This is a genomic window from Sphingobacterium sp. SG20118, from assembly GCF_044740685.1.
Classification (GTDB): Bacteria; Bacteroidota; Bacteroidia; order Sphingobacteriales; family Sphingobacteriaceae; genus Sphingobacterium.
In genome coordinates this window covers 3,344,945-3,402,615 of record NZ_CP172826.1, presented here as the reverse complement: position 1 = coordinate 3,402,615, position 57,671 = coordinate 3,344,945, and the positions used below count along the sequence as shown (strand labels likewise).

Here is a 57,671-nt window from a genome sequence, read left to right as displayed (position 1 = left end):
AACACCAACAGGGTCACATGTCCTCGAATCATTTTAGGAATGAACGCTTTTACAAAGGCGTTGATTGCTGATATGGTGTTTGCGCAGTATTAACGTCGTTCTCTCTTCTTATTCATCTGTACCCTGATATTTTGGTACAGATAGATCCACATCCATTCATTTCATCTTTTAATTTATTCCCTTATGCCACTTTATCATCAATTGGGGAAAGTACCTCCAAAAAGACATACCGTATTTCGGAAACCCGATGGTAGCTTATATTCCGAAGAATTGGTTTCTACGCATGGGTTTTCCAGCACCTACTCGTTGGTTTATCATTGCCATCCACCCACTTTGGTCAAGCAGATCGGAGAACCCTATGATGTATCGCCAAAAATAGCACGACGAAAGCACTTAAAACATACCAGTCTGAAAGGGTTTGCTATTCAAGCAAAAGATGATTATTTGGAAAGTCGGGTTCCTGTTCTGGTCAATGATGACCTACAGATTTCCTTGGCTGCTCCAAGGCAGTCCATGAGCGATTATTTTTATAAAAATAGTCAGGCAGACGAGATTCTTTTCATCCATGAAGGGTCAGGTGTTTTAAAGACGGGTTATGGGCAGATTCCATTTGCTTATGGCGATTACATTGTGATTCCCAGAGGTGTTATTTATCAACTTCATTTTGATCGACCTGACAATCGCTTGTTTATCATCGAATCTTTTTCACCCATCCGCACGCCTAAACGCTATCGGAATGAATTTGGACAATTGATGGAGCATGCTCCATTTTACGAACGGGATATCAAGAGGCCCATGCAATTGGAGACGATAGATGAAATGGGAGACTTTGAAGTCCGAATCAAAAAACAGGGATTGATCTACCCTTATATATACGGTAGTCACCCCTTTGACTTCGTTGGTTGGGATGGCTACCATTATCCTTGGGCGTTCTCTATTCATGATTTTATGCCCATTACAGGGAAGCTACATCAGCCACCTCCAGTACATCAAACCTTCGAAACCGATAGTTTTGTTGTCTGTAGCTTCTGTCCAAGGCTCTATGACTATCATCCCGACTCCATTCCGGCGCCATATAGCCACAGCAATGTGGATTCTGATGAAGTCTTGTACTATGTGGATGGCGACTTCATGAGCCGTAAAAGTGTGGAACGGGGGCAGATCACCCTGCATCCAGGTGGTATACCACATGGTCCTCATCCAGGTACAGTAGAAAAAAGTATTGGACAGAAGCAAACACAAGAATTGGCTGTTATGATCGACCCCTTTAGACCCTTAATGCTCACGGAAGAAGCTTTGGCAATTGAGGATCCAGACTATTTCAAATCGTGGTTAAGTGAGTAATAGTAAATGAAAAACAAACCTTAATAAACAGATATACTTATTATGAAACAGACATTTGCAGAGAAAATAGCCTTGGCACAAGACTTTCTACCCATCAATGGGACGGATTATATCGAATTTTATGTCGGCAATGCCAAACAGGCCGCACATTTTTATAAAACAGCCTTTGGTTTTCAGTCCGAAGCCTATGCCGGACCCGAAACAGGGGTACGCGATCGTGCGTCCTACGTTTTGCGCCAAGGAAAGATACGATTGGTATTGACAACGGCATTGCGCTCTGACCACCCGATATCCGAGCATGTAAAAAAACATGGTGATGGCGTTAAAATACTGGCCCTTTGGGTAGACGATGCAACCAAGGCTTTTGAGGAGACGACTAAAAGAGGGGCTAAAGTATATCAAGAACCGCAAGTATTGACCGATGAGTATGGCGAGGCTATTACTTCAGGGATCTATACCTATGGGGAAACGGTTTCATCTCTTTGTCGAGCGTAAAAATTATAAGGGAGTCTTCTTACCAGGTTACCAAGTTTGGGAAAGTGATTATCAACCAGAAGCAGTCGGCTTGTTATATATCGATCACTGTGTAGGCAATGTCGGGTGGAATAAAATGAATGAAACAGTGGCGTGGTACCAACAGGTGATGGGCTTTGTCAATGTATTGTCTTTTGATGATAAGCAGATCAACACCGAGTACTCCGCATTGATGAGTAAAGTGATGAGCAATGGAAATGGCTATGTCAAATTTCCCATCAATGAACCAGCAGAAGGGCAGAAGAAATCGCAGATTGAAGAATACCTGGATTTTTATGAAGGAGAAGGCGTACAGCATGCTGCCTTGGCGACGCAGGATATTGTGCAGACTGTAAAAGCATTAAAGGCACGTGGTGTGGAGTTTTTGGGAGCACCACCAGAAGCCTATTATGATATGTTGCCAGAGCGCGTGGGTCAAATTGATGAAGAGATCCAGATCATTCAAGATCTTGGGATTTTAGTGGACCGTGACGATGAGGGCTATCTCTTGCAGATCTTTACGAAACCAGTAGAAGATCGGCCCACTTTATTTTTTGAAATTATACAACGTAAGGGCGCACAAAGTTTTGGAGCCGGCAACTTCAAGGCTTTATTCGAAGCTATAGAGCGCGAGCAAGCAAAACGTGGAAATCTTTAAGGTTATAAAATAAGACAAGCTAAATACAAGAATGGCTAATATGAAAGACATGAAAGATTTACTGCAGGCTTTTGAAAGCAAAAGACCCGAAATCGTATTTGAATGGAAAGATACGGAAACCGAAGCAGAAGGCTGGGTCATTATCAATTCATTACGCGGAGGTGCTGCAGGCGGGGGTACACGCATGCGATTGGGCTTGGATAAAAATGAAGTTGAATCGTTGGCAAAGACCATGGAGGTGAAGTTTACCGTTTCAGGACCACCTATTGGTGGAGCGAAATCTGGAATTAACTTTGATCCATCAGATCCACGTAAAAAAGGGGTATTGGATCGGTGGTTTAAAGTGGTCACACCATTACTTAAAAATTACTACGGTACGGGCGGTGATCTGAATGTCGATGAAATCCATGATGTCATTCCCTTGACCGAGCAATATGGTCTTTGGCATCCGCAAGAGGGCGTGTTGAATGGGCATTTCAATGTGCGCGAAAATGAAAGGATCCATCAGATCGGACAGTTGCGGTATGGCGTTTCAAAAGTATTGGAAGACCCTGCATACAGTCCGGATATGAAGCGTAAATATAAAATTGCCGATATGATTACCGGTTATGGCGTAGCAGAGGCTGTTAAGCATTTTTACAGATGCTATGGTAACGATTGCGTCAGTAAAAGTGCGGTAATCCAAGGTTGGGGCAATGTTGCAGCGGCAGCAGCTTTCTATCTGAGTAAGATGGGGGTTAAGGTCGTCGGGATTATCGATCGAGCAGGAGGCTTGATCAATCCTTTAGGTTTTACAGAAGCCGAGGTCACAGCCTTGTTCCTCAATCGAAAAGGGAACGAGCTGTGTAGTCCAGATTTACTTTCTTTTGAAGAAGTAAATAAAGAGATCTGGCAGATTGGAGCTGCTATCTTCATACCTGCTGCTGCCTCGCGCTTGGTCTCCAAGGAGCAGGTTAGCGAATTGGTGACACATGGGTTGGAATTGATTGCTTCGGGTGCCAATGTCCCTTTCTCAGATCGCGAGATATTTTATGGTCCCGTTATGGAATATGCAGATACGCAAGTCTCCGTCATTCCCGATTTTATAGCCAACTGTGGCATGGCCCGTGTTTTTGCCTATCTCATGCAACCTAATGTCGAAATCAGTGATGATGCCCTGTTCTCCGATGTCTCTCGTGTTATCGGGCAAGCAATCGATCAGATTAGAGCGGTCTCGGATTCAAAGACACATCTTTCATCCCGAGCATATGAAATTGCACTCAAACAACTTGTTTGAGGCTAGCACATTATGCAACAGCTATAAAAAAAGCATTTGCGATTGTGCAAATGCTTTTTTTATAGCTCATCCAATTGGATTCATCTTATTCTCCTTTTTTCGGCTGGATTTCTTTTGTGTCATTTGTCTGCATAGCATTCATTTTTAAGTTCTCATCTCTTAAATCTTCCTCTTTTAGTTCATCCAATATGATTTTTAATTGCCCGAGATAGGGGCCATAAAGATATTTTGTCCATGCAAGAGTAGTTAGAATAACAAAGATACTGACAAACAAACTGATAGTAATGAAAGAAATTATGGCTTCATGCGAGTTCGCGGAAATATCTTCTCCTCTTTGCAATAGCATGCTATAGGAATAAAAGCCATGAGCAGCAAATGCGATTGGGAGAAGAAGAAAGGTAAAGGCATGATAGCGCTCTATGTTAAGTTTAAATTCATAGTATATTTCCAATAGATTATCCTTTGTACCTGCAGTATAATGATTAATCTTATTATAAAATAATCGGAATAGGTTCATATAATAAACTGAAATAACGATGGATATTACGTAAAAGGCGTAGTAAAATGCATATAAAGATGGATTTATTTTCAATAATTGTGGAGCAAAGGCTGCAAGTAGGATACATGTAGATTGCATATAAAACTCATTTTTCATATTGCGTTTCAACTTATCCAAAGGAAGCTTAGCTGCACCAAGTTTCTTTATTCGGGATGGAATACGCACATTATCTGTATTATCTGCATTCCAAGCCGATTTTAATTCATCAAGATTCATAACCTATTTTTTTTATGATTTGCTGTAATTTTTCTTTTGTTCTATTGAGTTTTACTCGTACATTTCCTTCACTTATACCGAGCTGTATACCTGTATCACGATGGGATAGTCCTTCCATAAAGTAAAATATCAAAGCCTTTTCCACCCCATTAAGCTGTTGGATAGCGCGATAAAAGATCTCCAGTTGCTGGTCTTTTTCGGGGTCATAATCTTCCTGTTCCGGTTCTTTTGCTGTGTTGTAGTTGTAAACATCACTTCGCCGTTTTTCTTTTTTGAAGGAGGAAATAGCGGTGTTGATTGCCACTCGGTACATCCAAGAAGAAAATGCGCTCTCTCCTTTAAACTTGGGGTAGGATTTCCATAATTGGATGATGATTTCCTGTTGCAAGTCTTTTCGATCTTCTGGATTGTCCATATATAAGCGAGCGACCTTGTGCAAGATACCCTTGTGGACCTCCAACAAATCGAGAAATGCTTTTTCATCCAAATAATCCACCACCATATTATGCTGTCGCCAAAGGTTGAAGTGAACTCGTCAAGATTCTATTCATAGCTTTTTCTTTAAGTATCTATTTTTGGTTTTATTAATTAATCAATCAGTAAGTACAACCTCACGTTAATTCGTTACAAAATATTTGCAATTCATAATTACTGTCCCTAGAATATGGTTTTAATTGTCTGGAGAAGAAGAATTCCGACTTAGGATCTTAGTAAGTTTCAGGTCCTGTTATGATGTAAAATGCTCTGCATAGTACACTAACATATACAGGGCAGATAACTATAGGATTAAATACTGTCAATGAGGTACCAGATGAGTAATGCACTAATAAATATCAGTCCAAATGTAGCTACCGATAGGAGTGGGTTGGAACTTTCAAAAGCATCTGCATTGATCTCTTTTCTTACTTTTTTATAGTTGAGGTAAGCCATTAATGCCGTAATGGCACCAAGCGCAACTAAGGTGACACCAATTTCGGCAGAATAGCCTTTCTGACTGCTATGTTGAGGGTTGTTTAGCATTAGGCTGACTTGCTTTACAAACAAAGAGAATTTTACAACGACAAAACCAAATCCCATGATTCCAATACTGGTTCTTATCCAGGCCAAGAAGGTACGTTCATTTGCCAAGTGATCACTCGTCTTTTTTTGAGGTTGTTTATCCATATCAGTTCTTTTATACTATGTTAACAATTAAAGTGGAATATTGATTTTGATCTTTCCACCTCCCATTTCTGGGATGAATAGCGGGTTTGTAAGATAAAGTTAACTAAATGGTCATTAAAAATGAAAATGCCCAAAGCGGGGAGCTTAAGGCATTTTCTAACCAATTATTAATCTAAATTATGAATAAAAGTTATTTCAAATGTTGTGCCAGAAATTATACTTATCGTTATTTAATGTATTGCAATAATAATATTACAGAACCTATAATAATTCTAGTTACTTTCTTTACTTATCTTCTCTAATTGATAAGAGTTTTCACCCAATTTTGTCAATTTAAGCGATGCACCGGCTTCAAGTGCTAATTCATGAGCGGCCTCTTGTCCCAAACTAAGGACATGTGAACGATCTCTTCTATACGAAAAAGCACACTCATATTCATTGTTAATCCGTATTCTTATCTTTTTTGTTTTATTTGGGAACAAGCTTTTCAAATCCTTTGTAATCCTGATTTGATTTTTAGTGACATCTTCCGCAGTAATCAGATTTCCTTTCGTAGGTATAATTGCTGTTTCCAAAGCAGTACTAGGAACCTTCGTCCCTTGATCAGTAGCATCATCTTGTGGGCTCTTTGTCTGTGCATTTTCAGTTTGAACAGGAGTAGCTTTTTGTTGATTCTTGGCGTTTGCTGCTTGAACAGGAGCATTCTTTTGCTGACCTTTTGTCTGTGCGTTGTCAGCTTGAACAGGAGCAGTTTTTTGTTGATTCTTAGCGTTTGCTGCTGGAGCAGGAGCATTGTTTTGCTGACCTTTTGTCTGTGCGTTGTCAGCTTGAACAGGTGCCGCTTTTTGTTGATTCTTAGCGTTTGTTGCTGGAGCAGGAGCATTGTTTTGCTGACCTTTTGTCTGTGCGTTGTCAGCTTGAACAGGAGCAGCTTTTTGTTGATTCTTCGTGTTTACAACTGGAGCAGGAGTATTGTTTTGCTGACCCTTTTTCTGTACATTTTCAGCTTGAACAGGAGCAGCTTTCGTTTGATGCTTTGCATGCGTATGAGCCGATTGAGTTGAAGTCGTACTTTCCTGATGCTTTGTATGTGTTTGAGCAGGTTGAATAGGCTCGACGTTAGTTGATACGGGTTTGTTAATGATATTGCGGATGTAGTAATTTTTTATTCTCGACTTTTCCGAATTACGGACATCGATTTCAAAATCCTCTTTATACGCTTTAAAAAGATGGGATATCTTTTCATATCCATAATTGCGCGCATCAAAGTCTGGTTTCCTTTTATTAAATAGACTTCCTATTTCACCTAAAAATGCCCAACCGCTTTCATCTGCAGTATCATCCACCGTATCTTTCAACAGTTTCCAGTGTTTCTTCATCCAAAGCTGAAATTTTATGTTGATCAACAGGAGTAGGGGTCGTGGTGGTATTCGTATTCGTATTCGTATTTTTCTTTTTTACTACTTTTTTGGAGACTTCTTTCTCCAATATTTCCACATAGATAAACTTATCACAGGAAGATATAAACGGTTTCGGAGTCTTTCTTTCACCTATACCTATCACTAATTTACCTGATTCACGTAATCTGGTTGCCAATCTTGTGAAATCGCTATCACTGGAAACAATACAGAAACCGTCTACGCGATCCGAGTGTAAGATGTCCATGGCATCGATAATCAAAGCCGAATCGGTTGAGTTTTTGCCCTGCGTATAACTGTACTGCTGGATCGGAGTGATCGCATGTGTTAAAAGACTGTCTTTCCAGTTTTCAACATAAGGACTGGTCCAGTCTCCATAAATACGCTTTATCGTAGGGATCCCGTATCGTTTTACCTCGTTTAATATCTCTTCTATTTTTTTGTAAGAGATATTGTCCGCATCGATCAAGATCGCTATTTTTTTTTCTGTTTCTTCTGGCATCCCTTGTTTCTTTAATATGCTTTATCTATTGAATTTCAGTGGAATTCTAAGATATTTATTTATATTAATTTAATTTGCACGAAGCATAGCTGCTGAAAATAGCAAACCTATACACTTCGTCGAAAAGTATTCTAATATTATTTTAACTTCTCTTCTCTTGTAAACTTAGATAAATTTGCTTAGATACACAATATAGCAGTGTCGATATAAAAGCAAAAAGTCACATTATTTACGCATTTTCTCAAATAATTGGGCACCTTGGTATCCAATCATTCCAACTGTCCTATATTTACAGGTCACCCTGTTTTATTTATTAACCTCAACCTCAGACCATTCTTTTCTATTAAAATCTTGCTATTTTTGTTGAAATTTTAGATATATGTTGATCATTGATTCTCCCTCCAATAATGCTTATTTTAATATAGCGTCTGAAGAATATTTATTGTATAAATATCCAAAAGCAGATATTTTCTTATTATACATAAACGCACCTTCGATCATTATTGGTAAATTTCAAAATACCTTAGCAGAAATTAACCTCGATTATGTGCAAGATCAAGGAATCAAAGTCGTGCGACGGATGTCGGGTGGAGGAGCCGTTTATCATGACCTTGGCAACCTAAACTTTTCCTTTCATACCCTTTTAGGAACCAATGATTTTATGGATTTCTCAACCTTTACACAACCCGTAGTATCCTTATTGAATCAGATGGATATTCCTGCGAAACTGGAAGGAAGAAACGATTTGTTGGTAGAAGGGAAGAAATTTAGTGGAAATGCTAAACTCGCTAAAAACGGGAAAATGATCCAACATGGCACGCTCCTAATAGACTCACATATGGAGGTGTTGGGCGATGCTTTGAAAGTGAATCCACTGAAATTCATAGATAAGGCTGTGAAGTCAAACCGTGCCCGGGTGATCAATCTCAGCGAGTACCTCCCAGAAAACATCAATACATTATCTTTTAAGCAGCTGTTGATTGCTGAGATGATGAAAAATAATCCTGAGGCAACGATGTATACCCTAAACGATGAAGATATAGCGGGAATCGAGCAATTGGTAGCAGACAAATATGCTACGTGGGAGTGGAACTTCGGAGCTTCACCAAATTACAATTTTAAGAAAGCATTAAAGATACCAGCCGGATTCATCGAAGTACATTTGGATGTGCACAAAGGTCATATCGAAAAAGCGAAGATATTTGGAGATTTTTTTGCCTCAAAACCAATTGAAGAATTGGAAAACATATTGATAGGAGAAAAACATGATATTGCCCATATTGCCCAACTGCTCGAAGGACAAGATATAACGGCCTATTTCGGAAAAGTAAGTGTAGCCGAAGTATTGGAATTGTTTAAGTAAGCCGAACACATACTTCTTTGTCCGACCTTATCAAGCCAGTTTATTGCAATGCGTAATTTGAAGGAGTCAGATCTGACCTCTTTTATTTGCCGTTGTGCGATAAAGGATTGGATTTAAAAGGATGCTTTTAATACAAGTGCGCTCTTTTTAACATGTAACTGACAAATGAGGGTATGGCGATTAAATCTTTATGGCTAAGTTTGCCGCTTTGGGCATCAAAATTTGAAACTTACCGTTTTTCATGTTTTGATGCCCATTGATTTAATATTAATACGTCATGATTGCCGAACTAGAAGACAAAGAAATAAAACAGATTTATCAAACATCTATTATCCAACAAACGGCCTATTGGTCTGAAGTAAAAAGACTACAAGGAGTCACTTCAAAAGCATTCAATTTCAAAACGAAATTTGCAGATCTCTATCCAGAATCTGAAGATACGACCTATTTTGTTGGCGATTTATTGATCCTGATCCAAGCAGTAGATCAAGATCATAGCATTGCTTACGTACCCTATGGTCCAGAGGTGGAGCCATCGGTAGAAAATCAAGGATATTTCTTAGAGCAATTGTCTGAAAGTCTACGTTCTAGTTTGCCGAAAAACTGCATCATGATCCGATATGACCTATCCTGGGAGTCGCATTGGGCAAAAGATGATGATTGTTACGATTTAAACGGTAATTGGTTGGGTGTGCCCGATAAAAAGATCCAAGAGATAAGATTTAACTTCAATACCAATCATTGGAACTTAAGAAAAGCCAATACCGATATCTTGCCTTCCAATACTATATTTATGGATCTGAAGAAAGATGAAGATACGTTGTTGGGAGCTATGAAAACCAAGACGCGTTATAACATCAACCTTTCGAAACGAAAGGGTGTGAAGATTCGTTCCCTAGGTCTGGATAGTTTGGCGATTTGGTACGACTTATACCGACAAACTGCCGTTCGTAATAATTTCTTTTTACACGATATCAGTTATTTTAGGATTGTACTTTCCGCTCGGGCAAACGATACCCTTTCTCCAGCAGATGTTTACCTGTTGGTTGCGGAGGTGGATGGTCTGCCCTTAGCTGCGATGTTTTTAGTCGTTTCGGGCAAGCGTGGTACTTACTTGTATGGAGCATCCGCTACAGAAAACAGAAATTATATGGCCACATATGCTTTACAATGGCGCGCGATGCAAATGGCAAAAGATAAAGGATGTACCGAATATGATTTCTTTGGTATCGCGCCACAGGCAGATACAGCACATCCTATGTATGGTCTCTATCGTTTCAAAACAGGCTTTGGAGGGGAGATATTCCATCGTATGGGCTGTTGGGATTATCCTTTGGATAATGAAAAGTATAAGTACTATACGTCTATGGAATTTAAGAATCAAAGTTATCATTTGAGCTAACAAAAAAAGTAGGTGTACCGATTCGGTACACCTGCTTTTTTATACCTCCTACACCATCTATGCTGCAGCATCCACATTCCAACCGGAAAGGATTCCCCCGTAAAAATAAAAAGTAACGTGAAACTTCTTGTTGCTTAATTTGTCCGTCACAAGGTAGCGCTCGGTCACATCATAAGAAGCTACTTTTTTGAAACTCGACAGTTTCACTTCAGGTAGATCAGTTTGCGATGTCGCGTTAGGAACCATTTGCTGAATCTTGGCCGTGATTAATTTCATGATACCCTCTTTTTTGAATGGGTTTCTTTCCACCTTATTGTTACCCACGATCGGCATCACACCCTTATGTGCTGCTTTTTTAGCTTTAGCCTGTGCGGTATAATTTCTAAATTTCTCTTTAATTTTAGGGTCACGAATGCTGTTGACCGTAAAGAGCGCTATTCCTTGAGCACCATGGTTCAATGCCTCATCCATTTCAGTGAACATAGCATCGCTGTCACTCGCCATAAGCCCACAATATAAACTGGTCATTTCATGCTTATCTTTTGCATTTTCAATCGTACAGTCCCTTACAAAACTTGGGTCTTCGGTATAGAAACTGCTATACACCATTGGGAATGCCATATCCAAATGCCATTTTCCCCAATCCTGTCTTACCATACGAGAAGCCATTTTTGGAGTAGGAAATGGAGAAGCGGCCATTGTTTTGCCACTTGCATGTACCACATCTGCAATCATATTGGCTACATCGGTAATCTGGTCACAACGAAATTGTCTCCATTTAAGATCGCTTGAAGGGTCTTTTTGTTCCCTTGGGTCATACCCATATTCGTCTTTAAATTTTTGGATAGCTACTGGATGATAACCATAGTCCCAAGCGGCATATTCACGATCTTGAACAATATTGTATTTAGGCCACAGTGTTGTTGGCAATACGACATCTACATAACGGTTGTAATCGATCGAGATACCGCTCAATCCTTCCACCGCGCAATAAGATGCGATCTTCTCTTTGATATAATCCTTCACCTCAGGTAAGACAGGCGATAGGAATTTGTAGTATCCCACATATGCAGTTGTGTCGGCTAGGCTTTTTCCATTTCGATTGACACTAAACCATTCAGGGTGGTCCTTCAATATTTGGTCGCGGTCATGTTCCAAGTTCAGTGTCCATAACCAAGCTATTACTTTGATTCCATATTTTTGAGCTATGGGGATCGCAACTCTATAATCATCGGGAGTAGGAGCATTGAGCATGACACCTTCAATGCCAAGATATTGCATTTCATGGCACACAGAGTCAAAATTATGACCAGGTCTGTAATCCAACCAAGTCCAGAACATAGGTTGATCTTCACTTTTTCCAGTTTTAGCCTCTGCGCTGGTCAATAGAAATAGTCCGAATAGAAAAAGAACGTATACACGTACTTGTAGGTAATGGCGATGATTCATAATCGATAGCTTTATTGATACAATCTGATGATTGTATTTTGATTCATATTTTCAAGTCGCAATATAATTATTTTAAGTTAAATCAATTGGCGCATTATGTCTTTAGTGTATTTTCTGATGGAGCAGCGGAGGATGATCTTTTTGAGATGCTCGATTGGAATTAGGGTTGTGCTATGCTGACTTGTGTTATTCAATGAATTCCATAGGGTACAAAAAAAACGCCTGAAGTGGGGAACCCCAGGCGTTTTTAACTAACCAATTATTAACCTAAATTATGAATACTTACTTAACGCATAAATTGTACCTGATGGTACAAGGCCCCCTTTGATTTAACACATTTTAACTTTTTTCGCCTAAAATAAGAGATTAAAGAAAAATTATCTGTTGAAATAGCTACATTTATTTTTTTACGATCAGATTCCTACGCTATTTTATATTGGACTGAAATAGCTCGTAATTTTAAGATAATCATCCGAAATAGGGCATTATTCTTGAAGCGAGTTTGAATAAGAGCTAAAATTGAACCGGAACATCTTTAATTCTTTATTAGATGTCCAAGTATTTTTTAGATAAAGCCATCATTATATTATTTTGCTGTATGGAATACGGTCATTGATGGCTTCATGCGTTAGAAGATACGGAGAAGAAAATCACCAGCTGATATTACCGTTACGCCATTTGAAATTGTGCTACATGAGAGAAAAGTTAAATACCAATCAAGAAGTTAAACGTCTATTTGAAAGATGCCATGCACAATTAGATGAACCCTCGTATATCGAATTGGATTTCTTATCCTTATTGGTAGATGTGTTTCGTCCGAAACGAAAATCACTGTTCTTTCAGGTAGAAATCACTCCGCTATTGGATCATTTAATGGAATACCCCGATGATAAAAGAGTATTTATAGCGTATATGCACCGAATCTTAGGGATGAAAGATTTCGATCAGTTGATTTCCGATGCAGCGATTATCAGCTATGCCGATTTTAGGTATGAGATCAAGAAGCGGTTTACGGAAAAGTACCTACCCTCGCAGCCACCGAAAACAACTTTGCAATATGTTTTAAATCAGGTGTTCTATCATTCAAAAGACGCAGACTGGGTGGACGCCATTCCACAAGAGCAATTACTGGATTTATTTAACATCTGTATGTTCAAGTCGATTTATGAGAGTGAACAAAATTTTGAAATCAAAGAAATCCTCTATGGATTAGAAGTATTGGTGCAACGGATCACGGGAAGAGCCATGGAGACAGATGTCAATAAGATGGTACCGGAGTTCCAGAATTTTGACAGTCCCTTTATTGCGATCATGCGTGAGTTCAGTGAATTGAACGATCGCTTTTTGGCGAACAACTTGCGGTACATGAGCTCCGATGATCTTGCCTACAAACAAATACTCGTTTTGCATAAACAATGTGAGAATTATATTGAAACAGCTTTTTCCAATGCACATCGTTTTGGTATCTCGATCAAAGTCAATCAATCTCTGTTACGTATTCGACATCAATTGGAGCGAATCAAAGAGATTATATCCTTTTTGGTCATTGATGAAGAAGAAGAGCAAGTACCCAAGAGTATTGCCTTTGCACAGACCCTAATCGGTTATAATTGTCGCAAGAGTAATATTCGAAAACTAATCGGACAGAGTACGCAACTGTTGGCGTACGAAATTACCCATCATACTGCGCAGACAGGAGAGCATTATATCACCTCGAGTAAAAAAGAATATTGGCGCATGTTTCGTTCTGCTTGTGGTGGTGGTGTCATTGTAGGTATTATGTGTATCATCAAATTGTTTCTAGGTAAAATAGAAACGAGCGAGTTTGGACATGCCCTGCTATACAGTACAAATTATGCGATTGGTTTTACTGCAATCTACCTGTTTGGAGCGACATTGGCCACCAAACAACCCGCTATGACAGCATCGGCATTGATTGCCGCCATTGAGAACGGTACTTCTGGGCAGGATGTGAATCGACATAAGTATTGGAATTTTGCTATTTTCTTCGCCCGATTATTCCGTTCCCAGTTTATTGCTTTCGTAGGCAATGTCATCATGGCATTCCCGATCAGTCTAGCTTTGATATGGGCTATTCAAGAAGTTTTCCATTTCAATGCTGCATCCGGAAAATGGTTGACATTGGTCAATGACCTCAATCCAACTGAAACGCCGATGGTGCTCCATGCTTGTATTGCTGGTGTCTTTCTTTTTTTATCAGGAATCATTGCGGGTAGTGTTTCCAATCGCGATAAACACAACTCGGTGTATTACCGCATCGAAGAGCAGCCGGTCTTGAAGAAAGTTTTCGGGAAGGAAAAAACAGCAAGAGTAGCCCGGTTCTATGAAAAGAAATGGGCAGGTATCGTTTCCAATGTCTGGTTTGGAGTTTTTATGGGAACAACAGCGTCAGTGGGTATGTTTTTGGGTTTAAATCTCGATATTCGGCACATTACTTTTGCTAGTGGTAATCTCGCATTAGGCTTGTTCGGTCATGATATGGAGCTCAGTACAGACATGTGGATATGGGGGATACTCGGTATAGGGATCATTGGTTTCTTTAATTTTGTCGTTAGCTTTTCATTATCATTGACACTTGCATTCCGTTCCCGAAACCTATCTTTTGGAGAATTGATAAAAATGGCAAAGGCCGTTTGGATCTACTTTAAGATGAATCCAAAATCGTTCTTTTTTCCACCTCAAGATCATTAACGATCGGTTTATTTCAGTTGTGCACTTCTGATGGTGACGCATAGCAACCGATACCCTTGCGCAGTTCTTAAAAACTCCAAATGATCTTGTGTAATGCCCGCAGCACTATCCTGGTTGATGATCAAGGACATGGTTGGGTATTGCCAATCCTTAGATTCACCACAATTGTTATAATAGTCATCAAAATCTGGCGTGTTGAACATAAAGGGGTTGAGACCATCACTGGAAATAAAACCCTGGAATTCCCCTTGTGTTATTTTCTCCAACCTACTTTTGACCAGTTCAAAATTAGCTTCGATAAAGGTTGATCGATCGCTGGTTACCCAATCTTCTACAGCTTGCCAGGTTACCTGTGGGTAGGTCAATTGGTTTAGTTTTTCTTTCGTCAGGTCGGGCAGCAAGGTCGTTCTCAACCAATGGTCAAATTCCTTTTTAAAATCTACAAAGGAATAGTAGCTTCCGTCGGTTCCTTTAAAAGATGCGCGTGTACTGTCCAGAGGAGGAGTTGTCGACTTTTGAAGACTGAAGAAGTTGAGCTGAGGATTGTAGGAAAAGTTCTCGATCAAAATGTTGTTAGCAGTATCCAAAAGCAACTCTTGACCACCTGTCCAAGTGGTAATTTCCCCGTTCCGATTTTTTTTGGCACCTTTCAGCGCCACGATCATACCGTTATGTACCCTTTTCAGCTCGCTGTATTCGGCAGGTATGACGATGTTACCATGGCGATCGAACAATCCTGTAAGGCCTGTCACAGGATCTCTGAACCGGATAAAACCTTCACTTTCACAGTCAGGACCATTATCGAATAGATGCAGACTATCCCTTCCTATCACGCGGCCCGATTTAGTCAGGTAATACGTTGATAAAGGCGTATGCCCCATTTCGGCAACAGCAATAATAGCATCAAAGCGATTGGCAGTGGTATAAGCGCCAAACTTCGGTTCTATCATCACCTTTCCGACAGCATCGCTATATCCGATCAGTGTACTATCTTGATTATAACAGGCATACCAAGTGTCGATTTGTTGTGCCCATACCGGAGAGCAGAATAGTATTGAAATAAGGGTGATCAAGTAATAGCTCATTAGATACAAATTTACACGAAAATGAGGACTATACAATCCCCATTTATCGGTATTTCTATCTTAAATGAAGTTAGCGCAGCGCCTGTTCCAGATCTGCGAGTAGATCATCAATGGATTCAAGTCCGACACTGATGCGGATCAGGCCATCGGTAATCCCTGTTTTGAGTCTGGTTTCTCGCGGTATACCAGCATGCGACATAGATGCCGGATGCGATACAAGGGTGTCGACCGTACCGATGGATACCGCACGTGTGCAGACCTGCAGTTTGTTTACGAAATCGATGGATTTTTGATAGCCACCTTTCAGTTCTATACTCATCACAGATCCAGCATGGCGCATTTGTTTTTTACTGATGGCATGATCAGGATGTGTCGGAAGACCATTATAATGCACCTGCGCTATCGCTGGATGATTGTAGAGAAATTGAGCCACATCCATTGCATTTCGGCAATGCTGTTCCATACGCAATGGCAAGGTTTTGATACCCTGTAAGACCAAAAAAGCATCAAAGGAATTGCTATTTACCCCCAACAGTTTATGTGTTTGATGGACATAGGTCTTCATCGCTTCCAAATCTCTACCTACCAATACGCCACCTATTGCATTGCCATGACCATTCAAGAATTTTGTTGTTGAATGGAAAATAAAATCCACCTGATATTTGAATGGCTGCTGAAGGTAGGGAGTGGCAAAGGTATTATCAACAGATACCAGTTTACCGTACTTTTTAGAAACCGCGGCTATACGTTCGATATCGATGCATTGCATCGTGGGGTTCGCTGGCGACTCAAAATGAACGAGTTTTATTTCCGGTTTATCTTTTAATAACTCCTCGATTTTGTCGGTGTCGGTCATATCCAAAAAATAGGCTTTGATACCAAATTTCGGGAGCATTTTCATGATGAACTCATGGGTGCCACCGTAAAGTGAAGGAGTCGCCAATAGGGCATCGCCCGCACTTAAACAAGATAAAAACAAGGTGGACATGGCAGATTGACCACTAGAAGTCAATAGCGCAGTTGCGTTTAAAGGTGTTCCATCAAGGTTTTTGATATTCCAGGTTTCCAGATCTGCTATCGCTTGTGCAGTAGCATCTGTCGTTGGATTGCCAAACCGAGAGTAGATATACCCAGGATCTTCACCCGAAAACCTTTGCATGCCCTGTTCGGCGCTATCAAAGGTAAAAGTTGAACTGGCATAAATAGGAGCGATATGGGCATGGTGCCCATCCGTATGTTTCTGATGAATGGCGAGTGTGCCAAAATCAATGTTATTCTTGTTCATAAAAGATGAGGCTAGGAATTAATTACTTTCGAGCTGCGTAGCACTTCTTCAAATATTCTTGAAGTACCAGGGCATGTGTATGTTCGGTGTCTTTTGCTGCGTATAATAGGGTAATGGTCGGGTGGTCTTCCCATTTATCTAAAAAGGAAGGAACCTCCTCATTGTGCTTGAGCTCATTTTTGTATTGGATCTTAAATGCATCCCATCGTTCGGGTACGTGTGCATAAGCAAGTCGAATAGGGGTAGAAGGGGCGATGTCTTTTGCCCATTCATCCAAGTGAACCTCCTCTTTGGTGAGACCCCGTGGCCATAGCCTATCCACCAATATCCGATAGCCATCTTGACTTTCGGCCTCTTCGTATACCCGTTTTATTTTTATAGCTGGCTGCATACTATAAATTTAAGAATAAAAGATGAAAAAATCGGCTATTATTAATTAGATTAATATTTTTTAGGTATCAGTGCCAAAGACCCACCGGCCATCTCCGGTTTGCTTACTTCTATCCTTTGTTCGCGGCTATAGATAATAGTTTATTATGGTTAATCCGTAATATGTATACTGATATCCGTAATTGAGGTAGCTTAAAAATCGATATACTTCCGACATTTGTAGTAGTAAAGTGAAAAGGTAGCACTCATCAAGATGTTTACTTTGGCAATTTTAGGTTTAGTTTGCTCCGGAATCTCCCAATTTCGGAGCTTTTTAGGTTTCATTGCAAACTTCTTTAATCGTCAAAGGAGAGTTCCGGATATTCGTAAAGAGATTAAAAGAGCGATAATTGAATACCAGAACTGTCAGCAGTAGGTTTCTCCGCTTTTCCCATAACCGTACGGCCTTGATATTTCCAGGAGTCGCGGCGTTCTTGTTCGATGATCTCTTGTATATCAAACTGTGGAGTGAAATTTGCCTCAGCCTGCAGAACAATCTGGTGCAATTTATTGATTGTCCTTAATTTATCCGCCTGTCCCAATTTAGATTTCTCTATCCCTTTTTGCATGATTGCAATGCTGTCATCGTAAATGGTTATTGGCACCGGGAAAGGATGACCATCTTTGCCACCATGTGCAAATGAAAAACGAGCAGGATCTTTAAAACGAGCTGGTCCACCATGGATTACCTCGCTTACCAATGCCAGCGACTGCATGGTGCGCGGACCTACGCCTTTCAGCAGCAACAGATCTTCGAAGTTATCGGTCTGCAATTCTCGGGTTACATATAGCAAGGCACCGAGGCGCTTCAGATCTACATCAGATCCGCGGATATCGTGTCTTTTAGGCATCACGAGATGTGCAAATTCTTGCATGATCTGAGCCGGGTCGGTTTGTGCAATGGCCAAGATCCCATCTCTATTGGGGGCCGCCGCCCTAGCCGTCAAGTTTAGTATCCGTCCTTGCGATACACCATTGATACCGGTATGGGGTTCGTCGATAAAGGATTTTAAATTTTGCGAATGCCAATGGTAACGTCGAGCAGTACCGTCGTGATCATGCATCCCTTGTTGGACAACCGTCCAGTTACCTTGGTCAGACACAATGAAATTATGGAGATACAGCTGGTATCCATCCTGTATAGCTGTATTATCGACCTTTGCAGTCAGTTTACTTGCACGCACTAGGATGTCGCCGGCAAGACCTGTATGTTCAGCTACGCGAAGCAATTCCGAAGGGGTTTCTCTGGAAAACTTACCTTTGCCACCGCAGATGTATAGCCCTAAGGAGGTAGACTGCGGGTTGATAGCACGCTTTAGTGCTCCCATGACCGAGGTGGTAATACCCGACGAATGCCAGTCCATACCCAATACAGCACCAAAACTTTGGAACCAAAATGGATCGGAAAGCCGACGTAAGACTTCATCTTTGCCATAGTCTGCTAAGATTGCCTCTACGATCGAAAGCCCCAGTGCAGACATGCGCTCATAGAGCCATGCCGGAACTTTTCCATAGTGCAACGGTAAATCAGCAGTTCCCGAACGTTTCATTTTATTACTAAATTTATTAGCGTAAAATTAAGGAATAAAATCTACTTTATGATTCTTAAACTATTTTTAATCAGCTGCATCAATTTCTTGTAGCTCAAAAATAACGTAGAGTAGGCGGGAGCATTGTGCTTTTTAGGGGATTGTCCGGCTATCATCATTTTTTTTAAGATAAGCATTTAGGTATTGGTCGCTCTATACTGCACTTGTTTTATTGCGAAGGAGTAAATCGCCCATATTTCTTGATTAGTAGTTTAACCTGCAAACGACTTTGGATTGATTTTTGAAACGGTACGGGTATTAAGGCACTAATTTTAGAATTTCAATATGATTTTAATTGTTGACGACAAACCAGCGTACATTCTTTTCTTACAGCAACTGTTAGAATCCCACGGTTTCTCTGTTGACACGGCTCAATCAAAGCAAGAAGCATTGAAGAAAGCAATCAGAAATCGGTATGCCTTGATTATTTTGGACTTGGAAATGCTAGATATGGATGGCGTGGAGCTTTTCGAAAAATTACATGATTGTAGTATTACCAAAGATATTCCCATTATATTTTTACTGGCACAAAATCAGGACCGATTGCTTATAGAACAAAAAAGTGTGTCCGGTGGCATCGATTATGTCTTAAAACCAGTCGATACAGAAATATTGATGCTGAAGGTCAAGATTTTTCATCGGATCCATAAACAGACTTTGGCTTTGAAAGCTGTTCAGGAGAATCTACTCGCTGAAATTGATGGACGAAAAAGTGCACAATTGGCGCTTCAGGAAAAAGCAAATCACTTACGTCTTATCCTAGAATCATTGCCTCTTATTGCCTTTACCGTAAATCAAGATGGAAAGATTGATTTTGTCAATAAAAACTGGTTCAAGTTTGCAGCAACGGAGCAAGACTATCCCGCATGTCCTCCTGGAGATCCATCGGTGGAAGAGATCTTAAAAACACATATTTTGGAAGGGCGAGGTGTCGAAATGGAAATTCGCATTCTACCATTAGGATCCGAACTATATCGTTATCATTTATTGCGTATTGTGCCTATCGAAGAACATCACTTGATCACGCATTGGGTGGGCACTTTTACTGATATCGACGATCAAAAGCACATTGAACAAAAGAAAGATGAATTTTTGAGTATTGCATCGCATGAACTGAAAACACCCCTAACGAGTATGCGTGGCTACGTACAGCTGCTCGATCGGTCGTTGCCCTCGGTACAGAATACCACTACACACAAATATATGAACCGTGTGCAGGATCAATTGGATAAACTGAGTTCTTTGGTAGCCGATTTATTGGATATATCAAAAATGGATAATGGTAAATTAAAAATACATTACCATCGTTTTGATCTGGATGCGCTGATCGATTCAGTCATTGAGACCATGCATCAAACGCATGAAAACAGAGCGCTTCACATCGAACGTGTGGGCAACAGGTTGGATAGCTTAGTTTTGGGCGATGAGGTCCGTATCGAGCAGGTATTGATCAATCTGATGAACAATGCCATCAAGTATAGTCCAGATTCGGATCGTATCATTGTACATACTGAAAGCAATAAGCAGGAGGTGAAAGTCAGTATCCAAGACTTTGGAATTGGTGTGCCCACTAAAAATCAAGCACCCATATTCGATAAATTTTACCGCGTAGAGGAGACCTCAGTTCGGTTTCAAGGATTAGGATTGGGGCTGTATATATCAGCCGAGATCATTCGTCAACATAAGGGAACCTATGGCATGGAAAGCCAATTGGGGGTAGGGTCCACGTTTTACTTTACGCTTCCGTTAATTGAAAATAGTTAATTAAAAATAGCATGCATCAATAGTTAGTAGAGGTTCTGCGGCTTGGTAGTAAGTGATATCAAAATGATGGATCTGTCTTTTATGAAAAATGAATAATAACAGTACTGTTTTAAGATTTTAAAAATAAAAGCATGGAAAATAATAAGATTTTAATTTGTGAAGATGATGCCGCCATATTAGATATCGTGTCGATTATTTTAGAGGATTACGGATATGAAGTTTCCATATCCCAGACCTCGCATGATATCATAGAAAAAGTAGAGGCATTCCAACCCAATTTGATATTGATGGACAATTGGATTCCGAATATCGGCGGGAGCGAGGCGACCAAGTTGCTGAAAAAACACCCGGATTACCACAAGATTCCTGTTATCTATATCACGGCCAATAGTGATATCGCCGCGCTTGCAGCAGCAGCTGGAGCAGACGATTTTCTCGCTAAACCATTTAATTTAGAGGATCTTGAGAAAATAGTGGCGAAGTATATCAATTGAAAAAGTCGCCCCAAGATTTAGGACGACTTTTATAACATGCAATTCGGTTATACGCTCAATTGAGGGTCTGTTTTAGTATGTTTGCCGGTTTCCACACGACCAGCAAAATGGCGTTCAAACGGATGATTAACAACTTTAACCGTCAGGTCGTACCAACCAGAATGTTGCTGCGATTCGATTTTCCAAGCTACGGATTTCCCACTAGCGAGATTCGTTTTTTTGCTCCATTTGCTATAGGCATTATCTTTGGCCTCGATGGTAAAAGATTCTTTTCCTTCATTTCTGATTGTTACCAATAAATTTCCGGTCAATTTTCCAGCTTTACCTATTTCGTAAGTCGCCTGCACCTGTAAAGCTTCATCTTTACCTTTAAATCCACGCATAAAGCCATTGGGGCCGTATGCTGTGAGCGCATAGATGCCATCTTTAAAATCAGACAAATCCCAACTGAAGTCCAGTGACTGTCCTGCCAATACCGCAAAAGGCCAGAATTTAACACCATCCTTATGCTGGTCTCCCGTGTAAACATTGAATGGACTACTCAGTGATTTCTCTCCAAACACCTCATTCCCCGCTTTCATATGGAGACTGATCTGTTTGTCATTGTTATTGAGCTCCTCCTTCACATACAATTCATAAGCTAAAGCACTGGACTGTTTTTGACCCGTTTCTTGGATGGCCAATAAGGGCGATTGCTTCCCTACCTTTTTCAGTGCTGCGATATCCGTAGGAGACCATTGATGATAATTATTGGGTAAAGGCAGCGTTTTTGCTTTATCGATGGCCAATATATAGGCATTTCGATCTAAGAAAGGTAATGGTTTGGTAGCGGCTGATTCTGCGGGACGAAATACAGAAGTTAAATCCCCCGTGATGGCTCTTCTCCACGAGCTGATATTATCTTCATGGATGTTCTTACCATATTTTTTATTCAAGAACTGTTCTAAAAATTGAATGGTGGACGTGATATCAAACACTTCCGAGTTTACCCAGCCACCTTTGGACCAAGGAGAAGCAACGACCAACGGCACGCGGTAACCCAATCCAACAGGACCTTCCGTGGCGCTGTCTTTATCTTCTCCAGCATCAAATTCCTGCTGTAGACTGACATACTCGCCAGAGATATCCAATCCTGGCGACACCTTACCCGATCTCGGGTCAGCAGGGTTGGGGGCCACAAAGGGAGGGACATGATCAAAATAACCATCATTTTCATCGTAATTCAAGATGAAGATCGTTTTCCTCCACAAATCTGGGTTTTCCGTTAAGATATTTAAGATTTCAGAAGTATACCATGCACCATACATCGGAGCACTGGGGTGATCCGAAAAATATTCTGGAGCCACCAACCACGATACCGTAGGAAGTTGTCCAGATTTGACATCTTTTCTAAATTGATGCAGCACATCGCCTTTCGGCACGCGAATCTCTGTTCCCTGCTCTTCAGCAGAAACTGCCTCCCTGTAATCTGGGTCATCTTCATTGGTCTGGAAAGCCCTACGGAACAGAGCCTGCTCGGCTTTCGGTAGTTTTTCAAAAGCTTCAGGAGTAAACGTTTGGAGCTTATTTTCAAAACTGGCCAATTGCTCCTTCTTTTGCTTGAGCGTATTTTTCTCCTTTTGCACACTTTCAACCTGTCCGGCTTGCAAGCGTTTCTCTATTGTTTTGATCTCATCAGGAAGTTCAGCAACACGTTTTTTTAAGAAGGCCAAGTGACTATCCTTAAACTCTACGTGATATTGCGCAAACCACTCGAGGTTATTGTCGGTATAATTACTGAGCAGGCCGCTATCGCTTAGATCCGACTGTATGCTGACCTCATTTTGGTATACTTTCCAAGACACTCCAGCTTCTTCTAACTTCTCTGGAAAAGTTTTCCAATTCGCCCATCTGTTGAAGTAGATATCCGAGTTGCGGACCAATGGTTTTTCACCTTTACCCGGTACGCAGGTACCCGTCCAGAAAAAGTGACGGTTGGTTGTAGTTCCTGTAATCGAAGAACAAAAGTTTTGGTCGCATATGGTAAAAGCATCAGCAAAAGCGTAGTAAAACGGATTGTCTTCACGTGTATGAAAGCCCATGGTCAATGGGATATCTTGATAAGCTTTATAGCCAGAGCGTTTTGCTTCGATCCAGTTATCGTGTTTACCTTCATTTCGAGCCGCGGATTGATTTTCCCAAGAGTGTGGGAGGTAGCTTGTCCAAGCTGCTTTTGATCTTTTTATATCCAGACGAAAAGGAGAGAATGTTTTTCCATCCTTCCCCGACTGTAACCATACCGGATTTCCATTGGGCAATTGTATGGCTCTAGGGTCTCTAAATCCACGTACACCAGCCAGAGTTCCAAAGCTATGGTCAAAAGAACGATTCTCCTGCATCAGCATGACCACATGCTCCGCATCCAGGAAACTCGATCCTGCTAACGGTTCGATGGCCATTGCCTTTTGTATGGCATCCGGCAGTCCCCATTCCAGACCCATAGCTCCAGCTAAAAGGGAAGCCTTCTTTAAAAAATCTCTTCTATTATCCATTTGGTATGATATTGTCGTGTTAGATTGAAAATTTAAATTTAGAAAGAATTTGAATGCATTAGTGTAACGATTAGGTTTCAAAAAAAACTGCGGAAGATTTTAAAGTCTTCCACAGCTATTTTGTTCATCCTTTATTTTAAGATCCAGATCAGGTTATTGATATCGTCAACACCGTTAAACTGTCTTTTTAAAGCTTCGTCTAGGTTAGCACTATTCTGTTGGAACTCCCCACTAGGGTAGCGCCAGCGAACCGGTATTTTATCCGGAGCATCAGCATTTAAGCTAGAAGCTGGATTTATTTTCCATTTTGGATAGCCTGTACGTCTGTAATCGTAATAAGGCGTTACTCTCGCTTGCAAGAAACTCGCTAAGTATTTCTGCGTGATGATGGCCTCCACTTGTGCCTCTAGGTTCGTTGGGAATGCAGCTGCATAGTTTGCAGTAGCAGTCTCGATATATGTCGCATCCATGGGCATATCATGTGTAAATTGTGTGGTAGCAGGGGTATTGCTCGCTATAAAACTCATCGAAGCTTCGATACCCTTTTTATACCAATCTACAGCCGATTCTTTCACCCAGCCGCGTGCCGATGCTTCAGCAATTACAAAACAAAGATGAGCATAACCATACTGTTGTGTCGGTTCGCCAGTTGCCAATTCGGTATAACGATCGTTTAATTTTGAAAAATCTTTGGATTTTGTGATAGCACTCAATTGATCAAAAGCTAAAGAAGGAGATACTCCCGTGTATGCCGCAAAATCTTGTTCCGTAAGACCCTGTGCTAGTTTTGCTTCAGAAGGATTGGCGTAGAAAAACAACCTTCTGTCTTTACGTTCTTGCAGTGGTTTGATGATTTCATCGGACATCATCGGGTACAGGATATAGTTGTTACCTACCTTGTAAAAAGGATAGGTCTGACCGCTTTTATCCGAGCGTACCAATTGGAAGTTATCCGCATTGGAAGTGAAGATGGGTTTATTAGCCACAATATGGGCAAAGCGCTCCTTTATTTTCAGATCCGTATCATTCGCTTTTTTACTCAATTGGATCAACACATTCAGTTGAAAACTGTTCACGAGTTTACGCCATTTGTTTACATCGCCCGCAAACATCGGGTCACCATCAAACTTGCTGCCCGCCGTAAACAATTCATCCGCAAGATCCAGTTCCTGTAAGATACCTAAGAAAACCTCCTTTTGGGTATCGTATTTTGGGAAATATATTTTATCCGATTCACCTTGAAGAGCATCATGGTAGGGGATATCGCCAACACTCATGGTCAGATCGTAGAACTTGATGGCACGCGCAAAATGCATCAAACCATCGTACGATTTTTTAAGCGTTTCGTTGGTGGCAAATTTACCCATAAAATGCGCATCATTGATGGAAGTTAAGCTCATATCCATCGTGCCGAAACCATTGTATTGATAACCTTCGACCAGTTCTGTCCACGCAAATTGTTTGGTTAGCAGGTAGGGTTGTATAAAACCCTTTTGACTCGATTGGCTCCCTAAGTTTAGGATTATACGGGTAGCCAACATGGAAGATTTTACTTTCTCTGGCGTTTCAGGATTCGTATTTATTTCGTCAAATTTAGAGCAACTGGAAAGACCAACTAGTGCTAATGCAGCCATTGTTACCCATGTCTTTTTTATTTTCATGATTGAATAATTGTTAAGCATTAAAAAGTCAGATTAATATTGAAACCAATGTATCGCAAAGAAGGCGAACTCAAATCTTCCGAACCGACATCAGGATCTGAGAATTTGTATTCTTTAGACCACAGGAATAAGTTTTGTCCGGTAATTCCGATACTTGCTTTCTTCGCTTTCATTTTTGAAGCAAAAGCGTTCGGTACGTTGTAGTTCAATGACAGTTCACGCAATTTGATGAAAGTTTCGTCCCAATAATTCTGACGCCCTGAGTAGGCCGACTTCCAATATCCTTCGTAAGACACCACATTATCATTCGGCGCGAATACCCGTGTATCATCAGTCGCATTTCCATATTTATCGTAATTAACAGAGCCCGACACCACCTTTACACCAGGAGCAATAAACGTTTTGTTACCATTTACCACCTCTTCATAACGGTAGGCATTGTCCGAATCTGGGTGCGCTCCAGTTTGCCATAGTCTCGCATTTGTGGCCGAGTAAGACATCCCTTTGATACGACCATCAATACTTAGCGAAAGGTTGAAATCTTTATAACGGAATTGATTGGTCAAACCCCAGAACCATTTAGGAGCGGAATAGCCAATGACTTGGTCTGCGTATTTAGCAGAAATAGGCATGCCAGAAGCATTATGAACGATCTCTCCCGTTGGCGATCTTTCCCAATCTGATGTTGCTATATAATCGTAGCGCAGTCCTTTTTTCACATAAAGCGCATCCTTTGAATATTCAGGATCCAGCTTATGGTAGTAATTCATGTTTTGCGATAGGTTACCGATGATATCCCATTTAAAATCACTTCTTCTGATTGGTGTACCGCCTATGGTGATCTCATGACCCTTGGTCATGATCTCTTCTTTGGTATTGATCAGTCGATATGTAAAACCTGTCATATTGGAGATCGGGGCATCGATAACGCGACTATTTTGCAAACGGTAGTAGCGGGTATAATTACCATAGACCCGATTATTCAAGACCGCAAAGTCAAATCCAAACTCATAAGAGGTGTTTTGTGTCGGTGCAATCGAAAAGTCCTTGATCTTATTCGGGTAGGAAGCGGTCGGATAACCATCCCAAACGTTGTTGCTGATCGAGAATGCTTGTCTTATTTCATAAGGATTAGGTGTTTTTTTAGAAATAACCCAAGCCCCTCTGACTTTAAATTGATTTAACCACGAAAGTTTGAAGTCGAACAGGTCTGTCAAAGTAGCACTTGCAGAAACAGAAGGATAGAAGTATGATCTGTTTTCTTCAGGCAAAGTCGACGACCAATCATTACGGCCTGTTGCTTCCACAAAAATAGCATTTCTCCAAGACAGTGCCAGACGACTGTAGATGGAGTTGGTCATGAGCTCCGATTGCGATTGCACCGTGCTGACCGGGTCAATAGAGTTGCGTAGCGAGTAGTAACCCGGTATGGACAAGCCATTTACGGTAGTCGAATTGCTGTTTTTATCTAATTTATAGAAAACAGATCCACCGACCATACCATCAAATCCAAAATCGCCCCATGTTTTATTCGCTGTAAAGAGGATGTCTGAATTGGAACTGAATCCATTATATTGGGCATTTTGATACTTTCCTTTGTTGTGGAAACCACCATAATCCTTAAATCCGCCACGCGTACCGTAGATACCCATTGGATTCTGTTGCGTTCTTTCCGTGCCATAATAGTCATATCCCGAGCGTACGATCACCTTTCCCCAGTCTGTCACTTTATAATTCAAGGTCACAGCAGCATTGATCTTGTTGATCAACTCTGGGTTTATTTTTTCGTAGGCTGTTAAGTATGGATTATCGTACCAACCTTTATACATCCAGTTTTGCGATTGATCTTTCACCAACCAGTAATCCTGATAGTCACGTAAGTCATATTCGGCTCCCGTCCATACCAAGATATTGTAGATATACCCTTGGTTGTTATAGCCCGACCCAAAATTACTCGATGAAGAATTGCGGTTATAGCCTAAATTCGTTTCCAGATCCACTTTATTGCTCAATTTGGTCGTCCCCGTAACCGAAATATTTGTCAGGTTCAGTTGTTGATTCGGGTATTGCCCTTTATTGTAAATGTGGTTGATCGAAGTACGGATGCTACCATGCTCACCTTGATTGGTAAAACTCAGGGAGTTGTTGGATACGAATGAAGGGACCAAGAAATTGCTGAAATTATTTTTCCCACGCGAGGTAAGCGGTTGGTCCTCCATTTGTTTGGTTTTCGGGTTCCATTGCGAGTAGATTTTACCGATATCCATTTTATCACCCCATACGTAGTCATTATTGTTGAATACACCACCTTCACCTGATGAATACGATGTTTGTACCTCAGGTAATTTCAAGAACCCCGAGAAGAACATATTATTGGTGTTGACATTTATTTCAGCACCTTGTTCTTTTAGACCTTTTTTTGTAGTCACCATGATCGCACCACCAGAGCCTCTTTCGCCATACAATGCCGCAGCGGCAGCACCTTTAAGGATATTCATATCTGCGATGTTATCTGTTGGGATATCGCGTAAGGTCATGTTTTGGTACAGTACCCCATCGATCACTAAGATTGGATTCAGACCGCGTACTTCGATGGAAGGCGACGAATTGAATTCTGTACTGTTTAACACGCGAACACCCGAAATACGACCGGTTAAGGTAGTCCCGATGTCTACACCTTTTACTTTAGATAACTCTTCGCCACCGATGTTCTGAGTCGCATAACCCAATGATTTTTTATCCCTTTTTATACCGAGTGCTGTAACCACAACTTCTTGTAATTCGGAAGCACTTTTTTGTAATCTTACTAGCGCGATTTGCGAAACCGGAACCTCTACGGTACTGTAACCGATATAGGAAATCTGCGCAGTTTCATTAGCAGCTACATTTTTTAATACAAATGTACCGGTGTTATCGGTACTTGTCGCAGCAGTAGATCCTATGATACGGATGGTTACACCGGCTAATGGCAATCCTGTTTCTTGATCTAATATTTTTCCTTTTATTTCAGATTGTGCTTGCTGAAGGGCAACCGTTGTTATGTGCTGTTTAGCTGTAGCGGTTTTGGTGATCACGTATAGCTTATCGTCAATTTTGTTAGCCGATAACTCCCCGTTAGAAATTGACTGGATAAAACTAGCGATATTGCTTTTGTTGACTTGCTTTAAGTCCGAATTTTCACGTACCTGCTGATTGGAAATCGAAGCATCGTAGCCAAACTTGACGTTGAGTTTCTTTTCCATTTTGGTAATGACCGATCCGATGCCTTCCTCCTGCAGCGATTCGTTTGCCATTACCTGTAGGGCAAGTGCTTGAAGGAGGATTCCTCCTCCAATAATTTTAAAATAGTAATTGGTTAGTTTCATATTACTGATGTTTATAGATAATTGTGGTATTAAAGGCTTTATTTAAGATATCAAGAGATTTATCGAGGTCATTTGCAGGTAGGTATCCCGTGAAAATCTCTTGTTCGAACTTTTCATTCAGACGTAGGCGCTGTTCAGGATGTAGGTTATTTAGGTCTTTAAAAATCTGCTGCAGGGGTTCGCGTTCAAAGGATAATAGGTTGTTTACCCAATTGTTGCTTTGCACGGTATCTGTTTTCACCACATGGAAAGTCTGTTTACCTTTATCAAATGCCGCCCTTTGGCCAGGAAGCACAATAGCATGTTGTTTGCCATGGTTAACCAATACTTTTCCATGGTTTAGCACCAATAGATTCTTGTGTGGCGTATTGATCAGGTTGAAGGCTGTACCCAGTACTCTGACATCAAAACCACCAGATTTTACGACAACAAAAGCTTTTTCAGGTTGCTTGCTGACCTCAAAGAAAGCTTCACCCAGCAATTGAACCCGTCTCACGGTATCGGTAGCAAAATCGGATAGTACCCATAGTTTGGCCCCTTGTCGCAAGGAAACGGTACTGCCATCGTTCAGTTTGATCTGCTTGACAAATTTGGTTTCGTTTACATAGGCGATAGCAGTAGCTGTTTGGACCTGGGCAATCTCTTTATTTTTAAGGTGGAATAAAAAAGAAAGACCCGTGATCATCAGTGCTGCTGCAGCTCCCATAACCGCTTTTCTTTTCCAGAATGGTCTTATTGATGGCGATAGATGCTCACCCGTGATCTCCATGAAGATTTCGGCAGATCGATCTGCACCCAAGGTTACGGTATCTTTATGGGTCATTATAACCTCCTCCAGTGTGGGCAGATCGCTCTCCTCACAGTCTTGCAGGATCGTCAATATCAGTTCACGTTCTCTTTCAGAAATTTCGGTGGATAAAAATCTTTTATATAGTAATGCTAATTCTTCTTGGCTCATCTTTTCGTCTCGTTATCTATATATACGGATGAGCAAGGGGATAAGACGATGGTGACTTAAAATATTTTTAAAAAAATAAATAAGGCTATGGAGACTTTGATATGTGCAAGGATATGTTGCCTGACTGATTTGTTGGCTTTTACCAGTTGATCACGGACCGTATTGATGGATATTCCTAACTGATCCGCTATCTCTTGATTATTTAGGAAAGCCTCTTTACTGAGTAGGAAAACTTCCAATCGCGCTTTAGGCAACTTACTGATGGCTTCCTTGTATATTTTCTCCAGATCTTTATAGGCGATAGATTCTTCGTTAGAGTTGTCGATATCTTTAGCCCCATCTTTGTCCGCTAGACTATAGTCCAGGCGCACTTTTATTTTACGGAGTTCGTCAAATACAAGGTTGCGTGATACCGTGTAAAGGTAAGCCCGTACATTTTGTTCCGCATCCAGACAGTCCCATTTATTCCATATTTTAGAAAATACTTCTTGTACCAGGTCGGCCGCCATTTCCTCATCTTTAAAATGTAAAAAGGCATATTTATAAACTTTGTCTTTATAAGATAAATAGAACTGTTTAAAATCTAGGCGCTCATTATTAACGGTTGACATTCCTGTATCCTCTTACTCTTTTGGGTGTGATTAACAGTTGCAAGTTTAATGACAATTTTAGAAAAGAAAAAATGATCATGGATCTTTAGAATTATTTAAAGTACATTTTAATCGACCTTATACGAGTTACTTAGGTCAGAGATGACGTTAGGGTTAAAGCTATATTAAATTAATGTGATTTATTTTTACTTTGAAAATGCCTATTGCTGCGTTTTGGCCTTGATTGCTAGCTGTGTTCGTTGTCTATTTCTTGAACTCCACTAATCGTATGGAGTATTGGCATGATTGTTCCTAATTCTTTCCTAAATGTGCCTATAGTTTTGTATCAAATATTAAAGATCATGAAATTATTATATACCATTCTTTTTTCCTTCACCCTTTGTACTTATGCTTATGCACAAGAAAGCGAACCGAATCTACCCGCTAAGGTGAAGCATGCAGAACCCCTTTATTTGGATTTGATGCGTGATCTGGGTGCTCGAAAAGGAGAAGCCGAATTTAATGTCGGTTATGGGCGTGGCCGTTATAAAAATAGAAGTGAACATACTTCCTTCATTGAATATGAATGGGCTGCTGCCAACCGTTTGGGATTAGAGATCGAAATTCCGGTCCTTTTTGCAAAGGACAACTTCCAGCACCATACCAATCGTGTAGAAGGTATCAAATTGGGAACCCAGTATACTTTTTTGGTAGATGAAAAGCATCAGACCTCATTAGCTATCGGTTATCTCCATGAAATGGAATTTGGAAAATCTGCTCCAGACGTTAGAAATACCCCACTTTTTGGAGGATTTATCTCCTCACCATTCTTTATTGCCGCAAAACGTTTTAATCAGATCAGTACGTTGATCTATACTGGACCAGAATTTGAATACAACTTCAAAGAACGGGATATGAATACCAATTTTGCACTCAATGCCAGTGTGCATTATATGGTGCCCAATTCGAGTAATTATCTGGGTATAGAGAATGATATACGGTATGCTGAAGGAAGTTGGGAGTACATCATGCGCCCACAGGTGAAGTTGTCGTTAGCGCATAATTTCGCTGTAGGTCTTGTTTGCGGCTTGCCTATCAAATCGGAAGAATTTCAAATGGACTTTTTAACCCGGTTGATCTGGGAACCGAATTTTTAGGTTATATAATCCAGGATATCCATAAAAAAAGGCTCATACATAATTTATGTATGAGCCTTTTTTGTGGAGCATATCGGAATCGAACCGATCACCTCTTCACTGCCAGCGAAGCGCTCTACCAAATGAGCTAATACCCCAAAACATCCTAAGACAGGGGCAAGATAGTATTTTTTAATGATATTCAAAAAAACTGCGTATTTAATTTTAAAAAAACTTAAAAACAAGGCCCATCCTTTGTAAACATGGATTTCTTAAGGCGCTCCACTTGCTTATTTTATGCCCAAATCAGCTTATAGCCCGCCAAAATGGAAAGTCCATTGTTGCATCGGTATCACCTACGATTTTGTTTGTGAGTAAACTAAATTAAATCGATTGATAATCAATGGTTTGAAATCATTTTAAACTTTTTAATTCAAAAGACTACCAATTCTATATAATAAATATTACTTTTGCATCAAAATAAAGACTACTGGTTTGATAGATTATAAGGGTTTTTATCAAATAACATCACCTAATTTTGTGCTATAGGCTCAATAAGTACAGTATTTAAAATTTAAAACAGTATTAAATGCAGTTAACGAACAAATATTTTCCATTATTAGCGACGGTCCTCACCGTTTCTAGCATGAGCCACCTTCATGCGCAGCAGCGTAATGTTCAAGGTAGGGTTACGGATGCAGTAACCGGCAAACCACTCGCAGCAGTAAGTGTTCAAGTATCCGGACAAAGTAGCGGCACGACCACCAATCAAAACGGTGAATTCACGCTTCAGAGCCCAACTTCCACTGATGCCCTTATCGAATTCTCTTATATCGGTTACGAAACCCAACGTGTGAAAGCAGATGGAGCAAACCTATCGATCGCCTTACAAGTAACCAGTCAAAACCTTGATGAGGTTGTGGTCGTTGCTTACGGTACATCGAAGCGTTCCAATATCACGGGATCCGTGAGCACCATCAGTTCAAAAGCAATTGAAAATAGACAAGTGTCCAGTATTTCCAAGGCACTGGAAGGTCAGATTCCCGGATTACAATCTGTTGCATCTTCAGGCCAACCTGGTACCGATGCGGCGATCAGGATCAGAGGTATCGGTTCTATCAATGCATCGAGCGCCCCTTTATTTGTAGTCGATGGCAATCCATTTGCCGGAGATATCAACTCCATCAACCCCAATGATATCCAATCCATCTCCGTATTGAAAGATGCCGCTTCAAGTGCACTTTACGGATCAAGAGGAGCAAACGGGGTGATCATCATCACTACAAAAAGCGGACGTTCTTCCGAAAATACGGCTATCAACCTTAATTTTACACAAGGCTATTCAGGCAGAGCGGTCCGCGATTACGACCAAGTATCTACCGATGATTATTTCCAAATGTATTGGGAAGCCTTACGCAATAAGAATCTAACAAACGGACTTACAGCAGCACAAGCAGCGACCAATGCCACCAATAGCGTCATTACAGATCTGAACAAGAATCCTTATGGTTCGGCATTTCCACAACCGGTTGGATTGGATGGTAAATTGGTACCCGGAGCCAAAACGTTATGGAACGACCCTTGGTCAGATGTCCTACAACGTACGGGCGTCCGCACACAGGGCGACCTGAGTTTCAGTGGCGGCGGCACCAACAATACGTATTATATATCAGGAGGATACCTCAATGATCAAGGTATCGCCATTGAATCGGGATTCAAACGTTACAATGTACGTGCAAATATCGATGGTAAGATGAAATCTTGGTTAAATGCAGGAGTCAATATCGCAGGAAGCAGTACCCAACAAAAATATCCACAATCTGAAGATAGCAATACAGCGAATATCATCAACTTTACCCGCTTGGTGCCTTCATTCTATCCTTACTATGAGCGCGCGGATGATGGTTCATTTGTGTTGGATGCACAAGGCAATAAAGTCTACGATTTCGGACGTTATCGCCCAAGTGGTGCGACACCAAAGAGCAATCTTGCCGCTTCACTACCTTTAGATAAAAACGATATCCAAAGAGAGAATCTCTCGATAAGAGCTTATTTAGAAGCTGTTATTTCAGACAACTTCAAATTTCGCTCTACCTATAGTTTGGATTACCTCAACAGCAATACCCACGACTATCAAAATCCAACCATAGGAGACGCTGTCGAGTCCAAAGGATATGTCTACAAGTCCAATGTGAGAACAGTAGGGCAGACTTGGAACAATATCTTGACTTTTGACAAGCAATTTGATCTGCATCATGTCAATATTTTGGCTGGTCAGGAATATTATGCTTTCAACAGTGCCAATATGAATGGTAGCAGACAAGGATTTGTATTACCTGGATTTTACGAGCCTGTTGCAGCATCCCAATTGAATAATTTCACAGGATCCAGTGTCGATTACCGACTATTGAGTTTTCTAGGCCGTGCCGAATATAACTACGACAATCGTTATTATTTCTCCACCTCCTTACGTACCGATGGATCATCACGTTTTGCTCCAGAGACCCGTTGGGGAACATTCTGGTCAGTAGGTGGTTCATGGAAGATCGCACAAGAAAACTTCTTGAAAGATGTTTCTAAGCTCAATCAGTTGACTTTGCGTGCCAGTTACGGTGGTCAGGGTAATGACAATCTAGGTACCTATTATGCTTATCAAGGTCTTTATACCATTGCCAATAGTTTAGGCGAAGGCGGTACTGTAACCAGTCGTTTGCCAACACCAGATCTGAAATGGGAAACCAACCTCAATTTTAATGTCGGTTTAGATGTTGCTGCTTTTCAAAATCGCGTATCCATGACCGTAGAATATTTCAATAGACAGAGTAAAGATTTATTATTTACCATGCCTATGCCACTTTCTACAGGTTTCACAGGTTACGATGCTAATATTGGATCGGTCCAAAACCGTGGCGTTGATATCGATATCCACACGATTCCGGTGTTGACCGAAAACTTCAGATGGAATCTAGATGTCAATCTTTCGCATTATAAAAACAAGGTGACAGCACTTCCAGACGATAATAAATCCATTGTCAACGGTACACGTATCTTGCGCGTAGGCGGTAGTATAGACGATTTTTATATGCGCGAATGGGCAGGCGTCAATCCTGAAAACGGATTGCCACAATGGTATTTAGCGGATGAACAAGGTAATAAGACCGATCAAAAAACTTCCGAGTACGGTAAAGCAGGCAATTTTGTTGTCGGCAGCTCTTTACCCGATATCATTGGTTCGGTACAAAATAGTTTCACTTACAAGAACTTCGATCTAGCAGCCATGGTCAGTTTCAGTTTAGGCGGAAAAATATTGGACAACGATTACGTGCAATTGATGCATACCGGTAATAATCCCGGAAGAGCATGGAGTGCCGAAATGTTGAACCATTGGACACCAGAAAACACGGTAACCGATGTTCCAAAATTAACGACCGACAATTTGAGCTGGACTTCAGCTTCCACTCGCTTTTTGTACGATGCTACCTATGCCCGTTTGAAAAACGTAAGTTTAGGCTACAGCATCCCTACCGAAGTGACCAAAAGAGCAGGTATCAGTAAATTGCGCGTCTTTGCTACAGCAGAAAATCTGTTCACGCTTTACGGACACCAAGGTATGGATCCAGAGCAAACGATCAATGGAGCTACTTATTTCCGTTACCCAGCTATGCGTACCATTTCTGGCGGAGTACAAGTTATTTTTTAGTCTATTGGCAATCAATAAAGAATAAAAGAGATGAATATGAAATTAAAATTTACCTATATACTTTTAGCAGTTACCTTATTGGGCACCTCTTGTAAAAAAGATTTGCTCGATACCAACCCAACAACTGCTGTAGCCGAATCGGAGATCTACAAGACCACGACCGGTGTAGAGACCGTGGTAAACGGAACCTGGGGTTACCTCAACGATACCTATTTCACCTATGCCAATCCAGGCTATACGGCTATCTTACGCACCAGTGATGCGATGGGGAGCGATGTTGCCGTAACCACCAAATATGGTTACCGCGATGCTTACACCTTTACAGAGCTTTATGACAATACGACCTATCGCAACAGATCGTTCTGGACCTTATTGTATAAAGTGATCAACAATGCCAATAATGTCATCGCCAAAGTGGATGGTGCAGAAGGCAGCGTTCAAGATAAAGATAGGTTGAAGGGCCAAGCCAAAGTATTACGTGCATTTGCGTACCTGAATCTGGCTTCTTTCTACCAATTCAGTTATCAAAAAGATAAAACAGCGTTGACGGTTCCGATCTATACCGAGCCTACCACCATCGAAACTGAGGGACAGCCTCGCGCTACCTTAGAGCAATTGTATACCTTGATCTTAAGCGATCTAAAAGATAGCGAAACGCTATTGGCCAACTACAGCCGTCCGAAAAAATATAAGATCAATGAAAACGTTGTTCAAGGCCTTTTGGCACGTACCTACCTACAGACAGGCGAGTGGAAATTAGCAGCGGCAGCAGCAGAAAAAGCACGACAAGGCTTTGACCTGATGGCACCAGCAAAATACGAAGAAGGCTTCAATAGCTTGGACAATTCAGAATGGATCTGGGGACATCAGCAGACCAACGAGCAGAATACTGCCAGTTATACCTTCCACTATCTGGATGTATCCTCTCCTGGATCGTATTACTACAGCTATATGGCCGATCCTTATTTCAAGGCGTTATTCGATACCAATGATATCCGTTACCGTTTATTCGAATGGGATCCATTAGAAGGACGCGAAGGTTTTTTAAGGTATAAAAAATTCAAATTAACGGCCAACCTGATCGGTGATATCGTGTACATGCGTTCAGCAGAGATGTACTTGATCGAAGCCGAAGGCTATGCACGTGCAGGCGAAGAAGGTAAAGCCATTGCAGCCTTGAATACCTTACGTACTGCGCGTAGCGCCAAGCTTTTCAACGGTACCGAAGGAAAAGATCTGATCGCAGAGATTTTGATCGAGCGTCGTAAAGAACTTTGGGGCGAAGGCTTCTCCCTGTCGGATATCATCCGTACACAAGGAAAAGTCGCGCGTAAATTGTTCATCGATGATACGGGCAAACCGATCCAGGTGCAGATCACCAAGGAAGACGGTAGCACCAAAACGGTCAATGGACAAGGACACCGTACGGTGAAATTCCCGAATGGAACCGATTTTGTGGCCAATAGCCCCTATTATCTATTCGCCATACCATTTGAAGAGCTAGACAAAAATCCTAATCTATAAGCTATTTATAGTCATCATCAAGAGGCCCCTTACCACCGTAAGGGGCCTCTTGTTTTTTATAGGTTCTTACTAGAAAAAATTCCAGCACAATCACAGTAAAAAAATATTTCCCAGATCGACTAGGGATAGCCGCTTATAAAGGAACCTACTTATAGTTAGCTATAGTATAGGATAAAATACCTGGATTGAATTTATGATAGATTATAAGTATATTTATGTATTCATTGCTCTGGCAATGAGTCAGTTATTAATCCATTATGAACGGTGAGATAGGCAAACTTTCGGATGAGGAGCTCATCCTGATGTTAAAGGCGGGCAGCAACCCTGCTTTCACCGAATTGTACGATCGCTATTGGAAAAAGCTGTTTACCGCAGCAGCCAATAAGGTATACAATTTGGAGGAAGCCGAGGATATCGTTCAGCAGATATTTATCAGTATCTGGAATCGTAGGGAAGAGTTGGAAATCCATACCTCCCTAAGTTCGTACCTCTCGGTTGCTGTCAAATATCGAGTGCTTAAATACCTTAATGCGAGCTTCAAGTATCAGCATATCAGCGACATTGTTGCTGATTCTGTACTCTCCGAGTTATCGGACGATTCTACCCAGCAATGGCTGGCGTTTCAGGAAGTCAACCAGCGGCTGCAGCTACTGGTTGAGGGGTTACCCGAGCGGTGCCGGCTCGTCTACGAGATGAGCCGCATCGAAGGGCGCAGCCATAAAGAGATCGCAGCAACGCTCGACCTCTCCGAAAAGACCATCGAGTGGTACATCACCAGAGCCCTTAAGACCATCAAGACCGGTTTAAAAGATTTTTTTATCACCCTTTAATTTTTTGTGTGCCTTGTATCCCCTTCAAAGACCATATAGAATAGTTAAGTGTCTTTCCTCGCCTTCCGTATTCCAGGTATTGCACAAGTTTTTCAAAAAAATATTAGGGATAAGCATTAGTGGAGGAACCTATACTAAAGAGATCATAAAGCTGTGCTGATGAACAATATGAAAAATAAACGTATGGAATTGCTGGCCCACAAATGGTTGGAAGATCGGATCACTCCAGAGGAGGTAGCCGAATTCAACAGTTGGTATAGTGAAGGGTTGGATCAACCCATTTTTATTGCCGTAGATTATGCACATTCAGATCAGCATCTACGCAATCGGATTTTTAATATCATAGAAAAAGAGATAAGTAAAAAAAGGAGGAGCGGCATGTGGTTACGTGCGGTGGCAGCAGTTTTTGCCGTGATGACCATCGGCGTAGGTATCTATCTGTACAGCAAACAAGACCAAGAAACAGTAATGACCACAGGCAGTACAGTAGATATACCGCCAGGCTCGGACGAGGCGACCTTGGTACTCGGCGATGGTAGTCGTATCGTATTATCAGATGCTGAAAATGGAAAGCTCGCTAATCAGGGAGGGGTAGCTGTATCTAAGACCGCCGATGGGCAGTTGGTCTATCGTATCGCTGGAGGCGATGATTCGCAGCCAACAGGTGCTGTGGTTTACAATAGTATTGAAACTCCACAAGGCGGTCAGTATCAAGTGTTGTTGCCTGATGGCACCCAGGTCTGGCTCAATGCCGCTTCCTCCTTTCGTTATCCCACGGCCTTTCCCAGATCAGGGCGCAGAGAAGTACAGCTCACCTATGGTGAAGCCTACTTTGAAGTCAGCCCCGATGAGGAGCATCCCTTTGTAGTCGCTACCGGACGGCAGCAGCTGGAAGTATTGGGTACACGATTCAATGTCAATGCCTATCCCGAAGATCCGTTGATCAAGACCACCTTATTGGCGGGTAAAGTCAAAGTCACCGATCGTCTGTCCAAAGAGCAGGTACTGTTACGGCCAGGGCAGCAAGCACAATTGGATGGTTTGGGTATCCGTGTCAAAACACTGAGCGAGACCAATCTGGAGCTTTGGAAAGACGGCAAGTTTACATTCGACAATGAAGCGATGCGGTCCATCATGCAGCAAATCGCACGCTGGTATAAGGTCAGGGTCGTGTATGAAGACCCCGTGCAAGATGTGCGGCTCACGGGCTCGGTATCCCGATTTGATCAACTGTCCACCTTGCTCGAGAAATTGGAACAGACCGGATTGGTCCGATTCAAACGAGAAGGCGACCGACTGATCGTGATGAAACCTTAGATAAAAGAAAAACGAACGGATTTGTTCGTATAAAAAGACTGTTTTGTATGTAGCTTTTTTAATGGCCGTAAGGGGGGAGCCCCTTGCGGTTTTTTATTTTTTTTAAAAGGAATACTAGGGAAGTTGTGTTGAGAAGGAACCTATTGGTATAAACTCACAAACGCAACATTATGAAATTAACAACACTCATTTGTTTATTACTATTCATTACCAGCATAGCACAGGCGCAGGAAAAAGATAAATATGGTCGACCACCACTAGTTTCCTGGCATTGCCGAATTGAAGATAGGCGACCAGGTGCCCGATATCCTGATCGACAATATCATCAACAACGACAAGCGCAGCATCCGCACGTCGGATTATAAAGATAAATTATTGGTACTCGATTTTTGGGATATATATTGTGGCACCTGCATTGCCAGCATGCCAAAGCTGGATTCTTTGCAAGGCGTATTTGGAGATCGGATTAAGTTACTTTCCGTCACCTGGCAGCCCGAGGATATGATCACGAAGTTTTTTAAGACCAACCGTTTTTTAAACGAACGTACCCCACCTGTTCATCGTGCTTCTGTGGTGGATGATCGTGCTTTACGATCTTATTTCCGATATGAGACTAATCCGCATTTAATCTGGATTTATAAAGGTAAAGTTGTCGCCATTACTGGTTATGATTATATGAATGGTGTGAATATACAGAAACTATTGGATGGTCAAGAGGTGAACTGGCCCTTAAAGAATGATAGCTTTGACCCTATGAACCCAATTATGCAGTTGAACGGTTTTTCAACGGAAGTTATGGATTCACCTTTTTATGGTTATTCGGTCTTGACCGGTATGTCGAATTTGGTTTCTGCAGTAGGTGGAATTAATTTTAAACAAGATACGGCACGTAATATCAGTCGTCTGGCATTATTTAACTATGACTTTTCTTCAGCTTATCAGGTGCTTTTACAGGCTACGAAGCCACAATTTAGTGAGACAGAAATCTTGAAAGATGCGACGAAGATGCCTTACTTGAATACTCATCCCGCTCGTCTTGTATTCGAGGTCAAAGACCTTTCCCGTTTTCGTAATGATCGGCAGGAGGATCAAGCCGATTGGAATCGTAAGAATCTGATATGCTATGAAATGGAGAAACATGGGATAGTTGATAAGATGGTTTTAGCCAAATCAGCAGTACAGGATTTAAATAATCGATTAGGGCTTTATGCGCGCTATGAAAAGCGAAAAGTCAAATGTCTGGTCTTTGTAAAAACTGATAAACCTATTACAGATACCCTATCACAAGAAGGGGACGGAATGTCTATTCCAGCTTTGGTCATGATGCGTTTAGATTATACCCAAAAATTTCCACCGGCCATTAATGAAACAGGCTTCACTGGTATACTACGCATGCAGCCGGATGATGGTACCATAGCAGGCTTGCGGAAAGAAATACAACGTCATGGTTTGGATTTGATTGAGGCCGAGCGAGAAATTGAGGTTTTGGTCATTTCGGATGCCAAGTAAAGAGATGGCGGTGTAATGATATATTTTTTAAAGAAGCCGTAAAGTTGCAATGCTTTGCGGCTTTCTTTGTCGCTGTTTTGATCAAAAATTTCTTTTTTCACCATACGAAATGAATAAACTCCAGTTTTTCTGTTTCTTTGTGTTTCAATTATGTTTTTTAAGCATTGTTTCTGCACAAGAGTTTGAATCAAGTGGTTAGCAATGTACTCTTACTACCTGATACTCTCAATAACTTTCGGCAGGAAACCCGTTATTTAAATGCCAATGGGGCTTATAATTTGGGAGCTGCCTATGATATGACCTTAACCTTTGCGAAACATTATCAATTCAGGTGGAGCACTCAGGGAAGCAAGAGCATTCGACTACCTATGTCGAGGGGCAGGAAGGCGGGAGCAATACTGTTTACCTGAGTCAAAATCTCAGTTTCACTTTGAATAGAGAAAAACTGCGTTGGACAGCGAATCTAAATTATTATGCGGCAAAGAGTACATACGAATTAAATGAAGCTATACGCAGTCATACCTATACCTGGGAGATGAGTAGCGATGCGCGATGGACAATCAGTCCGAGATGGATTGTTGGAGCAGACTGCAGCTATCGGATTAATGGCGGTTACACGGTACCAATCAAGAATCCTTTAATCATGAATGCTTACGCGGAAATTTATCTAACCGTTAAGAAAGACCTGAGTCTTCAACTACAGGGTTATGACCTTTTGGGGCAGCAACAGTCTGTTTACTTGCTGGCTACAGCTAACTCGGTCACGCAACGCACCTTCAACCCAATGGGACGATATCTTCAAATAACGGTTAAATTCAACCTATCCCGTTTTGGTAGTAAAAAAATTAATGAACACCAATAATAAAGCACTTTTGGACTAGGGATAAGTTGCTGTTGGGGAACCTATCTATGAACGAACGATTATTAAAAATAAACTAAAGATGAAAAAACTGCTCATATTCCGATCGGATTAAGGTCTGTAGGCAAAAAAAGCCACGGTATGTTCGCGCATACACATGGCCAAATAGCCGGGTCAACAAACACATTAAAATGAATTTACCTATTAAACCCAACTAACCCAAAAGTATGGATTATTTTTATTTTAAACAAGGGTTACGGCAGCGTTGGCTACCGCCCCATATTATGCTTGTTATGAAAATAACGACATTTTTACTTCTCATCGGTTGCATGCATGCATCTGCAAGTACTTATGGGCAAAAAATATCTTTATCAGAACGTAATGTTTCTTTAGAGCAAGTCTTCAGTCTGTTGAAAAAACAAACGGGCTATGATTTCCTATATGGAGCAAGTTTGCGTGCAGATTCGCGTAAAGTGAATATTGAAGCTAAGAACTTAGAGTTGGCTGCTGTCCTCGAAAGCTTATTTAGCGAACAACCTTTTTCCTATGCGATTTCTGATAAGACGGTGGTGATTAAGTCAAAAACTGTTAATGAAATACAGCAACGCAATATTCAAGGAAAAGTGTTGGATGAAAATCGTAAACCACTGCAAAGTGCCTCTGTGTCTGTGGAAGGAACTACTCAAAGTATCCAAACGGATCTATTTGGTATGTTTTCCTTGACCAATGTACCAATCGATGCGAGAATCCGCATCAGCTATATGGGCTACGATACGCGGACGATCAAAGTTGCGAATATTAAGGACTTTATCGAGGTCATTATGCGGATGTCTGAAAACACCTTGGAAGAGGCCAATGTATTAAGTACTGGTTATTACAGATTGCCAAAAGAACGGGCCACAGGATCCTTTGACTACGTTGACAATGAGTTGTTTAATCGTAATATAGGTCCAGATGTCATTACGAGGTTGAAAGGGATGACAACTAGTACAATTTTTGGAATGGTGGATCAGGTTCCACGATTAATATTGCCCTCAATTAATGCGCAAGCTGGAAGTAGAAAAATAAATTCTTTAGGTCAATTACAAATTAGAGGGATCAGTACCTTAGGTATGGGTACTCCTTTTGATGCGGGCACCCCAGGAAGATTCCCTTTGGTGATTTTGGATAATTTCCCTTATGAAGGCGATATCAATCAGCTCAATCCTAATGATGTGGAAAGTGTGACTTTGTTAAAAGATGCCGCTGCAGCATCCGTCTGGGGAAGCCGTGCTTCCAATGGCGTTATTGTAATTATGACGAAACAGGGGAAATTGAATCAACCTTTGCGTATTGCCATTAATAATAGTGTAACGATAAAAAAACGACAAGATCTATTTTATGGCCCTTTTATGAACAGTTCCGATTATATTGATATTGAAAAATATAATTTTGAAAAGGGTACTTATGATAGGAGCATTAATTCAATATATTCCGCAATTTCCCCCGTGGTCGAATTGTTAGCTATGCAACGTGCGTTACCTCTAAATGATATCGCTGGGCGAGCTGCCATTGATGAGCAAGTAGATTCGTATCGAAACTATGATCGAAGAAAAGATATTTCAAAATATCTTTACCGTAATGCGGTACTGCAACAGTATTCGGCAAATATGAGTGGAGGCGGGCGGCAGTTTTCGTATTTTTTCTCTGGCGGATATGATCATAATACCGATTCGGAGGTTAATGCGTATTATCGACGTAAGAATCTCCGGAGTAGCATGAACTTTAAACCGGTCAAAAATCTGGATCTAAGTGCCGATATCCGCTATACCAATAGTCTTTACCATAGTTCAGGTAACCTTTTACATGACCAAAGAGTTCGGACAGCTATTGATGGAAGAGCGCCCTATCCCTATTTGCGTTTAGTTGATAATGTTGGAAATTCCTTAGAGACAAATGGTTATGCATACAACGCGGCTAACAGCAAATATCGGCAGACAGCTGGTAATGGCCGGTTATTGGATTGGCGATACTTTCCACTCAACGATATAAATACTAATTATAATGAGAGTAATGCGCAGGATATTTTAATGAATTTCGGATTGACGTATACACTGCTTCAATCTGTCAAAGCGTCAATTAATTATCAATATGGCAGGTATACTGATGAAGAGACCAGATTCGCCAGCAGAAATTCTTTTGCTCTGCGAGATTATATTAATTCCTTTGCAACCTATAGCACCACAGATTTGACAGCTCCGGCCAGTTTTCCAATATCCGTTGGTGATGGTATTCAGCGACGGGTAGTACCGCGAAAGAGCAATACCTTACGTGGCCAGTTGAATTTTGACCAGACTTTAGGCAGGCTGCATGAAGTCAATGCATTGGCCGGTTTTGAACGTAGTGAAGCCCAGATTACGGGGAGTCCTTATGTGGATATGTTATTAAGTTATAATTCGGACCCCATGTCTTTTTCTCCAGTACCTTATGGCATAGAACTTCCTGTACTTAATGGTGTGGCAGGAAACTGCCATTCTTCCTCTACCCATAACTTTACAAACCACTTATGTAGATCGTAAAACTTCTGTCTTTATGAATGCGTCATACAGTTATGATAAGCGCTATATTTTGACTATTAGCGGACGAAATGACGCTTCTAATATCTATGGAATATCCGCAAATGATCGCATTAAACCGAATTGGTCGATCGGTGCTGCCTGGAACCTGGACCGGGAAGCTTTCTTTAAGCCTGGTCTACTGCAAACTTTAAAATTACGCGCCACGTATGGCTATATGGGCAATATAAATAATACCATAGCGGCCTATCCAACAGTTGCCTATAGTGCCTATCCAGATTATACAACAGGTTTACCTTATGCAAATGTGCTTAATGCGCCCAATTCACATCTGGCACCCGAGCGTACGGGCATGTTTAATTTGGGCCTGGATTTTTCGTTAAAGGGAAATCGATTATCGGGCACATTGGAATGGTATCAGAAGCGATCGAATAATCTGATCGCACCGACACCTGTGGATAATAGTACGGGGTATCAAAGTATAATGGCCAATTCGGCAAATCTGAAGACCAATGGAGTCGATATTGATTTACGTTCCATTAATATGCAGACGGAGGATTTTCAGTGGACGAGTAATTTGTTATTGAGTTATACGCAGTCTGTCGTTACCAAATATCTGTTACCTGAGGCAGAATCTGCTTACCTTTACGTGCCGAGATTTGGCAATGCTGAAATTTTGGGCATGTTTCAGGAAGGTTATACGCCTTTTGGCCTGCATACCTATCGTTTTGCAGGACTGGATCCCGAAACAGGCGATCCGCTGGGCTATGATAGCAATGGCAATATTTCCAAGGAGTATACTAATATCTATTTCAATTCAAAATTTAAGGATTTGGAATATCAGGGGTCGATTATCCCAATCTACTATGGTGCATTTCGCAATACGGTAAAGTGGAAGTCTTTTTCCTTTTCTGCCAATATTCTATATAAATTTAAGTATAAATTAAGCCGGGGTGTAGGTCCTGGCCAGAGCTATTTATTTAGTTCAAATACTATTCCCTATCCTGAATATGCCAATCGTTGGCAAAAGCCGGGGGATGAAAATAAATTTGACGTTGTCCCTTCGGTTCGTCCCGGTGAACGGGATACTTATCGCGATCAATTTTATGGATCTTCGTCTGCTCGGGTGATTTCGGGCGATCATATCCGTTTGGAAGATATTCGGATAGATTATCGCATCCCAACAGGCGGTAAAGTACTGCGAAGCTTACAGATTTATTGTAACATCAATAATCTGGGGATTATCTGGCATGCCAATAAATTTGGGATTGATCCGGAGTCATTGATGCAGCCTCCTGCTCCAAAGACTATTACAGTGGGGTTTAATGCCGGGTTTTAATAAAGTTATAAAGATTATACGATTATCTCTATCCGTGTAAGATTCAGTAAAATAACTTAAAAAATATATGATGAAACATTATAGAATAATATTTATACTAGGTATCTTACTCAGTATACAGACTGGCTGTAAAAAGGAATTTTTGGATCAAAAACCTGATCTAAACAAGGCTGTGCCAAAAACATTGGCAGATTGTCAAGCACTTTTAGATGATTATAACCGGATGAATGCAGGCTATCCGGATCATGGTGAGGTTGCTGCAGATAATTACTATTTTAGCGATGCCGTTTATAATGGTTTACAAGATGTCAATAACTCCCCAGAGGATAAGTGGAATTACAGCTGGAACCCACAGGGTGAGCATGTGACTCAATGGCTTTGCGGCTACCAGGTGGTTTACAATACCAATCTGGTGTTTAGTACTCTGGAAGAAATAGCTACAGACGAGTCTAATTATAAGGTGATTCGAGGTTCAGCATTATTTTATCGGGCGTTTGCATTCTATCATTTGGCGCAATTATTCTGTAAGCCTTATACCGCTTCTACCGCAAATACCGATTTGGGAATTCCATTACGTATGAGCCCGGATCCCAACGAAATCTCGACTAGAGGGACGGTGCAGGAGGTCTATGATCGGATAACAACTGATTTAACGGAAGCCATTTCCTTATTACCGGTAGCGGTACAGGTCAAGTCCCGCCCATCCAAAGCAGCGGCCTATGGTGCGCTGGCAAGAGTGTATCTGTCAATGGAGGACTATGCCAATGCGGGCAAAATGGCTAATGAATGTCTGAAATTACAGGGCACATTAATTGATTATAATGCCACAAGCGCGTCACCGACGGCGATTACGGTAAGCAGCGAACCAGAATCGCCTTCATTTTCACGGTTTAATGTCGAAGTCATCTTTCAGGCAGTTACAATTTATGGAGTTCTGGATCAAAGCAAAGTACAAATTGAACCGAACTTATACAATTCTTATGCTGCAAACGATAGACGTAAGACCGTGTTTTTTGCAGAAGGGAGAGAGCCCTGGGGAGACCCCAATGGTCTCATTGGTTTTCGGGGTAATTACGACGGGACAGTTAACCCAAATTTATTTATGGGTTTGGCCACAGATGAGATGTACCTGGTCCGGGCAGAATGTTACGCACGTGCCGGGAATACGTCCTTGGCGATGCAGGATCTGAATACCTTATTGGTTAAGCGTATGGCTCCACCTTATGTCAATCTGACTGCATTCAGTGCGAATGAAGCTCTAATTCAAATTTTAACCGAAAGAAGGAAAGAATTGATTTTTCGTACCCTAAGGTGGACTGATCTCCGGAGATTGAACAAAGATCCGCAATTTGCCGTAACATTGCGCCGCGATATGAATACAATAGGGGAAACACCACTTCAACCGAATGATTTGAGATATACCTTTTTGATTCCGACTAAAGAAGTAATCAATTTAACGGGAATACTACAGAATCCAAGATAAGGGCGTTATAACGTTTTAATGAAATATAAATTGAAAATTATGAAGACAATATTAAAAATAATGAGTTTTTATTTAATCATTCTTTGTGGGCTACTGCTGTATTCTTGTAAAAAGGATAAGATCATGAAAGGAGAACTTGCAGAAGGTGGAATGGCTAAGGTCAATGTCATTGATGCCGTAGTAAGAGGTGGCTATGCCAAAGTCAATGTCTCACCCAAATCAATATATTGGAATAGTCTACCGGATAAACCAACTATAGACGGGCAGGTGCTGGGAGATTTTACGCTAGGACGATTATTTATGGTTCCTGCGGATCGAAAAACAGTTATGCAGGTAGTACCGGTAAATGATACGACAAAAATGTGGTATGATAATACATCTCAGCTCAATCCAGGAAAAGTCTACACTTTATATCTATCGGGAACGCCAGAAAATGTAAAAGCACTTCTGCATGAAGAAACAGATTTTCCAAAATATATCGTAACAGATGTAGCGAGTCCTGTTCTCGCTGCCGATAGTACGGTAAATATCCGATTTATTAACTTGTCTCCATCTGGCCCGAAAGTAGATGTTAAGCTATTTGGAGGTGCAAATGTGACAAATGATTTAGGCTATCAGCAATTTACAGATTTTAAAACCTATTCGGCTACAAGCGAGCATGAGTATTATACATTTGAAATCAGAAAATCATCTGATAATACTGTGGTTGCGACTTATGATTTTCCCGCTTATTATTATCGTTTTCAATCCGTTGTGGTGTTTGTGATGGGGATTTATGATCCAGACTATCAGCTCCCACTTCCGGATTCGGACCGTTACGGTATATACGCGATTGCTTATTGATTGTGCTTTTCATTATGAAGAAAGCCTGCAAAGTTAAAACTCTGCAGGCTTTTTTTACTGCTCGAGGGCAGGTTGGCTAGGCCATAAACTTAGGAGTGTTTAAATAAACACTCAATGTGCTTGTTAAGCATGGATTTGCTTTAGTATGATAACTCATTTTTTATTAATGGGTTGCTCTCAATTTAACAGTCGCACTTTCCGTTCTGTTATTAACGGCATTTGCAATTTGCAGAATTAATGCCGCTGTAATAGTTGGACTGCCCATGTTGTCATTGGCTTGAATAGCACATAAAAAGTCTTTAGGGGTGCCACATGATGGTGGTGTAGGAGTTGAAGTCCCATAATTGTTAGGAGCTGAAACATCTGTTGCAGCGGGATTATATGGATACCAAGGCATAATAATAGTGCTTTTATAGATCAAAAAGCGTAAACTTTAATTGGTTGCTTACTCTATTACAGGGTTTTCAGCTTCGCCCTTTGCCTACTCGATTATGGATTTTCGGCTCTCTCCATTTTTAATGGTTTGCTGTGGATAATCATTATTGTTGCTGTACGTCTTTTTTAGTATATTTTTACGTCTTCTCAATTGATGATATATCCGCTACACTTTGTTATATACTCGAGTAATTAAAAGTGTCAAAGAATTTTAATGTGTTATTCCTATTAAGGTTTTAAAAATACATTTACCGTAGTTGTTTTGTTCTCTAACGCCCTAACCATTTCAGAAATGAGCGCCACTGTAATAATCGGATGTCCCATATTGTCGTTCGCTTGTATGGAACAGAGGATATCATTGCTTCCAGGGCAAGAAGATGGTACACTTCCAACTAAAGTGTACTGATTTGGGTCGGTTGGATCTCGTGGAAGTCCCAGAGGAGTAAATTGGTACCAAGGCATAATCTTAGCGCTTTTATAATTCAAAAAGCTTAAACTTTAATATTTTAGCCTACTCTTTTACAGGATTTTTGGCGAGCTCCTTGTCTTACATCAAATATATTTTTTTCTATTCTCCCTTTACTGCGTCGCCCTTAAAAGCACATTTTCCGTATCTTTTTTACTTCGAAGTGCATTTACTATCTCCACGATAAGCTCTATGTCACTAAGAACGGGCTTCCCTTTATCGTCATTTGTCCGAATCGCATATAGGTGATTTTTTTCACCGTTATACGCAGTTGGTATTCCTTCTGTACGTGTATATTGGTTGGGATCTCCAACATCGTTTCCGGCGGGTATAAATATGTACCAATACATGTCGTTTTGGGCTTTTATACATCAAAAAGCATAAACTTTAATTTTTTATTCTACTCAGTTCTGGATTTTCGGATTATTCCTTATTGAGCTAGTTTTATTTGTAATCAAATTTTTTCTGCACTAAGGCTTTAAAAGTACATTTGTACTTTCGGTCCGATTATTCACTGCATTAGCAATTTCTAAACATAATGCAGGGGTGATGATGGGCGCCCCTAAATTGTCAATAGACTGTATCGCACATAGGAAATTGTTTGGATGCAGACAGTCTGTAGGTGGAGTAGTAGTCGTTGTGTAACTATTTGGATTACAAACATCTCCTCCATTGTATTTATACCAAGGCATAATCATAGCGCTTTTTTACATCAAAAAGCATAAACTTTAATTACGTAGTCTACTCTGTTCCGGATTTTCGACACACTCCTGATTTATAGTTCTCTGATTAGCAGGTTGTTATCTTGTGGCCCTTAATTTTACATTTGTGCTTTCCGTCACGTTATTAACAGCATTTGCAATTTCTAAAATTAGAGCATTTGTAACAGTCGGCCATCCCATATTGTCATTGGCCTGAATCGCACATAAGAAGAGTTTAGGTGAAGTACATGTAGGAGCTGTGCTTCCTATTAATATGTAATTGTTTGGATTGGAGACATTTGTTCCTCCAGCATTATATACATACCAAGGCATAATCGTAGTGCTTTTATACATCAAAAAGCATAAACTTTGATTTCTTTAGTCTACTCTTTTACAGGATTTTCGACGTGCTCCTTGTTTTTATTCTAGAATGTGTCAGTTATAAATTATTCTAGCAATTGTAAAATTGTCTTAATTTTACATTAGTACTTTCCGTACGATTGTTCACCGCATTTGCTATTTCTAGTATTATGGGAGCTGTTATAATAGGGGCACCCGAATTATCATTCGCTTGAATAGCGCATAGATAATTTTTTTGACCCGGACAGTTAGGAGGAACACTCTGCGGTAGTTGATAAAAAGTAGGATTTGAAGTATCGGCAGGAAAACCAGTTGGACAAAATAAATACCAAGGCATAATTGTAGCGCTTTTATACATCAAAAAGCATAAACTTTAATTTTTTTAGCTTACTCTATTATCGGGTTTTCAGCGTCTCCCTTTTATCATATACACTGTGTCTTTTGTCTGATGTTAGGCGCCGTACCAACATTTACTCTTCTGAGCATTGGTACGGGGCCAACACCATAACAAAATGAATCAACTTAATAAATATCACTATGGCACAGTTTCAATTATTAATCACAATCTTTACAATCACTTCCTTTTAGCAACACATTGGTCGTACTTTTATGGTGCTCCAATGCGCAACAGATCTCTTCCTCCAGATCACAGGTAATAATCGGTTTTTTACGGTCATCGCTTGCTTGGATGGCGCAAACCATCACGTGGCCTTCACAATGTGGTGGATGATCACCATATAGGGTGTACTGGTTTCTATCTTTTGGGTCGCCGTCATTTTTGCAGCAGGGGGTGTATGTATACCAAGGCATAATCGTGGTGCTTTTATAAATCAAAAAGCGTAAACTTTAGTTTCTAAATAAATTAAATTGCTCTAATAGTACGCCCACTAGGGCAATTGCTGTCAACCAAATATTGACTTTTAAATGTTTCTTCCATCCCATTCTTCTGAAGATACCTCCACATGGACATGGATAAATGTCATATACTTGATAAATAATCCCAGAGACATAGAGCGTGAAGATCAACATCAATCCGAAGGAGCAGTACAAGCCTAATAACATGGTCTCCCGGAACAGCAACAGACAGACGATAGCAATTTCTAATATAGGAATCAACCAAGTCAAAATCGGAACCGTCCATTTCGGTATTGCCTGTGATCCTAAGATGTCGCCAAACGATTTGAGCTTAGCAAATTTTGGTACCGCTATGTACGCCCAAAGAAGGGCGAACATGGCAACGATGATATATGTAATAAGAGTCGCAATCATAATCTCAGTTTTTATCTGGTGAAATAATCTAAGACTAAGGTAAAGAGGAAAGTAGAGGGAGCGTTAGCAGATTTCTTACATTTTTTTTGCAACATCTGTTGCAAAAAAAATGTAAGAAATGCGACAGTTTTATTGTTACAAATGCGCATTTTTTATTCCAATTCAATACAAAAATCCTGTTGTACAATAAATGTCACTTTGGAGGTAGAGGTTTTTTGCGATTTTTGCTTATTTCGGCATTACGATTGTGGCAAAGCGAAATTCTGCGTGAAATTGGGAAGTTTGAAATTTTGCTTGTTTTTTTTGAAGGTTTTTCACCCAGAAATTCTACTTATGGATACGTTTTCATAACTGCTTAGCATTTGTAAGTATTTACAAGCTATTTTGCTATATGAACAGATCTATGGTAACCAGTTTTCGTTATTATTTTAGCTGTTATAAAATATTGGATCAGGGGGAAAGAAGAAGTAAACCAATTTTCTGTTACCAGGCTCGCCCTTTGTTAGCCCTTTATTCGGGAAGGGTTCAGGAAATGCATACTGTTTCCCTACAGGTGCTCTACAGTTTCCCTACAGAAACAGTAGGCGGGAGGTAGGCGCAGAGTAGAGAAAGGGTAGAGCAACTCCGAAGAAGGGGCGAAGCAAGATTTAATGGAAAAGTCCGACATTAACCTATATCCATAATAGTTAGCATGTTAATTTATTGGACTGTTGTGCGATCAAGTTTGAGTGAAGGAGGCCTAAGTAGGGTTACTTGTTCGGTTTTACTAGTTACTTCTTTGAGATAAGTGTTCACATCTTTGAGATAAGTGTTCACATCTTTGAGATAAGTGTTCACATCTTTGAGATAAGTGTTCCCTTCTTTGGAATAAGTGTTCACATCTTTGGATAGGTGTTCCCTTCTTTGAGATAAGTGTTCTCTTCTTTTGGATAAGTGTTCTCTTCTTTTGGATAAGTGTTCCCTTCTTTGGAATAAGTGTTCACATCTTTTGGATAAGTGTTCCCTTCTTTGGAACAAGAGTTCATATCTTTTGGATAAGTGTTCCCTTCTTTCATAATACTGTTCACTTATTTACAACATATGGTCACTTCTTCTTTATAAGTGTTCTCTTGTTTAGCAGAAGTTACTACTTGTTTGCAATACATGTTCACTTGTTGTCGATAAGTGTCCTGATTTTCTGAACATGTGCCCACTTGTTTGGATAAAGGGACTACTTATTTATAACAAGTGATTACTGAAACTGAAGAAGTGACTAGAGAAAGGTAACAAGTCGTCAAGGAAAGCGGCATACTTTGACCTTAAACACGTATTTTGAGCTTTAAAAGCTGGTTTGTCAATCATTGAGCAACTGGTATAACTCCAATTTTGTTAGAATGATTAATAATTGTCGGGTTAACAAAAATTCTATTATAATTTGAATTTTTGCTATGTTTGAGGTAGGAGAACTGGCAAAACTAACGCCTGAGGAAAAGTTCCATCAAAGGCACAAAGGAAACTTATAGACAAGGATTATGAATATTTTCTACATTTGCAGTGATATTCGTAGCAGTGACTTCGCAATTCTCGTAAAATTTATCGGTATTATATAACACTTTTTCCTCAGCGAAATCACGTTAACCCTCGAATGTTACGCCAAGAGCAATTGCAATTTCAGCTAACTTCTCATCTCCAATATTTTCAGATTGTTCAAGCTTTGATATAGCTTGTTTCTAAACCTCCAATTTTTCTGCTAATAATGACCTAGTCCACTTACAGCGCTTACTTTCACAATCGATGATCACCTCATAATTAGTCAAGCACGGTCCAAAATCCACTTTTTGTAGAACCTACTCTGTTTATCAACTTTGCTTTTTTAAGTTTATCTATTTGGTATTCAATACCTCTTGTGGATAGATTCGTTTTCTCGGCCAACTCTTTCCTTGTTATGTGTGGATCATTTTTTATCAGCGATAGTATAATGGCAGAGGTTCCTCGTAAAGTTTCTCCCACAGTTTCTCCCACAGTTTCTCCCACAGTTTCTCCCACAGTTTCGGCATAAACCATGACTCTGAATCCGTGTTGAAAATTTTCAAAAACCGGCTGCTTCAATCCATACTCGGCAAAACCCTTAATGATTCTTTTTATGCCCGAGCCATACTTTTCAATAAACTGAGCTTCTTTAAATGCGGCAGCAATCTTACGGTTACGTGCTTGGGACGAGTAGTCTCCTTTCACTAATTGCTCCACGGTAATATTCTCAGGAAGTCTGCCTGGATTGAAAAACTCTATATAATCGTCATATATTTTGACCGAGGAATCGCCATAGTGCATATAATCGCGATGCACGATCATATTGATAACAATTTCTCTTAATGCATCCATTGGGTACTGCCAGCGTTCTTCTCGACGTGGATCTCCTGTGATTATATAACCTTTATTGATATGTTTTCTGATGAAATCCAGTACGAGATCCACCTCACTAAAGAGATCCGCTCTTACTGTTGCGCCATCTTTTATACTAGTAGGGGTCGAAAAACGACCTAATTCTATCGTCGTATCAAAGACATCGCCGTCGGCGAACATTAGATACGCTGCATTGGTTACCTGATCATTTTTTATTAGCTCATATTTGTTAAGAACCGTCAGCGGATCATCTGTTATGATGTAAGGTCTATCATTGTTGCAATTGGAAATAAAAACACTAACCTTTTCTAGAGATATGCGGTCAATAGTTTTTTCGGGATTGATATAGCTATCCCAGCTCGTGTTGAAAGATCGCAAATGCATATCTGCAATTTCCACTAGTGATAAAAGGTGATTGGAATTATTAACCCTTTTGTAATAACGTCCTTTAAATGCCACTGGTTTTATTGGGAATTCTTTGATCGATAGTTCGACTGCTACAGCACCCTTAATCTCAATACATATGCAATCAGGGATGATACTAGGGTGTGTTTTATTTTTGACCTCATTGCTCCAGTTTTGTAAAGACTCATCGCCCACCGAGAATCTTTTGACTGGATTACCTTTATCATCTATACCGATCAGAAACCCGTCCACCTTTGGTATTGGCAAAAGCAGATAACGATTCAATAACGCTGTCATTAAAAGAGCTTTTAAATTCAGTATGTAGATCTTCTTTTAGGTTCTTTGTCATAATCAGTTATAATTAATTGCGTTTATTAACCGCCGGATATGCGTTTGCATTTTGTCTACGTTACAATTTAATTTTAAAGCGCAGCGGTAGCGGATAAAAGTTACAAGCTCTTTCTTACTTTTGTGTTGTTATGCTTGGTCAAGCATCTTTCCTTTGGTAGCCGTAACCAAGTCAAGGTTTAAGCTCCGGTCGTATCCGGGGTTTTATTTTTTAATACCTATTCTATTGCTCAATATCTGGTGATTCAAACGGTACGACCAATGCTAAGATTTCTTCATCGGATAGAGTAGCGTATTTGCCCTTAAAATCTTCTTTTGCATTTTCAATATTGCTGATTTTGGAATCGTCTATTTTATTTAGTTTACTAGCTAGTTGTGCTTGCGTCAGCCTAGCTTTTTTACGCTCTTTTTTTAGATTATAACCAATTCTTTTGTATTCATCTGAAAATTTATTTATCATATAATCAGTTTGTTAGGATTTCCTGTCTTTTGTCCACCCGCTTTGGTATAACAAGTTTCTAATATCTTCTTGAAGAAACTCAGCTATATGATTAAGTGTATTTAAAGTAGGTTGTTGTTTATTATTTACCCATCTCGAAACAGTCTCTTTTTTCACTTTCAAATGAATAACTAAGTCATTGTTTTTCATCCCTTTTTCTTCTAAAACTTCCGATATCCGATTTATTTTATTTTCCGACATAATTTATTTTAAATAAAAGTTGATTTTTAAAATCAACTTTAGTATATTTGTATATGATTAGTAAATAACTAATTCAATTTTGTTTGAGCTGTAATTGGGTAAAACCTAATTAACTGAATGAGTCTCTAACTTTTCGATTGATACCCGAGAAAGAGGCAGTAAGATTAGCTCATTTCCTACGGATATTATATCTTTGTATATAATGTAGGGATTGGGCCTTGCTGTGAAGTCACTTTCGGGTATCCCCTAAAGATTTATCTTTTGGGCTGAGCTAAAGCTTAGGCTTTAGTGAAAAGAGTGATGGAGCAAGCCCATCCTTTCATTTTAGACTCGTTCGCATAAAACCAAAAATTATGAGAACGATTAAAAACCAAATTCAAATCCTCCAATACCCACTCAAAAGTCAGGGTAGTAGGACTTACCGAATTCCACCACCATTAAAGAACGTTATCATTCCACCTGAATGATGACATCTTGGAAATAAAAACCAAAAAGGGGGATAGGAACAGTTTTGCTCCTACAATTGTATTTAACTGTACAAATGATAAAACCCTGATAACGGTTTTTACCGATTCATACTATAGCAATTCCTTATTTAGTTAATAATTCTTAAAATGCTCTTTCAAGCGTCAGACACTTTAAAAGTAGCACTAAAGAATTAGATTACCAAATATTCTAATGCAATATGGTATAGTTTATCTATACTTATGTGAGTGGTTTTTTATTTATTATTATGAAATGCAATACCGATAGCCAATTATAATACGTAACGAAGACGTACAATTGCATTTTTTCCATCTTATTTATTAACTATTGATTGGTTGAACAGGGAACATAGTGCCTAATTTTTAGCTTCCCATTCGCGTTCAATTAAACATTAATATCATGCAAAAAATCTGCAATAGGGAGAGCTATGCGCTATCCCCGAGGGAAGATATGTCTTTTGTTTTGAGTGAAATACCTGTTCCAATTATTTAAAAACCAGTTATGATAACAGATTTACCAGAACGATCTTTTAAAGAACTGAGGTTTGATCTCGTGTGCGGTCTATCTCCAAAATCATTGAAGTATATCATGGGGGAGCGCCCCAAACAACCCTATTATTCGCTGTTGATAGACTTGTTGGAGGCTACGGAATCATTCAGTATGGTCGTGCGCAATGACAGTACCGATGTACTGCGGATATCTTTGATCAGCATGGAGGTGTATGAGATCTACCTATTTGCCTTAGGCTTGCCGACAGACTTTCCGACCAATCGGATATTGGTACTCGGTGAGGAGCGCGAAAAGTTGGTGCCCAATGATAAATTGGTGAAAACTCCATGTTATTGCTATGAACTGTCTGTACCTGCTAAAACAGAGCGCGAAGAATACCGTCAGCGGATACTGAACGATATGAACAAACACTTTCAGTTAGATGTAAGAGTCGAGAAATTGGCCGTTGTTCAAGGCAGTCGACCAGTTTTGACCAATGATGGCGAGTCAGTTGAACTCATCTGGGAGGAGCAGTTGATGATGATCATAAAGTCTAACAAAGTTAATCCTTCCTGATATCATGATAAGACAGACTAAAGTTCCGCCATAACAGGTAGGATTGCAAGTCATCAAGGATGACTTCAAATCGATGAAAGCGTGCTGATAACCAATTATGATAAATTAAATCCAGACGTATAACGCTTTTCGATTCCAACCTTTTATTATAGCCTGAGCGCAAGCTTACGGACTCCTGACTAGCTTCGATTGGAAGCTATCCTGGATGTCTATTGCCATCAGGTAAATGCCAAATTTAACCTTACTAAAAAATGATAAATTTTATTAGGAGTGGGAGAGTACATGCCTATTTTAAGGGTATTCTCCACTCCATTTTTAACCTAAAAAACAAGTGCAGTAAGCTAGGGATAGCACGTCGATATCCTATTTTACTGTTGCTGATGACGTTCGGAGCTTTAATTAGTCAAGCCCAGAGCAAGCAAAGTTACGTACTGCAGGGAACCGTCGTATCCGCAGTGGACAAGAAACCACTGCAAGGCGTATCCATCAAAGTCGAAGCCGAAAAGGGCAGGAGCTCCACTCGGAAAGATGGAACCTACAGCCTAAATGTCGAGTATAGAAAAGGCTTGGTGAAGTTCAGTTACGTCGGATACAAAAGCCAAGAACTCAATTATACCGCAGAAGTATCATTAACCGTGAAATTGATACCTGAAGATAATCAACTTGATGAAGTAGAGGTGGTATCTACAGGTTTCCAGAAAATACCAAAAGAACGAGCAACCGGAAGCTTTGAATTTGTAGACAATAAGTTGTTCAACCGTAAGGTGTCTACTGATTTTGTGAGTCGACTGGAGGATGTGGTGCCGGGGATTATGGCTGATAAGACAGGAAATAGTAGAGGAGACTATTTAGGTATTAATGTAAGAGGTTTAAGCACTTTGCGTTCTGAAAGATGGCCGCTAGTTGTCATTGATGGCGTCCCTTATGAAAATAAAAGTGCTGATGTCGGAAAAGGTGCCTTCAATAATATCAATCCGAATGATATCGAAAACATTACGGTTTTGAAAGATGCAGCCGCATCTTCCATTTGGGGAGCTCAGTCTGGAAATGGGGTTATTGTAATCACCACAAAGCGAGGAAAATTTAATGAACGTACGCAACTTAGTTTCAATTCAAACATTAGTATCAAGGCAAAACCAGACCTATATTACTACCCTCAAATGAAGACTTCGGATTATATCGATGCACAACAGTATTTATTTGACCATGGAAAATACAATAGTTGGTTCAGAGATAAATTTTACAATCCGCAACCAGCGCTATGGCTCATGTACAATAAAAAGAATGGAGATCTATCGGAATCGGATTTCAATAAGGAAATTGCAATCATGAAGAACAGTGATTTGCGGGATGATTTTTTGAAATATATCTATCGTAATGCCGTTAATCAACAATATCATGCGCAACTGCAATCGGGAGGAGAAAAGGTCAATACCCTTTTTTCAGCAGGCTACGATAAAAACTTAAATGATATCATTACTTCCTCTTTCAGTCGCTTGAACCTCAAGTCGAATACGCAGTTCAAGCCCTTGAAAAATATGGTGTTGGATTTAGGGCTGATGTATACTGATTTAAGAAATATAGAAGCTCAATTACCTGTACGGTACAATGGATTGGCAAAGGGTATGCAAA

50 protein-coding genes and 1 tRNA gene (1 of these 51 cut by a window edge) are annotated in these 57,671 nt (G+C 40.4%); 23 read left to right on the top strand and 28 right to left on the bottom strand.

The window, feature by feature from the left end; genetic code table 11:
• Positions 1–183: 183 nt before the first annotated feature.
• The 4 genes from ACFX5U_RS15790 to ACFX5U_RS15775 are packed head-to-tail and all read left to right on the top strand — an operon-like array spanning position 184 to position 3,791.
• A complete protein-coding gene (locus tag ACFX5U_RS15790) occupies positions 184–1,344 on the top strand; it encodes a homogentisate 1,2-dioxygenase (protein WP_280566030.1) in 1,161 nt (386 codons plus the stop codon).
• Between the two features lie 42 nt (positions 1,345–1,386).
• Entirely contained in the window at positions 1,387–1,839 is a 453-nt protein-coding gene (locus ACFX5U_RS15785) for a VOC family protein (RefSeq protein ID WP_400261369.1), read from the top strand.
• Positions 1,772–2,515: a 4-hydroxyphenylpyruvate dioxygenase gene (gene hppD / locus ACFX5U_RS15780; protein ID WP_400261368.1), complete on the top strand. Its 744-nt coding sequence runs from the start codon at positions 1,772–1,774 to the stop codon at positions 2,513–2,515. The genes ACFX5U_RS15785 and hppD overlap by 68 nt, the downstream gene beginning before the upstream one ends.
• 31 nt (positions 2,516–2,546) lie before the next feature.
• Positions 2,547–3,791, top strand: a complete 1,245-nt coding sequence (locus ACFX5U_RS15775; RefSeq protein ID WP_400261367.1) for a Glu/Leu/Phe/Val dehydrogenase dimerization domain-containing protein — start codon at positions 2,547–2,549, stop codon at positions 3,789–3,791.
• 85 nt (positions 3,792–3,876) lie between these two features.
• On the opposite strand, the gene ACFX5U_RS15770 is transcribed toward ACFX5U_RS15775, so the two are convergent.
• From ACFX5U_RS15770 to ACFX5U_RS15750, 5 genes are all read right to left on the bottom strand, one after another.
• A complete protein-coding gene (locus tag ACFX5U_RS15770) occupies positions 3,877–4,566 on the bottom strand; it encodes a hypothetical protein (RefSeq protein ID WP_400261366.1) in 690 nt (229 codons plus the stop codon).
• A complete protein-coding gene (locus ACFX5U_RS15765; protein WP_400261365.1) occupies positions 4,556–5,068 on the bottom strand; it encodes an RNA polymerase sigma factor in 513 nt (170 codons plus the stop codon). The genes ACFX5U_RS15770 and ACFX5U_RS15765 overlap by 11 nt, the downstream gene beginning before the upstream one ends.
• Positions 5,069–5,352: 284 nt before the next feature.
• Complete coding sequence (locus ACFX5U_RS15760) at positions 5,353–5,730, bottom strand: YidH family protein (RefSeq protein WP_400261364.1); 378 nt, start codon at positions 5,728–5,730, stop codon at positions 5,353–5,355.
• Positions 5,731–6,002: 272 nt separating this feature from the next.
• Positions 6,003–7,109: an OST-HTH/LOTUS domain-containing protein gene (locus tag ACFX5U_RS15755; protein ID WP_400261363.1), complete on the bottom strand. Its 1,107-nt coding sequence runs from the start codon at positions 7,107–7,109 to the stop codon at positions 6,003–6,005.
• Complete coding sequence (locus ACFX5U_RS15750; protein WP_400261362.1) at positions 7,069–7,650, bottom strand: NYN domain-containing protein; 582 nt, start codon at positions 7,648–7,650, stop codon at positions 7,069–7,071. The genes ACFX5U_RS15755 and ACFX5U_RS15750 overlap by 41 nt, the downstream gene beginning before the upstream one ends.
• A gap of 379 nt (positions 7,651–8,029) precedes the next feature.
• Here ACFX5U_RS15750 and ACFX5U_RS15745 point away from each other — a divergent pair, with 379 nt between their 5' ends.
• Complete coding sequence (locus tag ACFX5U_RS15745; protein WP_400261361.1) at positions 8,030–9,013, top strand: lipoate--protein ligase; 984 nt, start codon at positions 8,030–8,032, stop codon at positions 9,011–9,013.
• A 277-nt stretch (positions 9,014–9,290) separates the two neighbouring features.
• Positions 9,291–10,415: a peptidoglycan bridge formation glycyltransferase FemA/FemB family protein gene (locus ACFX5U_RS15740; protein ID WP_038699932.1), complete on the top strand. Its 1,125-nt coding sequence runs from the start codon at positions 9,291–9,293 to the stop codon at positions 10,413–10,415.
• A 57-nt stretch (positions 10,416–10,472) separates the two neighbouring features.
• On the opposite strand, the gene ACFX5U_RS15735 is transcribed toward ACFX5U_RS15740, so the two are convergent.
• Positions 10,473–11,864, bottom strand: a complete 1,392-nt coding sequence (locus ACFX5U_RS15735) for a family 10 glycosylhydrolase (protein WP_280566042.1) — start codon at positions 11,862–11,864, stop codon at positions 10,473–10,475.
• A gap of 14 nt (positions 11,865–11,878) precedes the next feature.
• On the opposite strand from ACFX5U_RS15735, the gene ACFX5U_RS15730 reads away from it, so the two are divergent.
• A complete protein-coding gene (locus ACFX5U_RS15730; RefSeq protein WP_400261360.1) occupies positions 11,879–12,028 on the top strand; it encodes a hypothetical protein in 150 nt (49 codons plus the stop codon).
• Between the two features lie 529 nt (positions 12,029–12,557).
• Positions 12,558–14,576, top strand: a complete 2,019-nt coding sequence (locus ACFX5U_RS15725; protein ID WP_400261359.1) for a hypothetical protein — start codon at positions 12,558–12,560, stop codon at positions 14,574–14,576.
• Between the two features lie 8 nt (positions 14,577–14,584).
• Here ACFX5U_RS15725 and ACFX5U_RS15720 read toward each other — a convergent pair whose 3' ends face one another.
• The 4 genes from ACFX5U_RS15720 to ACFX5U_RS15705 form a co-directional block, all read right to left on the bottom strand.
• Positions 14,585–15,661: a WG repeat-containing protein gene (locus ACFX5U_RS15720; RefSeq protein ID WP_400261358.1), complete on the bottom strand. Its 1,077-nt coding sequence runs from the start codon at positions 15,659–15,661 to the stop codon at positions 14,585–14,587.
• Positions 15,662–15,731: 70 nt separating this feature from the next.
• The gene (locus ACFX5U_RS15715) at positions 15,732–16,946 is read right to left on the bottom strand and encodes a trans-sulfuration enzyme family protein (RefSeq protein ID WP_400261357.1); all 1,215 of its coding nucleotides are present in this window, start codon (positions 16,944–16,946) and stop codon (positions 15,732–15,734) included.
• A gap of 22 nt (positions 16,947–16,968) precedes the next feature.
• Complete coding sequence (locus ACFX5U_RS15710) at positions 16,969–17,337, bottom strand: DUF488 domain-containing protein (protein WP_400261356.1); 369 nt, start codon at positions 17,335–17,337, stop codon at positions 16,969–16,971.
• Positions 17,338–17,710: 373 nt separating this feature from the next.
• Positions 17,711–18,925 (bottom strand): DUF763 domain-containing protein, encoded by a 1,215-nt coding sequence (locus ACFX5U_RS15705; protein ID WP_400261355.1) that lies wholly within the window; start codon positions 18,923–18,925, stop codon positions 17,711–17,713.
• A 324-nt stretch (positions 18,926–19,249) separates the two neighbouring features.
• Between ACFX5U_RS15705 and ACFX5U_RS15700 the strand changes: the two genes are divergently transcribed.
• Both ACFX5U_RS15700 and ACFX5U_RS15695 read left to right on the top strand, forming a co-directional pair.
• Complete coding sequence (locus ACFX5U_RS15700) at positions 19,250–20,728, top strand: ATP-binding protein (protein WP_400261354.1); 1,479 nt, start codon at positions 19,250–19,252, stop codon at positions 20,726–20,728.
• Positions 20,729–20,859: 131 nt separating this feature from the next.
• Positions 20,860–21,222, top strand: a complete 363-nt coding sequence (locus tag ACFX5U_RS15695) for a response regulator (RefSeq protein WP_280566056.1) — start codon at positions 20,860–20,862, stop codon at positions 21,220–21,222.
• Positions 21,223–21,269: 47 nt separating this feature from the next.
• On the opposite strand, the gene ACFX5U_RS15690 is transcribed toward ACFX5U_RS15695, so the two are convergent.
• The 5 genes from ACFX5U_RS15690 to ACFX5U_RS15670 all read right to left on the bottom strand — a co-directional run bounded on the left by ACFX5U_RS15690 (position 21,270) and on the right by ACFX5U_RS15670 (position 30,348).
• Entirely contained in the window at positions 21,270–23,753 is a 2,484-nt protein-coding gene (locus tag ACFX5U_RS15690) for a phosphocholine-specific phospholipase C (protein ID WP_400261353.1), read from the bottom strand.
• Positions 23,754–23,884: 131 nt separating this feature from the next.
• Positions 23,885–25,414, bottom strand: a complete 1,530-nt coding sequence (locus tag ACFX5U_RS15685) for a SusD/RagB family nutrient-binding outer membrane lipoprotein (protein WP_400261352.1) — start codon at positions 25,412–25,414, stop codon at positions 23,885–23,887.
• Between the two features lie 20 nt (positions 25,415–25,434).
• The gene (locus ACFX5U_RS15680) at positions 25,435–28,779 is read right to left on the bottom strand and encodes a SusC/RagA family TonB-linked outer membrane protein (RefSeq protein WP_400261351.1); all 3,345 of its coding nucleotides are present in this window, start codon (positions 28,777–28,779) and stop codon (positions 25,435–25,437) included.
• A gap of 1 nt (position 28,780) precedes the next feature.
• Positions 28,781–29,737, bottom strand: coding sequence for a FecR family protein (locus ACFX5U_RS15675; RefSeq protein WP_400261350.1), 957 nt, complete (start codon positions 29,735–29,737; stop codon positions 28,781–28,783).
• A gap of 56 nt (positions 29,738–29,793) precedes the next feature.
• Positions 29,794–30,348 carry an RNA polymerase sigma-70 factor gene (locus ACFX5U_RS15670; protein ID WP_038699907.1) on the bottom strand — a complete coding sequence of 185 codons (555 nt, stop codon included), beginning with the start codon at positions 30,346–30,348 and terminating at the stop codon, positions 29,794–29,796.
• Positions 30,349–30,689: 341 nt separating this feature from the next.
• On the opposite strand from ACFX5U_RS15670, the gene ACFX5U_RS15665 reads away from it, so the two are divergent.
• On the top strand, positions 30,690–31,484 hold the full coding sequence (locus ACFX5U_RS15665; RefSeq protein ID WP_038699904.1) for an HAEPLYID family protein: 795 nt from the start codon (positions 30,690–30,692) through the stop codon (positions 31,482–31,484).
• A 64-nt stretch (positions 31,485–31,548) separates the two neighbouring features.
• Here ACFX5U_RS15665 and ACFX5U_RS15660 read toward each other — a convergent pair.
• Positions 31,549–31,621 (bottom strand) — tRNA-Ala (locus ACFX5U_RS15660).
• Positions 31,622–32,052: 431 nt separating this feature from the next.
• On the opposite strand from ACFX5U_RS15660, the gene ACFX5U_RS15655 reads away from it, so the two are divergent.
• From ACFX5U_RS15655 to ACFX5U_RS15610, 10 genes are all read left to right on the top strand, one after another.
• Positions 32,053–35,163 carry a SusC/RagA family TonB-linked outer membrane protein gene (locus ACFX5U_RS15655; protein WP_400261349.1) on the top strand — a complete coding sequence of 1,037 codons (3,111 nt, stop codon included), beginning with the start codon at positions 32,053–32,055 and terminating at the stop codon, positions 35,161–35,163.
• A gap of 36 nt (positions 35,164–35,199) precedes the next feature.
• The gene (locus ACFX5U_RS15650) at positions 35,200–36,687 is read left to right on the top strand and encodes a RagB/SusD family nutrient uptake outer membrane protein (protein WP_400261348.1); all 1,488 of its coding nucleotides are present in this window, start codon (positions 35,200–35,202) and stop codon (positions 36,685–36,687) included.
• 257 nt (positions 36,688–36,944) lie between these two features.
• A complete protein-coding gene (locus ACFX5U_RS15645; protein ID WP_400261347.1) occupies positions 36,945–37,517 on the top strand; it encodes an RNA polymerase sigma-70 factor in 573 nt (190 codons plus the stop codon).
• 159 nt (positions 37,518–37,676) lie between these two features.
• A complete protein-coding gene (locus tag ACFX5U_RS15640; protein ID WP_400261346.1) occupies positions 37,677–38,834 on the top strand; it encodes a FecR family protein in 1,158 nt (385 codons plus the stop codon).
• 279 nt (positions 38,835–39,113) lie between these two features.
• Positions 39,114–40,343 carry a TlpA family protein disulfide reductase gene (locus ACFX5U_RS15635; RefSeq protein WP_400261345.1) on the top strand — a complete coding sequence of 410 codons (1,230 nt, stop codon included), beginning with the start codon at positions 39,114–39,116 and terminating at the stop codon, positions 40,341–40,343.
• Positions 40,344–40,674: 331 nt separating this feature from the next.
• Positions 40,675–41,205 carry a hypothetical protein gene (locus ACFX5U_RS15630; RefSeq protein ID WP_400261344.1) on the top strand — a complete coding sequence of 177 codons (531 nt, stop codon included), beginning with the start codon at positions 40,675–40,677 and terminating at the stop codon, positions 41,203–41,205.
• A gap of 290 nt (positions 41,206–41,495) precedes the next feature.
• Positions 41,496–43,760 (top strand): carboxypeptidase-like regulatory domain-containing protein, encoded by a 2,265-nt coding sequence (locus tag ACFX5U_RS15625; protein WP_400261343.1) that lies wholly within the window; start codon positions 41,496–41,498, stop codon positions 43,758–43,760.
• Positions 43,761–43,773: 13 nt separating this feature from the next.
• Positions 43,774–45,096: a hypothetical protein gene (locus tag ACFX5U_RS15620; protein ID WP_400261342.1), complete on the top strand. Its 1,323-nt coding sequence runs from the start codon at positions 43,774–43,776 to the stop codon at positions 45,094–45,096.
• Positions 45,097–45,163: 67 nt separating this feature from the next.
• Positions 45,164–46,579, top strand: coding sequence for a RagB/SusD family nutrient uptake outer membrane protein (locus tag ACFX5U_RS15615; protein WP_400261341.1), 1,416 nt, complete (start codon positions 45,164–45,166; stop codon positions 46,577–46,579).
• A 39-nt stretch (positions 46,580–46,618) separates the two neighbouring features.
• Positions 46,619–47,422: a hypothetical protein gene (locus ACFX5U_RS15610; RefSeq protein WP_400261340.1), complete on the top strand. Its 804-nt coding sequence runs from the start codon at positions 46,619–46,621 to the stop codon at positions 47,420–47,422.
• Between the two features lie 163 nt (positions 47,423–47,585).
• Here the strand turns inward: ACFX5U_RS15610 and ACFX5U_RS15605 are convergent, their stop codons facing one another.
• The 12 genes from ACFX5U_RS15605 to ACFX5U_RS15550 all read right to left on the bottom strand — a co-directional run bounded on the left by ACFX5U_RS15605 (position 47,586) and on the right by ACFX5U_RS15550 (position 54,488).
• Entirely contained in the window at positions 47,586–47,819 is a 234-nt protein-coding gene (locus tag ACFX5U_RS15605; protein ID WP_400261339.1) for a hypothetical protein, read from the bottom strand.
• Positions 47,820–48,085: 266 nt separating this feature from the next.
• Entirely contained in the window at positions 48,086–48,319 is a 234-nt protein-coding gene (locus ACFX5U_RS15600; protein WP_400261338.1) for a hypothetical protein, read from the bottom strand.
• A 117-nt stretch (positions 48,320–48,436) separates the two neighbouring features.
• Complete coding sequence (locus tag ACFX5U_RS15595) at positions 48,437–48,673, bottom strand: hypothetical protein (protein ID WP_400261337.1); 237 nt, start codon at positions 48,671–48,673, stop codon at positions 48,437–48,439.
• Between the two features lie 120 nt (positions 48,674–48,793).
• Entirely contained in the window at positions 48,794–49,015 is a 222-nt protein-coding gene (locus ACFX5U_RS15590) for a hypothetical protein (protein ID WP_400261336.1), read from the bottom strand.
• A gap of 108 nt (positions 49,016–49,123) precedes the next feature.
• On the bottom strand, positions 49,124–49,357 hold the full coding sequence (locus tag ACFX5U_RS15585; protein WP_400261335.1) for a hypothetical protein: 234 nt from the start codon (positions 49,355–49,357) through the stop codon (positions 49,124–49,126).
• Positions 49,358–49,475: 118 nt separating this feature from the next.
• Entirely contained in the window at positions 49,476–49,721 is a 246-nt protein-coding gene (locus tag ACFX5U_RS15580) for a hypothetical protein (protein ID WP_400261334.1), read from the bottom strand.
• A 218-nt stretch (positions 49,722–49,939) separates the two neighbouring features.
• Positions 49,940–50,194, bottom strand: coding sequence for a hypothetical protein (locus ACFX5U_RS15575; RefSeq protein WP_280566180.1), 255 nt, complete (start codon positions 50,192–50,194; stop codon positions 49,940–49,942).
• 36 nt (positions 50,195–50,230) lie between these two features.
• Positions 50,231–50,653: a MauE/DoxX family redox-associated membrane protein gene (locus tag ACFX5U_RS15570; protein ID WP_400261333.1), complete on the bottom strand. Its 423-nt coding sequence runs from the start codon at positions 50,651–50,653 to the stop codon at positions 50,231–50,233.
• Between the two features lie 875 nt (positions 50,654–51,528).
• Positions 51,529–51,708, bottom strand: coding sequence for a hypothetical protein (locus ACFX5U_RS15565; RefSeq protein WP_400261332.1), 180 nt, complete (start codon positions 51,706–51,708; stop codon positions 51,529–51,531).
• Positions 51,709–52,441: 733 nt separating this feature from the next.
• Positions 52,442–53,737, bottom strand: a complete 1,296-nt coding sequence (locus ACFX5U_RS15560) for an ATP-binding protein (protein WP_400261331.1) — start codon at positions 53,735–53,737, stop codon at positions 52,442–52,444.
• Between the two features lie 274 nt (positions 53,738–54,011).
• Positions 54,012–54,248 (bottom strand): helix-turn-helix domain-containing protein, encoded by a 237-nt coding sequence (locus ACFX5U_RS15555; protein WP_400261330.1) that lies wholly within the window; start codon positions 54,246–54,248, stop codon positions 54,012–54,014.
• Between the two features lie 12 nt (positions 54,249–54,260).
• Positions 54,261–54,488 (bottom strand): helix-turn-helix transcriptional regulator, encoded by a 228-nt coding sequence (locus ACFX5U_RS15550; protein ID WP_400261329.1) that lies wholly within the window; start codon positions 54,486–54,488, stop codon positions 54,261–54,263.
• A gap of 987 nt (positions 54,489–55,475) precedes the next feature.
• Here ACFX5U_RS15550 and ACFX5U_RS15545 point away from each other — a divergent pair.
• Entirely contained in the window at positions 55,476–56,039 is a 564-nt protein-coding gene (locus tag ACFX5U_RS15545; RefSeq protein ID WP_400261328.1) for a hypothetical protein, read from the top strand.
• Positions 56,040–56,290: 251 nt separating this feature from the next.
• Positions 56,291–57,671: the start of a SusC/RagA family TonB-linked outer membrane protein gene (locus ACFX5U_RS15540; RefSeq protein WP_400261327.1), read on the top strand. It continues 1,952 nt past the right edge of the window; only the first 1,381 of its 3,333 coding nucleotides appear in the window; the start codon lies at positions 56,291–56,293; its stop codon lies beyond the right edge, outside the window.

Excerpts from the sequence above, each read along its gene's own strand:
- ACFX5U_RS15790 (WP_280566030.1), top strand. The coding sequence starts at position 184 with ATGCCACTTTATCATCAATTGGGGAAAGTACCTCCAAAAAGACATACC.
- ACFX5U_RS15785 (WP_400261369.1), top strand. The coding sequence starts at position 1,387 with ATGAAACAGACATTTGCAGAGAAAATAGCCTTGGCACAAGACTTTCTA.
- hppD (WP_400261368.1), top strand. The coding sequence starts at position 1,772 with ATGGCGAGGCTATTACTTCAGGGATCTATACCTATGGGGAAACGGTTT.
- ACFX5U_RS15775 (WP_400261367.1), top strand. The coding sequence starts at position 2,547 with ATGGCTAATATGAAAGACATGAAAGATTTACTGCAGGCTTTTGAAAGC.
- ACFX5U_RS15770 (WP_400261366.1), bottom strand. The coding sequence starts at position 4,566 with ATGAATCTTGATGAATTAAAATCGGCTTGGAATGCAGATAATACAGAT.
- ACFX5U_RS15765 (WP_400261365.1), bottom strand. The coding sequence starts at position 5,068 with ATGGTGGTGGATTATTTGGATGAAAAAGCATTTCTCGATTTGTTGGAG.
- ACFX5U_RS15760 (WP_400261364.1), bottom strand. The coding sequence starts at position 5,730 with ATGGATAAACAACCTCAAAAAAAGACGAGTGATCACTTGGCAAATGAA.
- ACFX5U_RS15755 (WP_400261363.1), bottom strand. The coding sequence starts at position 7,109 with ATGAAGAAACACTGGAAACTGTTGAAAGATACGGTGGATGATACTGCA.
- ACFX5U_RS15750 (WP_400261362.1), bottom strand. The coding sequence starts at position 7,650 with ATGCCAGAAGAAACAGAAAAAAAAATAGCGATCTTGATCGATGCGGAC.
- ACFX5U_RS15745 (WP_400261361.1), top strand. The coding sequence starts at position 8,030 with ATGTTGATCATTGATTCTCCCTCCAATAATGCTTATTTTAATATAGCG.
- ACFX5U_RS15740 (WP_038699932.1), top strand. The coding sequence starts at position 9,291 with ATGATTGCCGAACTAGAAGACAAAGAAATAAAACAGATTTATCAAACA.
- ACFX5U_RS15735 (WP_280566042.1), bottom strand. The coding sequence starts at position 11,864 with ATGAATCATCGCCATTACCTACAAGTACGTGTATACGTTCTTTTTCTA.
- ACFX5U_RS15725 (WP_400261359.1), top strand. The coding sequence starts at position 12,558 with ATGAGAGAAAAGTTAAATACCAATCAAGAAGTTAAACGTCTATTTGAA.
- ACFX5U_RS15720 (WP_400261358.1), bottom strand. The coding sequence starts at position 15,661 with ATGAGCTATTACTTGATCACCCTTATTTCAATACTATTCTGCTCTCCG.
- ACFX5U_RS15715 (WP_400261357.1), bottom strand. The coding sequence starts at position 16,946 with ATGAACAAGAATAACATTGATTTTGGCACACTCGCCATTCATCAGAAA.
- ACFX5U_RS15710 (WP_400261356.1), bottom strand. The coding sequence starts at position 17,337 with ATGCAGCCAGCTATAAAAATAAAACGGGTATACGAAGAGGCCGAAAGT.
- ACFX5U_RS15705 (WP_400261355.1), bottom strand. The coding sequence starts at position 18,925 with ATGAAACGTTCGGGAACTGCTGATTTACCGTTGCACTATGGAAAAGTT.
- ACFX5U_RS15700 (WP_400261354.1), top strand. The coding sequence starts at position 19,250 with ATGATTTTAATTGTTGACGACAAACCAGCGTACATTCTTTTCTTACAG.
- ACFX5U_RS15695 (WP_280566056.1), top strand. The coding sequence starts at position 20,860 with ATGGAAAATAATAAGATTTTAATTTGTGAAGATGATGCCGCCATATTA.
- ACFX5U_RS15690 (WP_400261353.1), bottom strand. The coding sequence starts at position 23,753 with ATGGATAATAGAAGAGATTTTTTAAAGAAGGCTTCCCTTTTAGCTGGA.
- ACFX5U_RS15685 (WP_400261352.1), bottom strand. The coding sequence starts at position 25,414 with ATGAAAATAAAAAAGACATGGGTAACAATGGCTGCATTAGCACTAGTT.
- ACFX5U_RS15680 (WP_400261351.1), bottom strand. The coding sequence starts at position 28,779 with ATGAAACTAACCAATTACTATTTTAAAATTATTGGAGGAGGAATCCTC.
- ACFX5U_RS15675 (WP_400261350.1), bottom strand. The coding sequence starts at position 29,737 with ATGAGCCAAGAAGAATTAGCATTACTATATAAAAGATTTTTATCCACC.
- ACFX5U_RS15670 (WP_038699907.1), bottom strand. The coding sequence starts at position 30,348 with ATGTCAACCGTTAATAATGAGCGCCTAGATTTTAAACAGTTCTATTTA.
- ACFX5U_RS15665 (WP_038699904.1), top strand. The coding sequence starts at position 30,690 with ATGAAATTATTATATACCATTCTTTTTTCCTTCACCCTTTGTACTTAT.
- ACFX5U_RS15655 (WP_400261349.1), top strand. The coding sequence starts at position 32,053 with ATGCAGTTAACGAACAAATATTTTCCATTATTAGCGACGGTCCTCACC.
- ACFX5U_RS15650 (WP_400261348.1), top strand. The coding sequence starts at position 35,200 with ATGAAATTAAAATTTACCTATATACTTTTAGCAGTTACCTTATTGGGC.
- ACFX5U_RS15645 (WP_400261347.1), top strand. The coding sequence starts at position 36,945 with ATGAACGGTGAGATAGGCAAACTTTCGGATGAGGAGCTCATCCTGATG.
- ACFX5U_RS15640 (WP_400261346.1), top strand. The coding sequence starts at position 37,677 with ATGAACAATATGAAAAATAAACGTATGGAATTGCTGGCCCACAAATGG.
- ACFX5U_RS15625 (WP_400261343.1), top strand. The coding sequence starts at position 41,496 with ATGAAAATAACGACATTTTTACTTCTCATCGGTTGCATGCATGCATCT.
- ACFX5U_RS15620 (WP_400261342.1), top strand. The coding sequence starts at position 43,774 with ATGAATGCGTCATACAGTTATGATAAGCGCTATATTTTGACTATTAGC.
- ACFX5U_RS15615 (WP_400261341.1), top strand. The coding sequence starts at position 45,164 with ATGATGAAACATTATAGAATAATATTTATACTAGGTATCTTACTCAGT.
- ACFX5U_RS15610 (WP_400261340.1), top strand. The coding sequence starts at position 46,619 with ATGAAGACAATATTAAAAATAATGAGTTTTTATTTAATCATTCTTTGT.
- ACFX5U_RS15605 (WP_400261339.1), bottom strand. The coding sequence starts at position 47,819 with ATGCCTTGGTATCCATATAATCCCGCTGCAACAGATGTTTCAGCTCCT.
- ACFX5U_RS15600 (WP_400261338.1), bottom strand. The coding sequence starts at position 48,319 with ATGCCTTGGTACCAATTTACTCCTCTGGGACTTCCACGAGATCCAACC.
- ACFX5U_RS15595 (WP_400261337.1), bottom strand. The coding sequence starts at position 48,673 with ATGTATTGGTACATATTTATACCCGCCGGAAACGATGTTGGAGATCCC.
- ACFX5U_RS15590 (WP_400261336.1), bottom strand. The coding sequence starts at position 49,015 with ATGCCTTGGTATAAATACAATGGAGGAGATGTTTGTAATCCAAATAGT.
- ACFX5U_RS15585 (WP_400261335.1), bottom strand. The coding sequence starts at position 49,357 with ATGCCTTGGTATGTATATAATGCTGGAGGAACAAATGTCTCCAATCCA.
- ACFX5U_RS15580 (WP_400261334.1), bottom strand. The coding sequence starts at position 49,721 with ATGCCTTGGTATTTATTTTGTCCAACTGGTTTTCCTGCCGATACTTCA.
- ACFX5U_RS15575 (WP_280566180.1), bottom strand. The coding sequence starts at position 50,194 with ATGCCTTGGTATACATACACCCCCTGCTGCAAAAATGACGGCGACCCA.
- ACFX5U_RS15570 (WP_400261333.1), bottom strand. The coding sequence starts at position 50,653 with ATGATTGCGACTCTTATTACATATATCATCGTTGCCATGTTCGCCCTT.
- ACFX5U_RS15565 (WP_400261332.1), bottom strand. The coding sequence starts at position 51,708 with ATGAAAGAAGGGAACACTTATCCAAAAGATATGAACTCTTGTTCCAAA.
- ACFX5U_RS15560 (WP_400261331.1), bottom strand. The coding sequence starts at position 53,737 with ATGACAGCGTTATTGAATCGTTATCTGCTTTTGCCAATACCAAAGGTG.
- ACFX5U_RS15555 (WP_400261330.1), bottom strand. The coding sequence starts at position 54,248 with ATGATAAATAAATTTTCAGATGAATACAAAAGAATTGGTTATAATCTA.
- ACFX5U_RS15550 (WP_400261329.1), bottom strand. The coding sequence starts at position 54,488 with ATGTCGGAAAATAAAATAAATCGGATATCGGAAGTTTTAGAAGAAAAA.
- ACFX5U_RS15545 (WP_400261328.1), top strand. The coding sequence starts at position 55,476 with ATGATAACAGATTTACCAGAACGATCTTTTAAAGAACTGAGGTTTGAT.